Source organism: Streptomyces sp. NPDC046866, from assembly GCF_040704625.1.
In the GTDB taxonomy this organism is placed as follows: Bacteria; Actinomycetota; Actinomycetes; order Streptomycetales; family Streptomycetaceae; genus Streptomyces.
In genome coordinates this window covers 1-57,671 of sequence record NZ_JBEYXN010000023.1, presented here as the reverse complement: position 1 = coordinate 57,671, position 57,671 = coordinate 1, and the positions used below count along the sequence as shown (strand labels likewise).

The window sequence follows — 57,671 nt, the reverse complement described above, 5'->3', positions numbered from 1 at the left end:
AACCGGCTGTCGGCATGTCCCCTTCCTCTGCTCACTGGGGACCTGAGGCCGAGGGGCCTGTTGCTACGTCACCTTCGCCGCCCGCCGCCTCAGGGTCTTGTGCCCGCACCACCGAAAGTGAGCCCCGACGGTGGGTCCGATGGCATGACCAGGGTCAGTGGCCACCTGCACCACCCACTCACACCAGCCACGCTTCCACTCTTCAAAGCGAGTACAACCCGCAGTCGCCAACGGTGCCCTGCCACCCCGGCGGGGCACCGCAAGCCCGCCAGGGCTGAGGAGCTACCGACCCTGCGCGATGGCGCGTTGCTCAAACGGCAAGAACCCCTTGGACCAATGTGCAAACGCGGGGCACGACCCGGCTGTGGAGGAGATTCCGCGTCTTCCCTCTCGACTGCACCTCAGGCCATGCCGGCCAGCAACTGTGTCCGCGGGTTGACGAGGTGACAGACCAAACGCGTAGGCGGAAGAACCGGGCTTATTGCCTAGAGCAGACAAAAACCGGCGCCCGTAATGGCGCCTGGAAGGGCCGATCTCCAGACTCCCGGTGGGATGTGGTCATCTCACACCCGCCAAAGCGCCAGAGAGGCGTACAGGGCTTCGGGATGGGTCTGGCAGGTGTTCAAAGCCGACTGGAGTCACCCGACTGGATCAATGAGACTGAGCGTTTCACTTGGCGAGTGAGCCGTCGACTTGGCGGGGCTGTGCGCTTGAGTTGGCGGGCAAGGTAGCGGGCCGACCTCTCACCTGCGGGGTCGCGGAAACCGGTACGCGAGGCCGGTGCGGCGGGCTGTGCTGGGGGCATGGAGGTATCGGTCCCTGCATCGGAGGCCGGGTCCCGGCCCGTGTGGTCGCACAGCTGCACTCTGGACGATCTCGTCGCGCCCTACAGCATCGCCCCGCGTGCCTTCGGGCGGCTGGACGGCGCAGCAGAAGGCCGAGCGGGCCCGTGAACTGGCACGCCCGGGCTGCCGCAGTCGACCGGCCTCCAGCCCCGCTGACTATGCTTCCCCCACCGGCCCGGCCAGCCGAGCTGGCCGCCACCACCCAGCGCGCCATCACCGACGACCGGCAGCGGCGCCGGAAAGCCGCCGTTACCCAACCGCCGACGCCGCCGCCCCTGCTGGGTGAGGCCCTGCGGGCCCGCAACTTGTTCCTGCTACCGGACGAGGACGACAACCAGTCCGACACCCCGGAGCCCGCATGACCGCCCCGGAGGAAGGCGGATCTGTGCCTTTCCTCCTGCCGGGTTCACCGCCGATGCGGGACACGGTGGCCGGCTGGGATCACTGGCGCGTCACCCGGCACCACTTCGTGCCGGCACCGCGGCTGAGTCTGGCCGAGTGGCGGCGGCTGAGCCCGCGCAAGAGAACGTTGCAGGACCTGCACCGTGCGCGGCCACGCACGCCAACCTTCCCCTGCTGCAGACGCCGACGAGCTCCTCGCCCCCGGCCGGCCTCCCGGGGAAGCCTCCCGGTACTTCACCGATCTCAGGGGGCGTCGGCCCGGCTGAGCTGGAACCAGGTGCAGACGCCCCCTGCCACGCGCTCAGGAGCACCTCTGGGCCCCACCGCAGTCGTCCCCCAACCCGCCGGCCCCAAGGAATCCCCACATCAACGCCACCCGATGGATCCGCTCCTACTACGACGAGCTCGACACCTGGTCCTACTTCGAACTCGACAACGAAAGCTGGGCACTGCGTCACGTCGACCTGCAAGGCCCCACCCTGCAGCCCGTCACCGCAGCCGCCCTGAGCGAGGTCCTGGACATCCGCGACCAGCGTGACCAGACGGCGATGGTCGACTACGAGCGCAAGTACGGCATCCTTGCCGAAGGCAGCCTGGACGGCTGGCAGGACACCCGGTCCGCCACCGAAATCCCAGCGGCCGAGTTCGAACGCATCTGGGCCTCAGCCCGCGAGGCCCTCGCACGTGATGGCGGATAACCCCGCACCCCACGGCCCCATCCAGGACACATCACGCTGAGCGCTTCAGTTGGCACCCGCACACTTGGTGAGCCGGGTCGGAGGAAAAGCAGGTGCCGACTCACGGGTCGGGCGGGCAGCATGCCTGCATGTCTACCGAAGTCAGCGGGATGATCGAGTGTCGGCCAGGTGCCCGCTTCTGGGGCCCCGACGACGAGGACTCCGTGTGGCACGCCGCCATCGACCTCTTTCTACTCAACAACGGCAACGCCTACGACGCCCTCGCCTGCCTCTTCGGTATCCGGAACGACTTCGGATTCCGCCCTCTGGCCGAAAGCCGCGGCTTTCCGAGCGACGCGTCCGGGGGGCTCCAGACCGAGTACGCCGCGTGCGGTGGATCTCCTGACACCCACGGCACGACATGGATCACGTGGGCCGAGCTCGCCTCCACCGACTGGCAGGAAACAGACAGTTCCGGCACGCGAAGCCGAGAATCGGTCGCCGGAGACGGAAGCGACTGGGGGCCGGTCTGGAGCGTGATGCGGACACTCAGCGAAGTCCATGGAGCGGACCATGTGCGACTCGTTGCCTGGTTCCACTGACATCGACGCCACGGCGAAGCACCGCTTTCCGGACGGGAGACAGGCGTGACCAAACGCGACGTCATACTCAACGAACTTGCCCAGGGGCTTCGCCCGATGTCGCAGGGCATCGAATGGTTCGACGCACTCGGCCCAGAGGAGCAGTCCGAGGCCCTGCTGTTTCTGCGCCACCACTGTGTCCAGGCACGCGCCGTCGCCGAGGACGGACCGGAGGGCATCCGCCGTGCCGGCCTGCGCCCGACGCACACGCCAGCGGTGCTGATCACACGTGGTCGGATCAACGATCAACTGGGGAAGATCGCCTCCCTCACTCCCCGCGACGAACGCCGAAAGGCGTTCCGACTGCTGGTCGCGATGCTCGCGATCGCCGACGAACGACGCCGCGAACGCTCCTGCTCGAACGGGTGCGGTCACTGGTGGCACAGGCTGTCCGCCGCTGACTGATCCCTCCGTCGGCATCAGCGTCCGGCCGGGCTCCCGTAACAGGCGCGTGCGTAGCCCGACGGACCGGCAGCAGCATTGAGTCACTACTGCGGCAGCTCGGCCAATTCACGTGAAGGTCACATGCATCCCGCCCTCGGTCAGGACTTCGATCACCAGGGCGACCAGGTCATACTGCTCACCCTCCGGCGCCAGGACGCGGGACAGGTGCTCGCGCGCAGTCGCAGCGTCCCGCCAGACCAAGGTCGCGGGGGCGGTGTAACCGAAGTTGCCGCGCAGACAGTCCACGAAGGCGTCCAAGCAGCCACCGAAGTAGCCGCCCGGCCCGTTGACGGCCTCGCCGAGTGCGAGGTAGAGGCCCGGTTCATCCGTGATGTGCTGGCCGTCCAGCTCGTACGCGTGTCCGGCCTGCCGGTCCTGGTGCTTGAGCCGGCAGCCCCGCTCCCGGACGAGATCGAGCCAGGCCCCACGCTGGCGCGTATCGAGCGCAGCCCAGGCGCCAGGGGCGTCCGGCGGGCCGGCAAGCCAGCGCTCCCAGACGGGCCGGGCATATCCCGGTACGGGTGCGAGGTATCCGTCGAGTTCCAGATCAATCAAGTCCGTCCCGCGGGAGGACGGCTGCCACGTACGGACTTTGGGTCGCAGCAGCCGGTCGGTGAGCGGTTCGCCCCGGTCGTCCCGTATCTCCAGCCAGACCTCCTCCAGGTCCAGCGTGCGCCGGGTGCCCGTAGCCAGTGCCCGCCGTAGCCGATCACTCGGGGCGAGCCCCCGCAGGACGAGCGGAGGTTCTACTTGCTCGTGCGGCAGGACGCGGGCGAATTCCCTACACGAGCCCAGCCACCGGTACCCGTCGTGCAATCGGACAGGAGCCCGGTGTCCCTCGGGCGGGCCCTTGTAGTCGTCCAGACCGGTGAGCACGAGGCCGTCCGTTCCCGGGTACTGTCCGAGGCTCTCCGCGTCCTCCAGCAGCCAGGCATCGAGCGTCCTGTCCTCCGGCACCAGCCACACCCGGCTGCCGACCCAGCCGCGCACCTCGGCTCCATCCGGAACCCAGCCGAACAGTTCGTACGTCCCGCGCAGGGGTTCCCGGAACAACCCCTCCGCCTCGTCGCAGACGCCCCAGACATGGCTGCTTCCTGCGTCCGTCAGCGAGTACCGTCCCTGCCCGCGTTGATACCCGTCTGCATGCACGGTGGGAATCATGCACAGACCAGGTGTCGTGGGTGAAGCTCTTTTCGTGGTCTGTGAGAGCGACTCAAGGTTGAGCGCTCGGTCTGGCGGATGGCGCCAACTGAAACGCTCCTTACCTTGTTGGCGGGTTGATTCCGGTCCTTCGTACGATCGGGAGACCCAGGGGCCTGGGTGTGGCTACGAGCGCTCATGCCGTAGGTGTGGCTTTGACTGATTGGCCGCCCAGTGCCCCGCGACGACACGGCCACTCATTGGGATGAGCGAACAGAGATCGCTTCGTAAGGACACGTCGGCGTGGTCGTCTGCAGGGACCAGTCAACCGATCGACGAGGGAGGCTCGGGTGCCCGAGCTTTGGGCGGGGACGGATGCCGGCAAGGCCGCGCATCACTGCACGGTGATCGACGCGGACGGGACGAAGGTGCTCTCGCGCCGGGTTCCCAACAATGAGGCCGAGCTCCTGGAGCTGATCGGCGATGTGCTGGCACTGGCTGAGGACTGCCCTGTGACCTGGGCCATCGATCTGAACGCTGGCGGGGGTGCTCTGCTGATAGCCCTCCTGACCAGCCATGGTCAGCGGCTGCTCTACATTCCTGGCCGAACCGTCCACCACGCTTCCCGTGGCTACCGCGGGGACGGTAAGATGGACGCGAAGGACGCCTACGTCATTGCCGACCAGGCACGGATGCGCCGGGACCTGCAGCCTCTGCAGGAGTCGGACGAGATCGCGGTGGACCTGAAGATCCTGACCGCCCGCCGCTACGACTTGGCCGCCGACCGCACTCGCGCCATCAACCGGATGCGGGCCCAGCTGCTGGAGTACTTCCCGGCACTGGAGCGAGCCTTCGACTACGCCGCGTCCAAAGCCGCACTGATCCTATTGACCGGCTACCAGACCCCGGCTGGCCTGCGCCGGGTCGGCCCGAGCCGGCTCGCGAGCTGGCTGATGAACCGCAAAGTGCGTGGCGCCCAGGCGGTGGCCGATGCGGCTGTCGCTGCAGCGCAGGCCCAGCACACCGCCGTGGCCGGGGAGAGCACGGCCGCCGCCGTGGTGAACACCCTGGCCCGATCCGTTCTGGCTCTGGACGAAGAGATCACCGCCGTGGATGCAAGGATCGCGGCCCGTTTCCGAGAGCACCGGGATGCCGAGGTGATCCTCAGCATGCCTGGCATGGGCCCGTTGCTGGGGGCGGAGTTCATCGCCTGCACCGGCGGGGACATGGACGCCTTCGGGACCGCGGGCCGACTCGCCGGCGTCGCCGGTCTGGCACCTGTCCCACGGGACTCAGGCGCTCAGGCCGGATCAGCGGCAACATGCGCCGGCCACACCGCTACCACCGCCGGCTCCTGCGCGTCTTCTACCTCTCCGCCCAGATCGCGGCCCGCTTCTGCCCCACCTCGAAGGCCTTCTACGACCGCAAACGGGCCGAGGGCAAGAGCCACAAACAGGCGATCCTCGCCCTCGCCCGCCGCCGCCTCGACGTCCTATGGGCCCTCATACGCGATCAGCGAACGTTCGAGACTCAGCCTCCCCTGCGGGGTCTCACCGCGGCCTGAGCCTCAGACTGTGAAGAGCGGCTCGTAGCGGTGTCCCTCCGGCGTGAAGATCAAAACGAAGTCTTCCCCCAGCCGAATGGCTACCTCCCTCAAACGAGCCAGGACCTCGGCTTGGCCCGGAAGATCGAGGCCAAGGGCTGCGGCAGCACGGTTTCTCCGGGCCACGAGGTCCGGCATGTCCTCCAGATACTCGGCCTCAAGCTCGCGACTCTCCTCGCCTGTGAACGCCTGGCAGTCGCGCCACCACGGGACGACCAGCAGAAGCCGCACCAGCTCGTGCAGGCCGATGGCGATCAGCGCCGCACCTCCTTCGGAGTCGGCGTAGAGGATGGGACGTTCCTCGCCGCCTTCACCGCAGAAGAAGTACGTGCCGCCAGCACCGTCGCCGGCGAACCCCTCAAGCGCGGCGCCCGAGGCGAGGTGCACCTCCTCGACATGATCGCCTCGGTCCAGATCGAAGTCACCGGGCCAAGCGAGAAAACGGGCAGCTTCTTCCTTCTCATGGATGGCAGCGATCAACGATTCCATGGGCCGCAGCCTACGGCTCGCTGCTTGACAACCATCATTGGGAATCAGTCACATCAATGCGACTGCCGGACGGCTTCGGATCGGGACGTTCCCCTGCAGGGACGGGGTCGAGGTCCTCCAGGTACGGACCGGGGGCGAGCGGGCAGCCAAAGAGCTGACCCCGAGCCCCGTAAACGGCACTGCCCGGGCCAGCCGACGTATGTTTGCGGGTGCCGCGAGGTCCCGTCCAAGTGCGCAGGCGGGTCGTGCTGCCCCGTAGGGGCATGTCACGCCGTAGTTGCCTGAGCGAACAGGAGACCTTCGCCGTCGGGTGTGCACGGGACGCGGAACTGCCGTCGGCTGAAACCGAGGAAGGCAAGCCAGACGTCTTCCGTGACCATCTCGGCAAGCGGCCGGGATCGGAGTTCGCCCTCGAGCACTCCCACGGCTTCATCGATCGGCGGTCCCCGCCTCACGCTCCCCTCCTCCCCCCACGCAGCCAGGCATCCCACCGCTTATGCCGGAGTGGACGAGGACCAGGGTGTGCACCCTGGTCAGAGTCCATACGGGTAGAGAGCGATCTTCTCGCGCTCGATGAAGAGCTCGACCCAAGTGCCGGCAACGCCGTCGGGCAACGGTTCAGCAAGGTCAAGCAGGATATGCGCGTCATCGAAGTCCAGCACGGCAGCGCCGTCCGTGGTGAGGTTCAGCCGTCCGCGCAGGAAAACGCAGTGCCCGCCAGGTCGGGCTCCCGGTCCGGAGTCGGCAGCCGAGTTTCGCATTCTGCCCCCAGACGATGTCCTCGTCGACCGTCCATTCGACGTGGTACTGGCCCGGCTCCGCGGCTTGGTCACCACACCAGCGGACCGCAGTCCCTCCAAAAGGGGTCCGGACCCTGGGCCAGCCAGGGACTCCAAGGAAACTTTGCGACCTTCACCAGTTCGATCAGCATCACTCGAGCATGGAGCACCCGAGGTACCAGGACGAGACGCGTGCGGCGGAACCGGTCGTCCCTCGTGCTGGACCCGCCCTCCGGGGTGCGAGCCATCGGGCCAGACCGAGGGCATTCCAGGACAACTAGCCGCATCTGCGGCAACATCCGTCCGGCGTGCCTCTTCGCCTTCCCTCTTGGAGGTTAGTAAGGTACCCACATGACCGCTCCATACGATCCGGAAGTCAGGGAAAAGGTAGTCGCGAAGCTGCCCGCGTCCCTGCGGCAGGAACTCAAGGTCCGCGCAGCCCAGTTGGGCGTGGACATCCAGGACGCCGTCACCGACGGCATCCACGCCTGGCGTGCCGACGCCTCCGGGGCGACCCCCGTGGACACCTCCGGCGCCTCCTCCTTCTCCACCTACCTCCCCACCGGTCTCTACGGGGACTTCAAGGAGGACTGCCGGGTGCGGGAGGTCCCGTACAACCAGGGCGTCGCCCAGTCCATCCGGCTGTGGCTCGACACCCATCCCTCCCCCGCCGGCCGACGCCGCCCGGCCAGCGAGGGCGCCCGCCGGATCGTGGTCTGCAACCAGAAGGGCGGCGTCGGCAAGAGCGCCATCAGCAACGGGCTCTCCCAGGCCCTGGCCGAGACCGGCGCCCGCGTCTGCGTCATCGACTTCGACCCCCAGGGCCACCTGACCCGCCACCTCGGCGCGGAGATGCTGGGCATCAAGGAGCCGAGCCTGGCCAAGCACATGCTCGGCGAGATCGAAGGCCGGGTCCGGGACCTGCTGGTCCCCATCGAGCACGGGGCGTTCGCCGGCAGGCTCTTCCTCCTGCCCTCCTGCAAGGACGCCTTCCTCCTGGACGCCCGGCTGGCCACCACCCGCCACGTCCGCACCAAGGAGACTGCCCTCGAGAAGGCCCTGGAAGAACTGGAGAAGGACTTCGACTACATCGTCGTCGACTGCCCTCCCAGCCTCGGCTACACCATGGACACCGCCCTCTACTACGCGCGCACCCGCGAGGGCGAGGCACCGAAGACCTCCGGCATCCTCGTCCCCGTCCAGGCCGAGGACACCTCCGCCGACGCGTACGACATGCTGAGCGAACAGCTCGAGGACCTGGTCGACGACCTGGACATCGAGATCGCCCAGCTGGGCTTCGTCGTCAACCTCTACGACAGCCGCAAGGGCTTCGTGGTGACCTCCTCCCTCAACAGCTGGAAGGAGTTCGGCGACCCGCCGGTCATCGCCGTCATCTCGGACCTGAAGGAGCAGCGCGAAGCGGTACGCATGAAGCTGCCCCTGCTGCACTACGCCCCCGACTGCGAGCAGTCCGAGGCCATGCGCGACATCGCCCGGAGGATCGCGGCATGAGCAAGAGCGACCTCCTCGGCACCGGGTCCTCCTTCAGCAATGCCCGTCGCACCAGCGGCCGCAGCGAGCGGGGCCGTGCGAAAGCCATCGCCCAGGGCGACCTGCCGACGTACGAACTGATCCGTATCCCCCTGGACCAGGTCTCGCCCACCCCCCTCAACCCGCGCCGCAACTTCGGCACGGACGAGGACATGACCCGCTTCGGCGAGGAACTGCGCCAGGCCCAGCTCTCGGCGTGTGTCACGGTCAGCCGCAGCGCCTACCTCGCACTGTGGCCCGACCACGAGTCCCGGATCGGCTCGGCAGACTACGTCCTCATCAACGGCGAGCGCCGTTTCCGCAGCGCGCTGCACGTCGGGCTGGAGGCGCTGGACTTCGTCGTACGCGACGACCTGGCCGGCTCCCGCACCGACTTCATCGACCACCTCCTCGCCGAGAACCTCGAGCGCGAGGACTTCGACGTGATCGAGCGCGCCCGCGGCGTGCAGCAGCTCGTCGACACCTGCGCGGAACAGGGCCGGGAGCACGGGGCGAAGTCCCGGGCTGCGGAGCGGCTGGGTAAGTCGCCGTCGTGGGTCACCAACCAGCTGGTGCTGCTGGAGCTCCCGGAGGAGATCCAGTCCATGCTCAGCTCGGGAGACCTGCCCGAGCGCGACGGGCGCCTCCTGGCGCGCGCGGCCAAGGACCGGCCGGGCGTCGGCGCCGCGGAGCTGCTGGCCTTCCTCAAGGACAGCAAGGAGCAAGAAGCCCAGCTGAAGGCGGCGCAGCGCGAGATACTGCGCAGCGCGGAGCAGGCCGTGCGGGTGTCGGCACCTGCACCGGCACCGGTGCCAGTGCCAGTGCAGGCCGAGGCGAGCCCGGCAGGGGAAGCGGCAGAGCCTGCGGAACAGGAACCCCAACCGGCCCGATTTTTGTCCGCGGACAAAAGTCGGGAGGCTTCGAGCCCGGTGATGCCCATCGTTGAAGCCCCGAACCCGGTGGCTGAGCCGGAGGCCAGCCCGATCCCCGCTCCTGCGCCGATGGCGCCGACGGTCACCGCTGCGCCGGTCCGCGAAGAGCCCGCTGCGGCGGAGCCCGTGGAGGAGCGCGAGCCCGAAGGGGCCATCCCCCCTCAAGCCAGGGCAACGGACATGGCTTCCGTTCCGTGGCAGGACCCGAAGGCCATGTACACAGCAATCTGGGCGAACATGTCGGCCAAGCACCGGGCCGAGCTGACGATGCTCCTGATCGAGAACAACAACCAGCGGAAGTAGCCGCCGCTGTCCCATCTCGAGGGCCCCACCGCACGCGGTGGGGCCCAGACTTTTGTCCGCGGACAAAAGTCTGGAGCCGGAAGGCCGAGGCGATCCGAGCGAAGTGCTATGCGTACGGACCGCCGCGGAAGTACATGCTGCCGTGGTGGCGCGGGCGGTCGCCGCGTTCGTGGGCTGCGTCGGAACGGTCGGCGGGGGCCGACAGCCCGGCGAGAGTACGGAGGGTCGCGAGGCCGGCCAGCACCTCGTCACGGCGTGACGAGGACTTCATCCAGGCCGGCAGCCGGGCGAACATGGCCATCGTCGGGGAGGCGTGACGCTCGCGCAGCCGAGCACCCACGTAGGCGGCTAGGGCATCGACGTGCTCCTCGTCGTAGGCCCACAGAATCCGCCCGGCACAGCGGGTCTGAAGCCAGAGCGGCCGCCTGAAGAAGGGGTCCTCGGTGCCGCCGGGGACCGCGCCCACCAGACCGGCACCCCGCTGCTCGGCCGTCCAGTCGGCAACTGCACCGCATCCGGCGCAGGTGAGACGGCGTGGCTGGAAGAGCAGCTGGCTGAAGTACTTCGGTGCAGAGAGGCCGGGCCGAGGCACGACGACCGCCCGGCCCCCGCACCGCGGGCAGACCACGAGCACCCGCCCGGTGAACCGGACGAGCCACGTGCCGTGGTCGTGGTGGCGGATCGGTGCGGGGGGCGCGGTCTCGGAGCTCACGACGGACACTCTGCCAGGGCTGCACTGGCACCCGCGACCGGGATTTGACGGCATCAGCGGGACCCGGTTGCCAATGACCGTCGACACGTCCAAACGGGACGGCGACAGCAAGCACCCTCGAGGACCCGCACCTGCCCCGGGCCTGGCCGTCGAGCCAACGCAGTCGACGTGGGCAACCACAGCGAACTCAGCGTCCTTGCCTGCCCCGCCGACCCCGGGCACCCGCACCGCTGGAGCATTCAGCAGGGACCGTGGAAGCCCCCGACTTTTGTCCGCGGACAAAAGTCGGGGGCTTCCACGGCGGAGCGCCTCCTCAACCTCGATCCGCGAGATAGGGGTAAGGGATGCCCCAGAGAGCGTCGTACTTGCCAAGGCCTGCCCGGAGTTCGCGGGCGCTCCGAGGGGTCATGCCAACAGCACGCCGTCGAGGAGAGCGCGCCCTTCCAGGGGGTTTCCACAGCAGTACCAGTGCACGCTGCCCCACTCGCATTCATGCCACTGCCGACGCTCGGGGCTGCGCACGTACTGCTTCCACCGGTCCAGGGCGAGGACGATGTCTCCTGGCTCCAGGTAGTTCCGGGTGCCTTCGAGGCGGGCGATCTCTGCCACTGCGCGCGCGGAGAGAACGTCGATGCCCAGCCTCGCAGCCTCTGTCCGACGCTGCCGGGGTGTCCCCGCCGCCTACGCGGCATGGACCTTTCGGATCGTCGTCATGCAGCCCATGCTGCCACGAGCTTGAACGGCAGGGGCAGACTTTTGTCCGCGGACAAAAGTCGGGAGCCCGCGTCCCCGTCGGCCGGCCTGGTGGAGGCTCCTGCTCCGGCAGCTGAGCTGCAGCTCGTCGGTGCTGAACAGGCCCCGCTGGCCCTCTTCGGTGCCTGGACGGGCGCCCCCGCCGGTGCGGATGAGCGGTCATGCGGAGGCATACGATGAGGAGGCTGACCCCGAGGGTGTCATCCCGACGCAGGGCAACGGAGTGGATCGCTCCCGACTTCCGTCACATGGCAGGACCCGCAGGCCGTGTACGGCGCGGTCCGGCAGCACATGACGGCCAAGGCCGCGTGCAGCTGACAATTCTCCTCATCCAGATCAACGGGCGGAACGACGGCACACACACCCCTGTGCTGACTTCAGGCCGCATCGCCGTTCCATCGGCGATGGAGCCGGACTTTTGTCCGCGGACAAAAGTCCGGCCCCGACACAGCTGTCTTCGACAGGGCCCCCTCATTGCCCGGATGCGGTCTTCGATGCCTCAGCCAGGCGCACGAAAGGGGTTCCAGGTCTGGATCCCGATGGCTCAGCCCCACCAGAACTCCCAGACGGGAGCGTCGATGAGTCGTTGTGCGTACGCGGCCAGCGTGTACGGCCTGCGGCCCTGCCAGATGTTGTCCGGGCAGAAGGCGAAGTGCTCGGCGGCGACCAGGAGAGCGTCGTGCTCGTCTGCCGGGGGCGCGGCGACGCTGAGGTGCAGCGTGGAGAACCCGACCGCGACGACGCGGGCTCCGAACCGGCGTTCCCAGTCACGGACGACCGCGGAAAGTTTCGCGGTGTCGTTCTCGTAGTTGCAGGGTCCGCTCCAACCCGAGACCGCAAGCGCCTCCGCACCGGACGCCGCAGGGAACAGCCCCAGACGTGTCTGCGGGCGGCCGGCGAGGAACGCCTGCGCGAACTCGGCGGCGAGCTGGTCGGGATTCGTTGCGACCTCTCGGCTGGGCGCGAGGCCAGGCCAGGTATGTCCGAAGGGGGCGGTGACGGCGAGGCGGCGGTCGGTGTCGAGCATGTCGTCGTCTTCGTCGACAGCCGTGTAGGTCGCCCACCACTGTGCGAGGAGACCGGAAGGGTCATGGTTTGCCGGGGAGGACATCTGCTCAGGGAAGACTTCTCCGGACCCCCATGGACGGAATTCGGCATCGTTCGGATCCAGCGCGTCGAGCAGCAACGGCCACAGGCCGGAGCGCGTGTGCTCGGCATACATCCGCCACCACAGCTCGGCCGTGGCCGGCCCGTCACTGAGCCACAATGCCTGCACGTCTCCGTCGCCTTCGTCGGACATGACCATCCGACCCGCCGGAAGCAGGCCCTCACTCAAGGTCAACGGGGATGCAGAGAGCATGGTGCGGATGCTGGCGCTACGGCCGCGGTGCCTCACTGGGAGGCCTCGGCCACTCGATCGCGGAACTGCTGGAACGCGTGCCAGCCTGCCGTCTGCCCCGGAGTGATCAGGTCTCCTCCGGCACAGTCGAGCGCTTTGCATTGCAGAGCTTGGGCAAGACGGAGGACAGGCGTCAGCACGTCGTCACCGGAACCCCGAATGTGGAGCATGAGGGAGTCAACCGGGTCTTCCGAGCCGATGTTGAGCTCGATGGACCAAGTGAGGCCATGGAGTTCGCCCCACTCGGAGTCCGACAGATCAACTTCAGGAAGGGCCTGAGGGACAGCCGCGAGTATCTCGTGGCGCCGACCGAGTGGGCCGGGGGTGTAGTCGGCGGGGACCTCCCGCAACGAGGTGACGCCGTCGGGCAGGCGGAGGAGAAGCACGTCCCAGCTCATTCAGGGCCTTCCGGATAAGAGTCGCGTAGTGGTTGCATGGGGCAGAACAGGCTGAGCTGATCTCCGGGCGCCTGCGGCAGGAACACCTTCCGCAGGCGGCGGACGTTCGCACGCCAGGGGGCGCCATCCGCTTCCGCCCAAAGATCCATCAGCTCGGACGGCTCGGTCATGACCCGGTCGAGGGCCTGCAGCGCGAGATCGCGCAAGCCGGTGAGATCGGGAAGAGGCTCTTCCGGCCCATAGACCGGATGGGCAGGCTCACCGCCAGGGGACTGCGCGGCGACAAGGGCAGCCGCAGCCACGGCATGATCAGACTCGGGCGCTTCCAGGTAGCCCGCGGTGCCGATCACACGTAGGAGAGCCCCGCGGACGATGCCCTCCCGTTCATCTGCCGCTGCCTCATCGAGGTCCCCGCTGAAGTCCGCTGCGGTGTCGTTGTCGAAGGGGCCGGTGCCCCACGTGCCCATAGTCTCTCCAGATCGACCTTGGTCTTGACCCGGGCATCCTGGCAGAGACCACTGACAGAAGCTGTCGGGTACAGGACATACCGGCGAGCGCCTCACTGAGGATCGGGTGCATGGCGCACGGTTTCCGGGACGCCCTTCATCTCTCGCCCTGCAGCATCTGTCGCCCAAATGCCGAGAAGGGGGAACCGCTCTACTTGTCCTGGCATCCGTCTCGAAGGGGCGCCTGGCTCCGGCGACACGGTGGACACGGCGGGCCATCAGCAGGGAGCTGCGGCGGCTCCGGTCCCATGGGGAGAGGAGAGCGACACCGTCCGGTTTACTCTCGCCACCCTCGTAGCCGTGTGCGACGGAAAAAACCAGCACCTGTCATCCGGACTGGTCGAGCTAAGCCAGAGGGACCGGCCGTGTCGACACCGTGGCTCTCATGTCGGCTCTGCTCAGTGGAGAGCGAGAGCGTATGAAGGCGGATCCGCACCGACTGGGCGCCTGGCCGCCTCGCATCGCCGTGAAGGCCGCCAACCCATACGTCGAGTCTCAAGTCTTGCGCTGTCCGTCCTCCCCGATCTCGTCATGGAAGACGGCAGGCCGACCAGTCCCCCCTCCCGGTGCTGAACTTTTGTCCGCGGACAAAAGTTCAGCACCATCCGGCGCACGCGGGATCGTGCTCCCAGGTGCCGCACGACGATGCTCCGGAAGGCGCGTTCCGCGTGAACAGCCGCGTAACAACTTCAAAGGCAGCCCGCTCTACCCCGCGCGATGCGAGCAATGTCGCCTACAGCGCCCGCGGACTGCAGACGCCCATCGGCTAGCTGTATTGCCCTGTGAGGTTGGGGACGCGGCTGGCGGGGGTTTGCCTGCGAGCGCGGTGGGTCCGCGGGCGGAGTTGGGGCCGGTCTGGCAGGTCCGCAGAGATGCCGAGCTGCTCGACCGGCCGCGCCAGCGGGCCGTGAGTGCGGGAGCGAAGTACAAGCTGGTCTTCGTCGACCGGCTCCCGGCCATGCTGGTCCACCTCCGCCACGGCGTGACACACGACGTCCTGGCCTGCTGGTTTCAAGTCGACCGCGCCACCATCACCCGGGCAGTCGGCGAGGTCAGGCCCTTGCTCGCCTACCGCGGCTGCCGGATCGAGAACGGCCTCAGGCTCCGAACCCTTGCCGATGTCATCGCCCATCTCGGCGCCACCGGTCGGACCGCACTCATGCGAGGCGGCAGGCCGCATGGCGCCAGTTGTTGGCGCCGAGGGCTCCGGAACGGTCGGCCAGCACGTACAGGTGCCGGTCGAAGTCCCGGCCGAGGCCGATGATGCCGGTCTCGTCGTTCACGGTGGAGTCGCCGCCGGCGGGGTCGGTCGCCGGCTGACGCTCGCCAAGCTCCTCGCGCAGTACTGCTCCCCGCACCCGCGGGGATGATCCCCCGTGGTGGCCGGCCCTGTACGGCATCGCGGCCTGCTTCCCGCACCAGCGGGGAGGCCCCCGGGTACCGCCTGCCATGTTGTGGAAAACAAAGTCGCTCCCTGCACCCGCGGGGATGAGCCTATCGGGCACCTGGTCCGCTGCGAGGCCGGGAACCGCCCCCCGGGGGCCCGTCTTGCGGTCTTTAGCCAACCCGTCATCGATCTGCTCCCCGCACCTTGGGGGGGCGATCCGCACTCGTCTATCCCAGCGCCTATGGTCGAGCTGTGCCAGGTGAGGTGGTGGGGCCGCAGGGCACCTCTAGTGGGGGAGGTGTATCGACGGCCATCGGTGATCTCGATTCGAGGCCATGCTGTGGGCGCTGAGGGCACGGCGCGTTCTTCAGTCTATGACTCGCGTGGGCGGCGGGCGTTGGCAAGCTCCGGGCCTGTGTAGTGCCGGGCTTCGACCCACTCGTCTGACCTCAGCCCTGTGACGGTGGCCTGCGCTATTGCCCTACAGGAGGGAAGGTGCGGGGGTAGTCTGCGTCGTGGCGGACGGTTCGCCGCGCCGCCTCACTGCTGGTCCCCGCCTGGCGGGGATGACCCCTGTGCGTGCTGGCTCTGCCGTCGTTCAGCACCTTGCTCCCCGCACTAGCGGGGATGGTTTCAACCTGCAGTCTGCAGAACCTCCAACTGTGCCTGTTGGCTCTATCGAAATCACCAACAACCCCTTTAAGAGGAAAGGGGGTTGATCATCACTTGTGCGGTACGGTCCTCTGCGACGGCGTCACGCGGTGGCCTCGGGCGTCAGCGGACCTGCACATGTGTGCAGGCCAAGCCCGCCCTTGCCCTGATGAAGCTCCGGGCGGGCTCGACCACGAACCACAGAGGGGATCTGCGGATGTCTCACAGGTTACTTGCACTGAACTCACGTGTTGCCGACGGGCAGCAGCCGTATGGATGGCTGTTGCCCGTTGTTGTTGCAGTTCTGATGGGGGGCGCGGGATCACAGTTGCCGGTTGATGCTTGGATCCGTGTCGCTGCCCTCGTTGTCCTGCTGGTGGTCATCGTGCGCGCGTCACTCACACGGGTGAATCCGGCGTAATGGCGAACAGGGCATCAGTAGCGCCCTGATCATGAACGGGCTCCCCTCCGCCCAGACGGGCGACTGCAGGGGAGTCCGCTTTCCGGCTCCGCGTGTCTGTGGCCGAGGCGGTGGGAACCGCGGTCCTGGGGGGATCGAGATGGAGAAGGACGCAGCCCATTGGGGCGCTGCGCTGACGCGGGCAGCGCGCTCGGTGTGGGCCAAGCACGAAGCGAAGGACATGAAGTGGCTGCCCTTGTGGCGGCACATGGCCGACTCCGCCGCCATGGCGGAGCGGCTGTGGGAGGAGTGGACCCCGCTCAACGTGCGCAGGCTGGTCGCCGAGAGCCTTCCTGGCGGAGATGATGACGCCAAGCGGCTCGTCGTGTGGCTCGCCGCCGTCCATGACGTGGGAAAGGCCACGCCGGCCTTCGCCTGCCAGGTTGACTCCCTGGCGCACAACATGCGGGACGCGGGACTGGACATGCCGACCGCCAAGCAGTTGGGCGACGACCGCAAGCGGGCTCCTCACGGCATGGCAGGGCAGGTCATTCTTGAGGGGTGGCTTGAGCGGCACGGATGGTCTCCCCGGGCATCGATGGCCTTTGCCGTTGCCGTCGGAGGGCACCATGGTCTGCTCCCCGGGCACGAGCACTTCCACGCCCTCCAGCAGCACACCGAGCTCCTGCGGACACCTGGTCCAAGTGAACAGCGCTGGCACGACGTGCAGACGGAGCTCTTAGACGCCTGCGCTGAGGCCTACGGCGTGAGCGAAAGGCTGCCGGCCTGGCAGTCGACCAAGCTTCCCCAACCCGTCCAAGTGGCTGTCTCAGCCTTGGTGATCCTCGCGGACTGGATCGCCAGCAACTCTGATCTCTTCCTCCTTTACCCGGAGGAGCATCCCCGCGACGACGCCGAGCGCATCGAAGCAGCGTGGCGCGGCATTCAGCTTCCGCCTCCGTGGTCCCCGCAGGCCGTCGTCGAAAGCGCGGAAGCCGTCTTCGCCTCGCGGTTCGCGCTGTCCCGGATCCGCCCCCTGCAGGCGGAAGCCGTTCGGCTCGCGCGGGAGATCGAAACACCCGGGCTGTTGATCATTGAAGCACCGATGGGGGAGGGGAAGACCGAGGCTGCGTTCGCCGCGGCAGAGATTCTCGCTTCCCGCACGCGAGCGGGCGGATGCTTCGTCGCACTGCCCACGCGCGCCACTGCCAACGCGATGTACGGCCGGCTGCGCAACTGGCTCTCCAACCTCCCGGGCGACGAAGTACGCACGGTCTCCCTCGCGCATGCCAAGGCCTTCCTCAACGATGACTTCGCCAAGGACCTGCGCGTCGGCTCCCGGCCGATCGCCGCTGTGGACCTCGACGGGGTCACCGACTCCGTGTGGTCCGCCCGCCGTGACCAGTACGCTGCCGCGTCCGAGCTGGTCGCACACCAGTGGCTGCGCGGGAAGAAGAAGGGCATGCTGGCGAATTTCGTCGTCGGCACCATTGACCAGCTGCTCTTTGCAGGGCTCAAGAGCAGACATCTCGCACTGCGACACTTGGCCTTGGCAGGCAAGGTCGTCGTGATCGACGAGGTGCACGCTTACGACGCCTACATGAGCGAGTACCTGGAACGCGTCCTGTCCTGGCTTGGCCAGTACAAGGTGCCGGTGGTGATGCTGTCCGCAACCTTGCCGGCCGCCCGCCGCCAGGCCCTGGCCATGGCCTACTCCAAGACGGCGGACGGGCACGGGGCGCTGGTGTCTGCCACCGCCTATCCGCTGCTCAGCATAGTCTCAGAGGGGCGGCAGGCGGTTATCAGTACGCCGCCTGCCGCTATCGACCGGCACAGCACGATTACCGTGGAGCGGCTGGACGACGGACTGGGAGCCTTGGCGGACCGTCTGGAGAGCGAGCTCGCCGGTGGCGGCTGCGCGCTGGTGATCCGTAACACCGTCGACCGCGTCCTGCAAGCCGCCGAGGTTCTCCGTGAACGCTTCGGGCGGGAGTCGGTGACGGTTGCCCACTCGAGGTTCATCGACCTGGACCGGGCACGCAAGGACGACGAACTCGTTGACACGTTCGGCCCCCATGGAAAGCGGCCGGAGGGCCTCCACATTGTCGTCGCCAGCCAGGTGGCAGAGCAGTCGCTCGACATCGACTTCGATCTCCTGGTGACCGACCTCGCCCCGGTCGACCTGGTTCTGCAGCGCATGGGCCGACTGCACCGGCACCAGCGCGGGGAGGGCCAGTGCGAGCGTCCGAAGCGGCTGCGAGCCCCGAGATGTCTGATCACCGGAGTCGATTGGCAGGCCGAACCGCCCTGTCCTGCAGGCGGGTCGGCTGCCGTCTACGGGAGTCACGCCCTCATGCGCTCCCTCGCAGTCCTGCGGCCGCACCTCAATGGCACCCCCGTGGACCTCCCGGCCCAGATCAGTGCCCTCGTACAGAGTGCCTACGGCGACACCACACCCGCCGTGCCCGAAGCCTGGGCCGAGGTCATGGAAAGTGCCCGAGCTGAACACGACCAGGCCATGGCCAAGCAGCGCAGGCAGGCGCAGACCTTCCTCCTCGACGAGGTGCGCAGGCCAGGGCGGTCGCTGATCGGATGGATCGACGCGGGCGTCGGTGACGCCGACGACACACGGGCAGGCCGGGCGCAGGTCAGGGATGGTGAGGAATCCCTGGAAGTCCTCGTCATCCAGCGCCGCAGCGACGGCACCTACGCAACCCTGCCCTGGCTGGACCGGGGCATGGGTGGGCTCGAGCTTCCCGAAGATGCGGTCCCGACACCCCGGGCCGCCCGTGCCGCCGTGGCCAGCGCACTGCGCCTCCCGTACCACTTCGTCAAACCATGGCTCATCGACCGCGTGATCGACGAGCTGGAGCAGTTCTGCCCCGACGCATGGCAGGCCAAGGAGAGCCACCTGCTGGCCGGGGAACTGTTCCTCGTGCTCGACGAGGATTGTCAGACCCACCTGGCAGGCTTCGACCTTCGGTACAGCGAGTCCGACGGCCTGGAGGTCACCCCGGCCGGCGCCAAGGATGTGAAGTTGGTGAAAAGCGTGCCAGGTTTTGATCTCGTCTCGCGCCCATGGCTGCCCGTCCAGTTATGCGACGGGTCAACGACGGAACTCTCCTTGAAGGAAGTGTTCGCCCGCGCGACAGAGATCCGGCGGCTCGTGGGCGACGTGCCCACCCAGGAATTAGCCTTGATGCGCCTGCTGCTGGCCATCCTTCACGACGCGGTCGACGGCCCCGAGGACATTGACGCCTGGCAGGACCTGAGCGAGAGCCCGCACCCGTTGTCCCAAGTCGGCCCCTACCTCGACCGGCACCGAGAACGCTTCGACCTGCTCCACCCGACCCAGCCCTTCTTCCAAGTGGCGGACTTGCGGACGCAGAAGAACGAGGTCGCATCCCTCAACCGCATAGTTGCCGACGTACCGAACGGCGACCCCTTCTTCACGATGCGCCGGCGAGGCGTCGATCGCCTGTCCTTCGCCGAAGCGGCCCGCTGGCTCGTCCACGCCCAGGCCTTCGACACCTCAGGAATCAAGTCCGGCGCCGTGGGCGACCCCAGGGTCAAGGGCGGCAAGGGATATCCCCAGGGCGTCGCCTGGGCCGGGAACATCGGCGGCGTGTTCGCCGAAGGAGACAACCTTCAGCAGACCCTTCTCCTCAACCTCGTCGCTGCCGATTCGCCCGCCATCACCACGGACAACGACGACCGGCCTGCCTGGCGCCGCGAGCAGTGCGGCCCCGACGTACAGAGCGACCTGCCCCTCAGGCCCACCGGTCCCCGCGACCTGTACACCTGGCAGTCGCGCCGTATCCGCCTCCACCACGACGGCCAGGCCGTGTCCGGAGTCGTCCTCTCCTACGGGGACCCCCTCCCAGCCGCGGACGCCCACCGGCGCGAGCCGATGAGCAGCTGGCGCCGCAGTGCCCCCCAAGAGAAGAAACTCGGCCGCTCGCCGGTCTACATGCCCCGCCAGCACGACCCGGCACGTGCTGCCTGGCGCAACCTCGCTTCCCTGCTCGTATCAGCGGCCGATGGATTGCCGAGCGCAAGCTCCGAAGCCCCCGCCCACCTGCGAGCCGGAGTACTCAAATGGATCTCTGAGCTCACGCGCGAGGGCCTGCTGCCGAAAGACCTTCTCATTCGCCCCCGCCTCATCAGCGCCGTGTACGGCACGCAGCAATCGGTCATCGACGAAGTCGTCGACGACAGCATCGCCATGTCGGTCGTCCTGCTGCACGAGACCGACCAACGCTACGCCCGCGAAGCCATCGCGGCGGTCGAGGACAGCAGCAAGGCCGTCAACGCCCTCGGGGACCTTGCGGCTGATCTGGCCGTAGCCACTCGGCGGCCGCCCGAAGCACCGCGCGATACCGCACGCGACCTGGGATTCGGCCTGCTCGACGGCCCGTACCGCGAGTGGCTGGCCGCACTGGGCAGCGGCGACGACGCGCCCGCCGCCCGCGCAACCTGGCAAGCGAGCACGTACCGCATCATCCGCGACGCGGCAGCAGGACTCCTCTCCGAGGCCAATGACGCCGACTGGTTGGACAACGCCGCCTCCGAGCGCATCTTCCACGCCAGGCTTCACAAGGCGCTTCCCCTGCGACCCACCCCGCACACCGGCCCACCCCCTGCCGGAGACGACCGCAATCAAAGCAAGGAGGCAGCCCGATGACGCAAGCCGCGCCGCAGATCCCGGCGCCCGCCCCGCCCCCCGAAGACAAGACGGGCCAGACGTCCGACACCGGCGTGACGAAGAAACGGGAGGTGCCACCCGTGCGACAGGCGGTCTCCCAACGGATCCGAACCCTGCAGCACGACTACCGCAATGACAGCTCCCAGGCCGTCCAGACCCTGGCGCGCCTCCGCCGGGGCATCGGCCGCCAGGCCACCGAGATGCCGGACCTGTGGGGACTGGTGGGGATGGAACAGTTCTACGCCGCCCAGCCCCCCGGACGCCGCCCGAGCCAAGCCGAGGTACTGCGTGCCGAACGCGCCACGCATGTCGCCGTCACGCTGTGGGCCCTGCACCAGCAGTCCAACCGGACTAAGCGGATGCACGTGGAAGACGGCGCATCCCTGGGCACTGCCGTACGCCGGCTGATGTCGGGCACCGACTCCGACGAGCCGATCCGCAAGCGCCTGTTACGCGCCGGAACGGCGACGACCTTCGACGTGCTCGCGCAGCGGCTCCGCGAACTGGTCGTGCTTCTGCGCACGTCCGAGATCCCCCTCGACTACGGCCTTCTCGCCGAGCACCTGGAGCAGTGGCAACGGCCCGGCGGAGCCCCTCAGGTCCGCCAGGCATGGGGACGCAGCTTCCACGCGTACCGCATTCCGAATGCCGATCCAGAGCAGAGCGCCTCCCAGTCCCCGCCCGACGCCGACGACACCGCGACGCACGAAACGAAGGACCAGACATGAGCCGCCGCACCATCCTCGATGTCCACATCCTGCAGACCGTCCCCCCGAGCAACATCAACCGAGATGACACAGGTGCTCCGAAGAGCGCCGTTTTCGGAGGGGTGCGCCGTTCCAGGGTCTCGAGCCAGGCCTGGAAGAAGGCCACGCGCACAGCCTTTGAGGAACTCCTGGACCCCGCCGAGCTCGGAGTGCGGACCAAGAAGGTCGTCGAAGCCCTCACCGAGAGGATCACCGCGCGTGAGGAGTCGTTGACCACTGGGCAGGTGTGGCCGATGGCGGCCGAGATCGTCCAGGTGGCCACCGGCGCCAAGATCGAGACGCCCACGCGCAAGACCACGTCCAAGGCCGCCAAGGGAGAGGACGCCGAGGAGACCGCCGACCCGCAAGCCCCGCAATCCTCGTACCTGCTCTTCCTCAGCGCCCGGCAGCTCGACGCCCTCGCCGACTTGGCCATCGAAGGCCTCGGCAAGAAGGCAGAGCCGAAGGTGTTCCTGAAGGATGCCCAGGTCAAGGCGCGTGCCAAGAAGGCGGCGGCCAGCCGGCACTCCGTCGACATCGCGCTCTTCGGCAGGATGGTCGCCGACAACACCGATATCAACGTCGAGGCCGCCGCCCAGGTCGCCCATGCCCTGAGCGTGCACGCCGTAGACCTCGAAACGGACTACTTCACCGCCGTCGACGACCAGAACACCAACGCGGAACCGGGCGCCGGAATGATCGGCACTGTCGACTTCAACTCGGCCACCCTTTACCGCTATGCGGCCGTCGACATCAACCGCCTGGCCGACAACCTGGACGCCGGCCTGAACGACGACGGCGATGACCGCAACAAGGAGCCGGTGCGCCGAGCCGTGGAGGCCTTCATCGAGGGCTTCACCCTCTCGATGCCCACCGGAAAGGTGAACACCTTCGGGAACCACACCCTCCCCGACGCCGTGATCGTCAAGCTGCGCTCCGCCCGCCCGGTCAGTTTCGTCGGCGCCTTCGAGACCCCCGTGACCCAGGGCAGCCCCACGGAGACGACCGAGGAACCGCAAGGCCATGTACAGGCGGCGTGCCGCGCCCTGGCCGAGCACATTCCGGCCGTCGAGCAGGCCTTCGGCGCAACCGCCGACCACACCTGGATCGTACGCGTAGGCAAGCAGACCGAGGACCTCGAGAGCCTGGGGGAGCCCGTCACCCTGCGCGAGCTCGTCACCCAGGTCGGCGACGCCGTGGCGGACCGTCTGGGGAAGCGTGGATGAGCGTCCTCGTCCTCCGCTTGGCGGCACCCCTACAGGCATGGGGGTCTTCCGCCCGGTTCGCCCGCCGCACCACTGAGACGGCACCGTCGAAGAGCGGCGTCGTCGGCCTCCTAGCCGGCGCACTCGGCCGACAGCGCGACGCTGACCTCTCCGACCTCGCCGCACTCGCCTTCGCCGTACGGATCGACCAGCCGGGCACCCGCATCCGCGACTTCCAAACCGCCCATCACGCCGACACGGACAAGGCGATGCCCGTCTCCGAACGCTTCTACCTGGCCGATGCGGTCTTCCTCGCGGCCGTCGCGGGCGACGACGACTTGATCCACGCCCTGTACGAGGCCGTGCGCGCCCCCGTCTATCTTCCCTATCTGGGCCGCCGCTCGTGCCCCCCACAGGGACCGGTAGAACTCGGCATCCGCGACGGGAACGACCCGGCTGCCGTCCTGCACGACGAGCCGTGGCAAGCCGCCGCATGGCACCAAAAGAGGCACCGTAAGCAGGCCATGGTTCCCCTGCCCCTCCTCGCCGAGGCCGCCGCAGGAGCCCGGCTCGGCACCACACTCCGGGACCAGCCGCTCAGCTTCGACCCCGCCCATCGCCGCTACGCCCTGCGCACCGTCGTCTCGACCTCCGTCGACGTCTCCAATCCGCACTTCCGTCCCGCCAACGAACCGCGGCACAGCCAGCGACGCCGGCGGTTGCCCGTGCCCAGCCACTCACCGGAAGCCCACCTCACCCAGCTGCCCACGCAGCTCCCGCTGGACGGCCACTGATGCACCTGACCCGATTCCGAATCAACACCGCACGCCAAGGCGCACGCCACCTTCTGGCATCGCCCCAGCGCATGCACGCCGCAGTGATGTCCTCCTTCGCCGGCGCCCTGCCCAGCCAGGGAAGCTCTTCGCGGATACTTTGGCGCCTCGACCACACCTCCCGTGCCGAGGTACTGCTCTTCATCGTCAGCGAGGACCGCCCCGATCTCACCCACCTCGTGGAACAGGCGGGCTGGCCCACCACCGCCACCTGGCAGACGTACGACTACAAGTCCTTCCTCGACGGACTCACCCAAGGCAGCACCTGGGAATTCCGCCTCACGGCCAACCCCGTGCACCACATCCGTCGCACCCCGGATGAGGAACGCAAGCGCACCGCACACCGCACGCCCCGCCACCAAATGGCATGGCTGCTCGCCCGTCAGGAGCAGGCCGGCTTCCGAGTCCTCGAAACGCCCGCGGAACGCCGACGCCTGCCCCAGGGGGACGAACACCAGCTGACTGTCCGGGACGAACGGCGCCACCGCTTCGACAAGACCGAACTCACCACGGGCAAAGCCAACAACGTCCCGCTGGTCACCGTCACCTACGACGGCCGACTGGAAGTCACCGACCCCACCGCCCTACGCCGCACCCTGACCCAGGGACTCGGTAGGGCCAAGGCCTACGGCTGCGGTCTGATGACCCTCGCGCGAGTCGGTGGCCGATGACGACCGTCGCCCAGCGCCGCACCTCCTCACCCCGCGAGCTGACCCGCGTCGCAGAACGGATCTCCTTCGTCTACCTGGAACGGTGCGTCGTCCATCGCGACGAGAACGCCATCACCGCGGAAGACGCCGACGGCACCACCCACATTCCCTCCGCCACCATCGGCGCCCTGCTTCTCGGCCCGGGCACACGCATCACCCACCAGGCCATGAGCGTCCTCGCCGAAAGCGGCGCAGCCGTCGCCTGGGTCGGCGAGCAGGGGGTGCGCTACTACGCGGGCGGACGGGCGCTGAGCCGCTCCTCGGCTCTCCTGGAGGCCCAAGCCACCCGATGGGCCAACCGACGCACCCGCCTCGAGGTCGCCCGCGCCATGTACCGGCTGCGCTTCCCGGACGAGGACCCCGCCGGCCTGTCACGGCTCGAACTCCTCGGCCACGAGGGAAAGCGCGTCAAGGACTGCTACCGACGCCAGGCCGAACGCACCGGCGTCCCTTGGCGCGGACGCCACTACGTCCCCGGCGACTTCACGGCAGGCGACACACCGAACCAAGCCATCACCGCTGCTGGCCAGTGCATGTACGGGGTCGCCCACGCCGTCGTCGCCGCACTCGGCTGCTCCACCGGCCTGGGCTTCGTCCACTCAGGGCACGAACTCTCATTCGTCATGGACATCGCCGACCTGTACAAGACCGACGTCGGCATCCCCATCGCCTTCGCCGTGGCAGCCGAAGGCGACCACGACATAGGCTCCCGCACCCGCCGGGCGCTGCGCGACGCCATCAATCGGACCCGGCTGCTGGACCGCTGCGTGAACGACATCAAACGACTCCTGCTCCCCGACGGTGAGACCACCGACATCGGAAGCGACGACCGGGTCACGCTTCAATCGGACAGAGACAGTGCCGTCCCCGCAGGCCGAAACTACGCGGACGAGATGACCTGGTGACCGTCATCGTCCTCACCCAGTGCCCAGCCGGCCTCCGGGGCTTTCTGACCCGATGGCTCTTGGAAATCTCTCCCGGAGTGTTCATCGGAGGACCGTCCGCCCGTATCAGGGCGGTCTTGTGGGAGGAAGTGAAACAGTACGCCGGCATCGGACGGGCCCTGCTTGCCTACAGCACCAACAACGAGCAGGGATTCGCCTTCGAGACGCATGACCACAAGTGGCAGCCGGTCGACCACGAGGGCATCACCTTGATCCACCGCCCCAACGACGCCCCGCAACGACAGTCCAACCGCCGCGGCTGGAGCACAGCGTCCAAACGACGCCGCTTCGGGACCCGCTAATGCCCGATGCGTTCCCAATGCCCGATCCCTTGAAAGTGTTGAGAAAGGCACATGGCAGCGCATGAAGCTGCAGGCCAGGAAGACTGCTCCCCGCACCCGCGGGGATGACCCCGCGGCGAGACCCCCTGCGACGACTGCCGGGCCCTGCTCCCCGCACCCGCGGGGATGACCCCCAGGGCAATGCCTACGGCCTGGAGTGGGGCACGCTGCTCCCCGCACCCGCGGGGATGACCCCGACCCCGATAGGGTCCGGGAACTACATGGATTCTGCTCCCCGCACCCGCGGGGATGACCCCACCCCCAGCAACGAGCCCGGTGACCCCGAGTACTGCTCCCCGCACCCGCGGGGATGACCCCCGCTGGCAGAGATCGAGGGTGACCTCCGCCCGCTGCTCCCCGCACCCGCGGGGATGACCCCGCCCGGTCCACCGTCCCCGGAACCCAGATTCTCTGCTCCCCGCACCCGCGGGGATGACCCCCGCGCGCCGTGTACCGCAACATGCCCTCCTTCCTGCTCCCCGCACCCGCGGGGATGACCCCCCCACGATCACCAGCAGCAGGCCGACAGCCAGCTGCTCCCCGCACCCGCGGGGATGACCCCTCGAACCGGCCGCGCCGCATGGCGTCCGCATGCTGCTCCCCGCACCCGCGGGGATGACCCCGGGTCGGGTGCGTGGTCGTACAGCGTGACGGACTGCTCCCCGCACCCGCGGGGATGACCCCGAGGAGGACGACATGCCCACCCCCCAGGAGTACTGCTCCCCGCACCCGCGGGGATGACCCCGACCCGCTGCCGCCGAGCTACTGGGACTACGGCTGCTCCCCGCACCCGCGGGGATGACCCCTCGCCCATGCTCTGGCCGCCAGAGGCAAGTGACTGCTCCCCGCACCCGCGGGGATGACCCCACCGAGCCGTGCGCGATGGCGTTCAGGACGATCTGCTCCCCGCACCCGCGGGGATGACCCCGAGGAGATCCGCGCCCTCGTCCTCGCTGGCCGCTGCTCCCCGCACCCGCGGGGATGACCCCTACCTTGCCAGCCTCGACTAGGTGTATTGACCCGCAGGGTTGTTCACGCGGGTGATGGGCGGGTGGCCGCCCAGTGCGGTGTGGCAGCGGTGGTGGTTGTAGGTGTGGAGGAAGTCTGCCAGGGCTGCTGTCCGCTCGTCGTTGGATTTGTAGGGCCGCTGGTAGGCCCATTCGTCAAGGAGCGTGCGGTTGAAGCGTTCGACCTTGCCGTTGGTCTGGGGCCGGTAGGGCCTGATCTTCTTGTGGCTGATGCCGGCCGCGGCCAGGGTCTGGGTGAACAGCTTGGACTTGTGGCAGGCGCCGTTGTCGGTCAGGACCGGCTCGACGGTGATCCCGTGGGCGGTGAAGAACGCATTCGCCCGGGTCCGGAAGGTGATGGCGGTGTGCTGGCGCTCGTCGGTGAGGACTTCCTGTTCACGCTGTGGGCCACGTTCACGCGACGGATCTGGGTCGATCTTGGGTGACTGCGAGTAGGTGACACGGCGAACCGCTGCCTGTACCGCATCCCGCCCACCGAGACGATAGGCCGCCGCCCCACGGCTGCGTGAGCGCGTCGACGCCTGGCCCCGATGAAGGTCGCGTCGGCCTGCCGGTGAGTTTCTGCCTCGGCGAGCTGCCGGGTAGCGGTGCCGCCCGCTCTGCCGGGCACCGAGGCCAGTCCGTCAGGGATGGCTGCGTTTGGGTGGCATCGGCCTCATCGATAGGTTGTCCTGACGTTCGAAGACAAGTAGGGGTGGGGCTGTGAAGGCAAGACGTGCTGTCCGCGGTGTCGTGGCGCTGGCATGCGTGGGGGTAGGCCTGACGGGGTGCTCTGTGGCGCCGAAGGCGGCGGAGACCGCGAAGACGGTCACGAAGGCCGCCGACTCCGTGGAGTCCATGGTGGCGGCGCTCAGCAGTGCGTCGGACTCTGCGACGAAGGCGGGGTCGGCCGAGGTCAGGATGCGGGTGACGTCGCCTGACACGGGCGGCCAGCCGGTGGACATGACCGGTACCTACTCATGGGGCAATGGGTACGCCATGGAAGCCGAGATACCTGCAAAGCAGGTGCAGATGGAGAAGATGGCAGAGGACGGCACCGTCACCATGCGGATGGTGCAGGGCGCGTACTACTACGAGGTCGACCCGATCCCGTCCGGTGAGTTCAAGGGCAAGCGGTGGCTGAAGATCGAAGCCTCGGCACTGATCGGTGAGTCGGGCGCAGCGAAGCTCAGCGGTCCCGCCAACAACCCGACTGCCGGCTTGAAGATGCTCAAGTGGTCCAAGGGTGTCGACAAGGTCGGCTCAGAGGACGTGAACGGCAAGCCGACCGTGCACTACAAGGCGACCGTACCGCTGGACAAGCTGGACAAGGGTGCCGAGGAGACCTGGAAGGCCGTGGGCTCGGCCGGTGCCGGCGTCGTGGTGGTCGACGTATGGGTCGACGACAAGGGCATGCCCGCCCGCCTGGCGCAGAACGCCGGCAGCACCAACATGACGATGGACTTCCTGTCATTCGGCGCCACCAAGGAGGTCTCGGCCCCGCCGGCCGACGAGACCGCGGACGTGACCGAAGCCATCAAGAAGGAGCGGTCAGGCCAAGGATGAAGCCGGCGGGAACTCCCCAGGGGGACCGGGGTGCGGTGCCCGGAGGCCCGCAGTAGCGGCCGGATGGGGTAAAGGTCGTGCACGGTCTGCCTCTCTGTCTGCCCTGAGGACAACGCCGACAGGGGCTTCCTCCCTCACGACTCGGGTGGGGAGTACGTGCGCTCGACGGGGCACGCGGGCTGATCGACGGTCGGCCGCGTCGAGGCGAAGTGGTCGGATGCCTGCATCCGTGTCCGCCCCGCGCGAGCCTGGGTTACTGCTCGGCGTTCACAGCCGTACCGCTGTCCGCCGAGACCGTGCCAGCGGCCCGGCAGGCGCTCCCCTCGGGCCTGTGTCTCGCCGTCGGCGCGGTCGTGCCTCACGGAGAGAAGAAGGTGACGAGGAACTCCACGCGGCGGTTCAGCTTGCGATCGTTCTCGGAGGCAGGGTTGAGCCGTTCCAGCTTCGCCGCGCCGCAGGGCACGGTGAACAGCGAGGTGCGGTGCAGGTCTGCCGGAGTCGCCGGCGGTGTCTGCCCGTCATCGATGAGTAGCTGCCGGATTTCCTGGAACACCCAGTTCTTGGCGCTTTCGGCACGTTTGGCGGAGGCGCTCAATTCGTTGGCACGGCGCTGGTCGGCGGTGAGTCCCGGGGTGTCCTCACGGTCGGAGTGACCGACGACGGTGATCACGCAGTGGATGGTGCTGAACTTCTCGGCTTTGGCTCCACTGAGAGGAACCTTCTCGATCTCGTCCTGCTCACTCTGCGGCTTCGTGGCGAACAGCTCCGCGAAGTCGCTCTTATTGGCCTCGAACCCTCGTACGGCCGTTACCGCATCCGTCTTGGGCATGATGCTGTCCTGTTCAGGTGGGGGGCCTGTCACTTCTACCGAGGGGCGGTCTCCCCGGCCGCTGCCCTGTAGGCGGCGACCGGGGAGGGGGCACCTCCTAGACCGGGCCGAGCCATGTACACGGCTCACCCAGCGGGCAGCTCCAGCCCCAGCCGTCCCGGCTGTCCAGGGCGGACGGGTCCCCCACGGCGGAGCCGAAGGTGGACTTGGGCGGGGGCTCCTCAACCAGGAAGCCCTGCTTGGTCTTGTGGGGATCCTCCTCGTCCGGGTAGAAGTAGACCCGCACCCGCTTCAGAAAAGGCTGGTACGTGTCCCAGCGGCGCTCCACCGTCCCCAGCACGGGGAGGTTGAGCCGGGCGCCTGAGTTCTCGGCGCCCGCTTCGGACCTATCGTTCATGCCTCCCTCCTTTCAGGATCGCGTCGACGGCCGCGAAAGACTGCGCCGCCGACACGCCTTCTCACCGGCGGAGGAGGCCGCCGATCGCGCTCGCGGCCAGAGGCAGCAGCCAGGCGAAGTTCGCCTCCACACCGCCGGCGTTCTCGGTGCCTGCGGCCTTCGGCGCTGCGACCGTGCGGTCGACCGCCGGCGATTGGAATGGCGTCCGCAGAACGGCCGACGGGGCCGCTCGCTGTGAGAACTCCTCGTACATGTCCGTATCCTTTCGTCCAGTGACGAGGCCCTACAGGTCGGTGATGTGGGCCATGCCGCCCTTGGAGTAGGGCCCGATCAGGTGCCAGGGGATTAGATTCGCCTCGGCCCCTGTCGCGTCGCTGTCGGCGCGTGCCGGAGCGGTCGGGCTCCGGTCGACCGCGGGCGCCTGGAGCGGCACCTGCAGGAGGGCCGACGGGCTGGCCCGGGGGGAAGAATCCTTGTTCATGTCCGTGTCCTTTCCTCAGGGAGCCGAGGCACTAGGACCGGCTGGAGAGCCAGGCGTCCAGCATTCCCTTGGCTCCATGGCCGATCAGGGTCCAGGGCACATCCCAGTTGGCCTCGACTCCGGCTGAGCCGGAGTCGGTGGATGCCGGGGTGGCGGAACTCCGGTCGATTGCGGGCGCCTGGAAGGGCGTCCGCAGGGTGACGGACGACGTAGCACTCTGAGGGATTGCGCTGTTCATCCCGGTGTCCTCTCAGGGCCGGGCAGCGGCGGCGGGGACCCAGGCCCCGCCGCCGCTGCTGCGTCGAATGGGGCACGGCGGTCTCTAGAAGAAGACGTCCTTCAGGAGTCCGCCCCAGTTGATGTTGGCCGCGACGCCGTCGGTGCCTTCGCCGGAGTCCTTGGGTCCGACCGGGTCACGATCGACGGCAGGGGTCTGGAACGGCGTCTGGGGAGTGCCGGACGGCGCCGGCTTCTCCTCGCGCCGGGTAAACGGCTCGTTCATCTTTCTCACCTTTCACCTGGTGACTGGCCGGCGAGCGGTTGCCGCCGGTGGCTTGTGCGCTGTTTCCGCGCGGCCTCACAGCTCTTGCGACCGCTGCGCGTAACACATCTGTCGGGCGGGTCCCCAGAGTTCCGCGCAGCCGGAGCGGGCTGCCTGTACACCGTTGCCGTCGCTCCTCTCCGGCGCCTCTTGCCACGGTTCGCGGCAGACTGGCGGCGCCTGGAGGGGGACCGAGCAGGGTACGGGGGTTCTGTTCTTGTCCATGGGGTGCTCCTCTGTGTGGTCCGGCAGTCAGACGCTGCCGATGAATGTGTGGACGGGAGCAAGGCTGACCGGCACTTCTTCGCTCACGTCGAACGTGAACAGGTACGAAACCTCCGCCCGCTGGTCGTTCTCCGGGTCGAAGAAGGTCAGGACGACGTCCATGCAGACCGAGCCAGGGCGGCAGAAGGGGCTCTTGGTGACGCGGACGGTGTTCAGCGAGTAGAAGTTGTGGCTGCCACCGGGGACGTGCTCCGCGGAGAGGATGCCGTTTTGGATCTCCTTCCCGACCAGGAACGCGTTGGTGCCCGCCGCGTTCAGCGCCCGGTCGGCGGCACTCTGGCCGAGGTTGCGGAACTGCCAATAGACCTTGTCGAGAAGGGCGCGCACGGTCGTCTTGAGGAACTCCCCCTTCTTGCCCGCGAACTCGTCACGGACCCTCTTCTCCGCAGCGTCCTGCGCCGCTTGGTTCTCGCCGGCCTCCTTGCGCGCATCCTGGATGGCCTTGACGAGCACTTCCTCGAAGACCGCGTTGACCAGCAGCGTCTCGTTCCATGTGAACAGGGCACTGCTTTTGACCTCGACTACTTGGAGGACCTGGCCCGAGTACAACCGGACCGTGCGGTCGGTGAGGACTCCGGGTACCGAAACCCGGGAGATGTAGTCGATGTCCTTCTTGTCCTTCGCCTGTCCGAGGATGGCGTCCCGGAAAGTCCGGTACACGTAGGAGACCGGCGGGTACGACAGGGTCTCGAGGAGGTTGGTGAGCTTGTCGTGGTCGGTTGCGGCTGTGTCCGCGAGACCGTGCACGACCTCCGGGGACGCCTTGCGGTTGGTGATGATGGGCCGGGTCCAGTCCATGCCCACCGGTGTCTCCGCCTCGAGGGCATAGATCGGGGTTGCGTCCGCGTTGAGCGTCCAGGTGAGCTTGTCGGACTCCCACGGGTTCTTGCTGAGGTACGCGTGCAGCTGTTTGGGGTCGTAGATGTTCGGCTGGACCTCCTGCTCCGGCTGATCGCCCGTGGCCGGTATGACGATGTTCGGCATGAGCTGGCGGAAGCTGTCTCGGCGGGCCTCCGTCTGGTAGTCGAACCCGATGGTGCCGATCGCGTAGATCACCTGCTTGCCGGGGGAGGGCGCCGGGGAGGAGGGGGCAGAGGCGGAGGCGCCGTTCCCACTGGGACGCCCTTCGCCACCTCCGCACGTACCCCCGCATCCGGCGCACGACGGGCCGGCGCCCGTGGGCGCAGTGCAGGTGTCGGGTGTGCCGGAGACAGGTGCGGCGGGGTGGGCGCAGGCGTGCGCACCAGGTTGCACCGCCGCAGGCGCGGGCGGATAAGGCGGCTGCGCGGGCCACGCGGCGGTCGGTGCGGGCGGCTGCTGAGGCGGATCGGGCCACGAGCTCGGGGGCGGGGCCGGGGGCGGGGGAGCGGGAAGCGGCGTCTCACCGGGGAATGCCTGTGCGGGCGAGACCTGTGAGGGCGCGGCCTGCGTGGCCGGTGCCGGGGCTCCGGCGCCGACGGGCTCCTGGGAGGCGGCGGCGGGCACGGCCGCGGGCGGTTCCTCGGCCTGGGCATGTACGGCATTCGGGTCCATGACGATGGTTCTCTCTTTCGGTTCGGCGGGAGGTGTCCCGGGGATGGCCGAGGCCGGGCTCTCTTCCCCGTTGACCAGGGCGAAGGCGCCGGCGGCATTCAGTCGACCCCCGAGCAGCCTGCGGCACTGGGGTGCGTCGTCCGGGGCGCACGGCGGACGGATCGCGGACTCGAGCACGGCACGACCCGCGGCGAGCGGGTCGGCCTTGCGGCCCTTGGCCAACTGCTGTGCCACCAACAGCGCAACGACCCCGGTGACCGCAGGGGTGGCGAAGCTGCTGCCGGTCAGCGAGGCGAATGAGCCGCCGGGCGCGGCGCCCCGGATGTTCTCTCCGGGCGCCAGTACGCCGTTCAGCCGGTGCGCGGCGCCCCAGTTGTTGATGTCCAGCGGAGCTCCGGCGGCGTCGGCCGCTCCCACGGCGAGGACGGACGGCGTCGCGGCGGGGGCTTGCAGGCAGTCGCACCCGTCGTTTCCGACGGCCGCGACCACCAGCACCCCGTTTTTCTCGCACAGCTGGAGCGCACGCGCCAGCATGCTGTCCGGCGCGCCATCTGGGGTGCGTTCGCCGCCACTGATGTTGATGACGTGGGCCCCAGCCTCCACGGCCTGCTCCACGGCCCGCGCCAGGTCTATCTGCGCCACGCGCGTCGTTCGGCCGTCCGGGGAATCCCGGAACACCGGCAGCAGCAGGCCGGTGCAGTGCGGCACGAGACCGGGCGCCGGCGTATCGAGCCCCCCGAAGAGCAGGCTCGTGACATGCGTGCCGTGCAGTGACATCAGGCCCGGACCGGCCGGATCGGACACCAGAGTGGGCAGTCGGGTGAGGGCTGATCCCGCGAAGCAGGGGTGCGCCAAGTCCACCGGACCGTCGAGGACGGCCACGCGCACCTCGGGGGTGCCGATGAGCTCCCGTTCCCCGGCAATCCCCCGCACGACCGACCGGATGTCCATGCGGAACCTCCGTATGGCGACATATCGCGATGCATTTCGATGGGTCGACGCCGTGCGCGACGCGCCCAGAAAGAGTTCTCCCACCGGCACGTTCCGGATTTGTGCGGCGGCGCGGCGCAGCCCGTGCGGCAGTCGTCACGGAGGCGTTTGCAGTTCCGTCGCGACCGCGTTGCAGAAACGTTCCTGCGCTGTGCATTCGGCAGGTGCGTGTGCTCCGGGCCGCCGTCACGGTATCGTGCTGGGCCGTCGCCCCGGTTGCAGGCGCATATGGCGTCGCCGACAGTGAGAGGCGTGTCGCAAGGACCACGTCTCGAAATCCTCGGTCCCTTCCAAGTCACTTGCGGAGGGCGGCGGATCGCCATATCCACCGGGGCTCAGCGACTGCTGGCCTTTCTGGCTCTGCACCGCGAGGGCATGGACCGGCGCTCAGTCGCTGAGCAGTTGTGGCCCGACTGCACCTGCTGCCGGGCGGCCGCCAATCTGCGCTCCGCACTCTGCCGGGCCAGAAAGCTCGGATCGGCTCCCGCCATCGACATCGCCGACCACAGCCTGGCGCTCGCCCCTTCCCTCTCGGTCGACTTCCACGATGCGTGGGACTCGGCCCGCCGTATCGTGGCCGGCGACGCCGCTGCGCGGGACCGGGACCGGCTGGTGGCAGACCTCAGCCAGGCCCTGCTCCCGGGCTGGGACGACGAGTGGCTGCTCCTTGAACGCGAACGCTGGGACCAGCTTCGGCTGTATGCCCTGGAGGCACTGGCTCAGCGCTTCCAGAGCGAGGGCCGCCACCTGTCCGCGCTGCAGACGTCGCTCGCTGCCATCGGGATCGACCCGCTGCGCGAGACGCCGCACCGGATCGCCGTCGAGGTGCACCTGGCGGAGGGCAACGTGGCCAGCGCGGTCAAGCGGTACCAGGAATACCGGCGACTGCTGCAACTGGAGCTGAAGGTCGCTCCCTCGCCCCAGCTGACCCGCCTCGTCTGTGACCTGCCGCGGACATAGGCGGGCGCGTCGTGCCCCTCTTACGCGCATCCCGGTCAGCCCCACCACACACTCGGTTTCGGGGTGCAGAAGCGGTGAGAGGCGCAGGCTCCTGATGATCGACGCCGGGCGGGCGTGCCGTTCGACCGCCGTATGGAGGCGTGGCGGGAGTAGCCGTGGCGTGCTCCGCCTACAGATGCCGCGTCCATAGACCGCAGACACCAGCACGTGGTGGGCGAGGACCGCCCGAAGCCCGCGTTCGAGGGTGCCAGCGGCTGCCGCATCGCCAAGGGCATGTCCTGCAGTCTCAAAGGCACCCAACCACGGGGCAACACCTTCCAGAGCGCTGTCGGGGGCCAGGAGAGGTGAGGGGTCGACGTTCATCAGCGTGCGGAGGCCGTGGCCGAGTTCGGTCAGCTGGGTGGTCGTCACCTCCGCCGGAAGGGGCCGCAGGCGGGAGACCTTGTCCCAGACGTCGCCCTGCTCAAACCATTCCAACCTTGCGGCTCGAAACAGCGCGCAGAGCAAGAGGACGGACAGTTCCCGGCGGCCCATGGGCGGCTCGGCCTTCTGGACGTGATCGAGGATGTGCGCGCTGTCGGAGTGGAACAGGGCGTGGGCGATGTCCATGGCGGCCGACCCTCCGAAGGCGGGAACCTCGGGTTCGTAGACGGTCGGCCACCAGCGGGTGATCGCCTGATGTTCCACGAGGACATCTAGGGTGCCGGCCAGGGCGTGGCGCAGACGGTCAGGTCCGCGGGGTCCGGGCAGGGTGTGTAACCGCCAATGGGGGGCTTTGCGGACGAACCACCAGGCGCCGACGGGTCCAGCTCGTTCGGCGCCGGCGAGTCTTGAGGCGAGGAGGGCGGCCGCGTCCTCGCAGCGGCTCCAGTCGGGGTACTCAATGCGGACTTGGTGCCACTTGGACCGGGCGGCCTGTTCGGTGAGCGCGTCGCGTCCGGCGGCCCGGTAGAGGGCTACAGCGTCGCTCAGTTCCTCAGGGGCAATGCCGGTGTGGGCGGCGATGTACGGTACCGGCTGTCCGGCAAGGACCGCGAGGACCGCGTCCTCCGTCTGCTGGGAGACGTGCGGGTGGTTCATTGGGCTCGGGTCCTCTCCGCCGAAGGTGATGGGAAGCACATGGCCGGTGGTGTGCTCGGGCCCTGTGCTGGCTGGGTGGTCAGTCGATGAGGAGACAGGCGTCCCAGCGGGAGGGTCTTGTGCGCCGAGGTCTGCTCGGCCGCGTACGTCTTCGACTGGACCATGCGCACCGCGGTGGTCAACTCCCTCTTCGGTACCGCCGCCGCAGCAGCGTCCGCCCCGTGCGGTCATAAGAGCAAGCGGCTCAATCCGTTCCCGTGTTTCCCCCGCGCCCCGGAAGGCCCAGGGCCGGGGCCCGGAGGTGCGCGTTGTCCGGTTCGGAACTGGGCGTTGCGAACCGGTTCGACACGAGCCGACACGATAGGCAGGCTGTGACGGGGAGGGTTGGATGCCACGCGCTACTTGCTCTTATTCTTTCAGGGAGCGGTACCAGACAAGGAGGATCCCGATGCCCCAGCACGCGAGCCGGCCCAGCCGCGGCCCCTCCGCCCGCGCAGCCATCGACGCCTTCCTCACCGCCATCCCAGGTACCGCCACCCGCAGCCTGCGGCGCACCTACCTCCACGAGTACGCAGCCCACCTCGCCACCCTCAAGGACTGCCCCGAAGCCGCCCTCACCCGCGCCGACCTCCTCGACCCCGCCCACGCCATCAACTGGCTCGAGGCCGCCGCCCGCGGCGACACCCGCCGGCGCACCGGCCGACGCGGACCCCGCACCCCCGCCTCCGTCAACTCCATGGCCGCCCGCACCACCACCCTCAACACCTTCTCCGCCCACCACCGCCACCCCCTGGCCCTCACCGTCCCCAAACCAGAATTCGCCCCCCGCCTCACCCCCACCGAAGCCCACCGCACCCTGCGCCTACTCACCGCCCACCCACCCGAGGGCATCCTCACCGCCACCTGGGAACGCACCGTCGCCCTCATCGCCCTCGCCATCACCACCGGCCACGGCCTCGCCCACCTCCAACCCATGACCCTCGACGACCTCCAACTCGACCGCCCCCTCCCCCGCGCCCGCACCAACCGCACCTGGTACCCCCTCGACACCACCACCCAACGCGCCCTCACCCGCTGGACCGCCACCCACCACGCCCTCACCGCCGGCCACCTCAAAACCCTCCACGGCGGCAACGTCCACCAACTCTGGGTCACCACCGCCCCCGGCCGCCCCCGCCACGGCCACGACGCACCCCCCGCCGGCCTCCCCGCCGCCCGCCGCACCCTCGAAGCAGCCCACCGCCGCCTCACCACCCTCGCCCTCGGCACCCCCCTCCTCCTCGAACAGTTCTGCCCCGCCGACCCCGACGACGCCTCAACCGACCCGGCCTAGCAAAGCGTCACGGCTCTCGACGTTGTAAAGAACGCCCTGACAAGGTGATCAGCAACCACTGAGGTCACTGCCCGGGCCCCGGATTCAGACCTTCGCAGCCGCCGGGGTCATCCGATCCCGCACCAGCAGGCCGCGTACGCCGCCTGCACCTCGCCTATACGGTCCCTAGACCCACGTGCCGTCCTGCTCCGCCCGGCGTCCACCCGCGGGGCACGAACAGGTGCCGGTGCACAGTAGCCAGGGGCCGACGCCAGCGGGACTCCGGCCGTACGGTCGATCGGCCATCGGGGCAGCATGGGCGTCTCAGCCCGCCAGCGGCCCTGGTTCCAGATGACGGCTTCGCCCTCCAGGACGGTGCCGGGCCGCAGCTGCATGCCGGCCAGGGCAAGGTCCCTCCACGACGTGGTGACCGCCCCCGCCGGGGTCCGGCCAGGTGCCCGCAGAACTCACATTGAGATGATCTTGTAGGTCAATCCGGTCGTCCGTTGGTCTGGAGGGCGGCGCCGCGACGGCTGACGCTGCTGGCCACGCTGTGCCACGTGCGGCAGACGGAGATCACCGACTCCGCGTGTGAGTAGTTCCCGTACAGGATGTAGCGCTGAGAATGATCACGGTCGTTACCACAAGGAATGACCCTGGCGGGGGCCTTTCGGGGAAAGATCGTCGAGCTGGCGCGGCAGCTGGCTACGGTCCGGCTGTGCCGGTGGAATTCCTGGCTGACGAGCAGGCCGCTGCCTACGGGGCCTTCGGCGAGGTGCCCACGCGCCCTGAGCTGGAGCGGTTCTTCTTCCTGGACGACGACGACCGGGATCTGATCGCGCTGCGGCGTTCGGATGGGCACCGGCTGGGGATGGCCTTGCAGATCGGCACCGTCCGTTACATCGGCACGTTCCTCGGGGACGATCCGCTGGCGGTGCCGTGGGAGGTCGTGGACTACCTGGCCGGACAGCTCGGCATCGAGGACGCGTCCTGCGTGAAGTCCTATGCGGAGCGGCGGATGACGCCGTACAACCACGCGCAGGAGATCCGGGAGCGGTTCGGGTATCGGGAGTACGGCGACCGGAGGTGGTCGCGGGAGTTCCGGACGTTCCTGTACGGGCGGGCGTGGACGCACGCCGAGGGGCCGGTGGCGTTGTTCAACCACGCGGTGACGTGGCTGCGCCGGCACCGGGTGCTGCTGCCGGGTGTCTCGGTGCTGGCCCGGCAGGTGTCGGAGGCGCGTACGGTGGCAGAGCGGCGGCTGTACGAGTCGGTGGCCAGGGCCGCGGACAAGGCGGACCGGACGCTGGCGCCGACGCTGGCGGGTCTGCTTCAGGTGCCGGAAGGCAGGCGGGTTTCGGAGCTGGAGCGGCTGCGGACGCCGCCGACGAAGTCGACGGGCACGGCGATGGTCCGCGCGATGGAGCGGGTCGAGGAGATCTCCGCGTTCCGCCTGGGCCGGGTGAACCTGTCCAGGGTGCCGGTGAACCGGCTGAACGCGCTGGCCCGGTACGGGCAGCTGAGCAAGGCGCAGACCATCGAGCGGGCGCCGGAGCCGCGCAGGACGGCGCTTCTGACGGCGGTGGTGCGCAATCTGGAGGCCCAGGCGGTCGATGACGCGCTGGATCGGTTCGCGCTGCTGATGGCTACGCGGCTGATCAGCCCGGCGCGGCGGGCGTCGGACAAGGAGCGCCTGGCGGTGCTGCCGCAGTTGGAGAAGGCGGCCCGCGTTCTGGCGAAGGCGTCGAAGATCCTCACCGAGGAGCTGGACCTGGTCGCGGCGGCCGGGACGGACCTGGACATGGCCGCCTTGTGGGCGGCGGTGGAGGAGGCCGTGCCGCGCGAGGCGGTGTCGGGGGCGGTGGCGATGGTCGAGGCGCTGGTGCCGGAGGACGACGGGTCGGCCGAGGCGGCGATGCGGGAGAAGCTCGCCCTACGCTACAACACCGTCCGCCCCTTCCTGTCGCTGCTGGGTGAGTCGAACGCGTTGGGTGCGGCCCAAGGCGGCAAGCGCATCCTGAAGGCGGTCCGCCGCCTCCCGGCGCTCTCCCGTCGGCGGGTCAAGGAGCGTCCGCTACTGCCGCGCGAGGTCGACGAGGGGCTGGTGCCGGCGATGTGGCGGCGGGCGGTGTTCTCCAACACCAAGCTGCCGCAGGGGGCCGTGGACCGCGACGCGTACGCGGTGTGCGTGCTGGAGCAGCTGCACCGCGCGCTGAACCGGCGGGACGTCTTCGCCACCCCGTCGAACCGCTGGGCCGACCCGCGCGCCCGTCTGCTGGACGGGCCCAGGTGGGAGGCGATACGCGGCGATGTGCTGGCGGGCCTGTCGCTGAGCGAGGACGTCGGCGAACACCTGGCCGCGCTGACACGGGGTCTGGACGCGGCCTGGCGGCAGATGGCCGACCGGCTGACCGAGGCGGGGGACGAGGCAAAGGTCGAGATCGTCGTCCCGGAGGGCGGGGGACGGGCCCGGCTGTCGGTGGACAAGCTCGGCGTGCTCGGCGAGCCGGAGTCGCTGACCTGGCTGAAGAGCACCACGGAGGCAATGCTCCCGCGGATCGACCTGCCGGACCTTCTGTTTGAGGTGCACTCCTGGACCGGGTTCCTGGACGCGTTTCGGCACGTGTCCGCGCGGCCCACCCGGATGGAGGGGCTGTTGGTCTCCCTGCTGGCGCTGCTGGTGTCCGAGGCGTGCAACATCGGGCTCACGCCGGTGTGCGACCCGAACGAGCGGGCGCTGACCCGGTCGCGGCTGTCCCACGTGGACCAGAACTACCTGCGAGCCGACACGATCGCCGCGGCGAACGCGGCGCTCGTCACCGCCCAGGGGCGCGTCGAGCTGGCGCAGATGTGGGGCGGCGGGATGCTCGCCTCGGTCGACGGGCTGCGGTTCGTGGTCCCGGTCAAGAGCATCAACACCGGGCCCTCACCCAAGTACTACGGGTACAAGAGGGGCCTGACCTGGTTGAACGCCGTCAATGACCAGGTCGCGGGGATCGGCGCGATGGTCGTGCGCGGCACGCCGCGCGACAGCCTGTTCGCCCTGGACACGCTGCTGAACCTCGACGGCGGCGTGCGCCCGGAGATGATCGCCACCGACAATGCCTCGTACTCGGACATGGCGTTCGGCCTCTACAAGATGCTTGGCTTCCGCTTCGCCCCGCGCTTCAGGGATCTGGCAGACCAGCGGTTCTGGCGCGCGGATGTGCCCGTGGCCGACGGCGAGGAGCCTGCCGGCGGCTACGGGCCGCTGGAGGCCATCGCCCGCAACAAGGTCAACTTGGGCCGGATCGAGATGCACTGGCCGGACATGCTGCGGGTGGCCGGGTCGCTGATCACCAACCAGGTGCGCGCCTACGACCTGCTGCGGATGTTCGGCAGCGAGGGCCACGCGACCCCGCTGGGGGCGGCGTTCGCCGAGTACGGGCGGATCGACAAGACCATGCATCTGCTCGCCTTGGTCGACCCGATGGACGACACCTACCGGCGCCTGATGAACCGGCAGCTCACCGTCCAGGAGTCCCGCCACCGCCTGGCCCGCGCGATCTGCCACGGCGGCCGCGGACAGATCCGCAGGCCTACCGTGAGGGGCAGGAGGACCAGCTCGCCGCTCTCGGCCTGGTCCTCAACGCCGTGGTGCTGTGGAACACCCGCTACCTTGATGCCGCCGTCGCCCAGCTCCGTGCAGAGGGCCACGACATCCGGGACGAGGATGTCGCCCGTCTCTCCCCTCTCAAGGACCGCCACTTCCTGGGCCGCTACCTGTTCCACATCGCCGCGAGCGGCCCCACGCAGGGCCTGCGGCCCCTGCGCGACCCGGACGCCGTCGACGACGAGGACACCGAAGACTGACCGGGTCAGATCCGAATGCGGCGCCACGGCTTGTCGTATGTGCCGCCGCAGGTTCCGCACGAGGCCGTGTAGATGGCGGCGGCCGGAGTTATGTGCTCGCAGGGTTCCGCCAAATACGTATGGCCGGAGATCACCGCCGTGAGATGCGGTTGAGGGCACGCGCAGAGGCCGGCCGTGCCGACAGCGCGGCTCGGCGGCCTGGGCTTCGTGGCGGGCCGCCTGGCCGGGGCCGCTTCGGTGTGCTGCGTCTTCCAGCCGTCGACGGGAACCCGGCGGCGGGCGCGGTTGCGGGTGTTGCGGTCGAACCGCTTCATCTCCTTGACGGTCGTGAACCGGCCTTGGGGAACATCGGTCGACGCCGATGTGCTTGCCCGCATCTCGCCGGCCCGCAGCTCTGCGGTGAACTACCACGGCTCGATCACCGTCGACTATGAGCGACGAGCTCGCCCAGCTCGACGAGAAGGGCCACCGCCCGCTGCGCAGGGTGTCCAGGACGGTCCGGTGGCTGGTCTGTGACCGTGACCAGTCCCAGCGGCGGGTGCAGTTCAGGCTGTCCCGACATGGGGCGGCCTGGCAGCGGTGGGCGGGCCAGTGGGTGGGGATGACGTCCCCTTTGGGGCTCACCTCGTCTTCTACCCTCTTCAACGTCTACACCCTGCGTCGCGGGTACGCCGTTTCCGCGCGCGGGGCCGAACGCGCCGCCCTTGGGTCGACCCATGCGGCTGCTGAGCCGACGGCAGCCTTCAGTAGCTTCGCTAACTGCACCTGAAACACCCGCAACAGGCGCAACTCGACCATCTGGGTCGGTGAGGCGACGCGTGAAGGGTGGATCACTCCTGGCCAATGTCGAGAAGCGACTGAGGACCCTCGCACCTCACCCGGCCTTTGCCCTTTGCACGTTTGCAGGTGGCTGCCCGGTTGGGCGTTTCCGGCCATCTGTCGTCCGTGCACGGTGGAACGAGATCTTCCGGCACTACGTTCGATTTCGTGCATGATCTCGGGGGACAGGCGCGTTGCTGGCCCCTGCCCCGGGGCATGTGACACGGGGAGGAGATCAGTGAAGATCCATCTTCAACGCGCTGCCAGCATCATGGCCGGCGTGACGCTGCTGTGCACTGCCGCCGTGACCCCGGCCTACGCCGAGGGATCCTTCGACACCTTCATCTCCAACTGGTACGTGAGCAACGAGTCGCGTCACTGGACGGACAGGAACTCCGACGGTGCCTGGACCGGTGTCTATTTCGAGGGCTGCTCGACCAATGGCGCCTTCAATCAGGCAGGTCTCATGCTGCGCAAGGCCGTGGACTGGCAGCCGGACCCGAGCAAGGGCTCGCGCACCAATTACTGCGGCTGGGTCGACTGGAACGACCCCGATGACGCCGGCGAGTACTACTTCGTGCTGGAGAGCCTCAGCAGCGGAAGCCGCCTGTGGGTCAACAAGGTGACGGTCGGCTTTTAGCCTGGAAACGAACTTTCGCAGCTGTACGACCCACCACTGGGCCCTGACGCGGCCTCTGGCAGTCCTGGGCGCAGGCTCTTTCGTCATGGAAGGAGAACGACGCAGTGTTACGCCATCGATTAGCCGGCTTGCTGGCCGGCGCGCTCCTGATCAGTGTTGCGGGCGCCCTGCCGGCGCACGCCGAATCGGAGCGCACCTCCTACATCAACGGCTGGATCCTGCACAAGGAGTCGAACCGTTGGTACGACAGCAACTCGGACAGCGCCTGGACGGGTGTCTACTTCGAGGGCTGCTCCACGGACGCCGACTTCTCGTACGCGGGTTTGCATCTCTACAAGGACGTCTCCTGGAACCCTGACGTCTTCAAGGGTTCGCGTACCAACTACTGCGGCTGGGTCGACTGGAACGACCCCGACGACGCTGGGCAGTATTACTTCGCACTCAAGAGCCTCGCCAACGGGGAGGCGCTGTGGGTGAACCAGGTCAGGATCGGCTGGTAGCGCCGTCCGCCAGGAGGCTCACGGCTTCCACTTCCATCTTCGACGGGTTCGGCACATCAATCTTGCTCCTGCCCATGCAGCGCTATCAGCGAGGGCAGGCCGCCGTATGCCCGATTCACCTCCGCACTCTGATCGATCCGAGGGTGCTCGATTCGAAGGGACAAGCATGGACATCAATCGTCAGAAGCTTGCTGGCCTGATGGCCGGTGTCGCTCTGGTGGGCCTGGTCGGTGCCAGCCCCGCGCAGGCCGAGGGCTCGCGCGAGACGTACATCACCCAGTGGGCTCCGGGCAAGGAGTCCAGCCGCTGGACGGACAACAACCACGACGGTGCCTGGACGGGCGTGTACTTCCAGGGCTGCAGCACTGATTCGAGCATGGGCTTCAACAGAGCGGGCCTCCAGCTCTGGAAGCACCAGGACTTCCGTCCCGACATCAACAAGGGCTACCGGGTCAACTACTGCGGGTGGGTCGACTGGAACGACCCCGACGATGCGGGCGTCTATTACTTCCGGCTGGACAGCCTCCTCAACGGGGGCTACCTGTGGGTCGACTACGTGAAGATCGGCTGGTAGCAGCAGGCTCCTGGCAAGAGGGTGTCCCGGCGGTCTCAGCGTCGGGACACCCCCGCTGACCATAGTCCCACTACCTTGCCGCCCCTGGGGGCGGCGGATTGCGCGCTGTGAACATGGCTTTGGTATTCGATGACATCGCTTTCCGGTACGGGAGGCAGGCGCCGGTGTTCACCGGGTTAACCCTGACGGTCGACGCCCCCGCGACGGTGCTCCTGGGCCCGAACGGTGCGGGCAAGTCGACCCTGATGGCCATGGCGGCATCCCAACTGAAACCAGTCGCCGGGACCGTGAGCTTCAACAGGGTGCGCCCCGATCGCCGCACACAGGCCGCCTACCGCAAGCGCGTCGCGTGGATACCCCAGCACATCACGCCCGTTCCCGGTCTCACCGTGCGCGAGCAGGTCGCCTACGCGGCGTGGCTCAAGGGTATGGGCCGCGGTGCGTCCTGGGAGGCATCGGCGAGGGCGATCGAGCAGGTCGGGTTGGGCAAGCTGGCAGACCGCAAGAGCCATCAGGTCAGTGGTGGCCAGCTACGACGCATCGGCATTGCCGGCGCCCTGACCCATCGCAGTGAGCTGATCCTCATGGACGAGCCGACCGCGGGACTCGACCCGCAGCAGCGCCAGATGTTCCGCCAGCTGGTGGCAGATCTCTGCCAGAAGGTGCAGGTCCTGGTCTCCACCCACCAGACCGAGGACCTCGCCGACCTCTATCACCAGGTCATCGTGCTGGACCAGGGCGACGTCCGCTTCCAGGCGAGCCCGGCAGACTTCCACGCCCTCGCCCCGGCTGCCGGGGGGAGCCGGGAACGGGCGGAAGCCGCCTACGCGCTGCTGGTCGGGCAGGAGATCTGACGATGCTGACCCGCACCCTCGTACGCTCGTCCTCCGCGACGGTCATGTTCTTCCTGCTTGCCGCGTTTGTGGCCTTCCTGCTCAACGACACGCTGACCAGCTTCGTGACCCACGGCTACGGCCCCTCAGCCCTCGGCAAGGCGTCCATGGCGCTGCCGTTCGCGGCCGCCGCGTGCGCGGGGAGTGCCGCGTGGGAAGCCGCCCGCCTCAAGCGCGGCCGGATCTTCGACCAGGCCCCTGTACGCAGCCGACTGGGCATCGCACTGCCCTTCCTCGTGCCGGTCTGGCTCATGGGCGTCGGCGGCATGGCAGTGGCGCTGGCCATCTCCTCCACCGCCGTCGGCGCGGCCCCGTCCCTTTCGCATTTGGGCATGCTCCTTGCGCAGGGGCTGCTGCTGGCGGCAAACACCCTCGCCGGGTACCTTCTCGGCTCCTTCCTGCCAGGCCTGGCCGCTGCGCCGCTCGGCCTCATCACCGGCTTCTTCCTTATGGCCTTCCCTGCCTCCTGGGAAAGCTCATGGCCTCGCCAGCTCGTCGCCGGCGGCTTCGGAAGCTGCTGCTCCGTCGGGACCGTCATCAGCCAGCGGGCCGTGTGGGTGGCAGTGCTCTTCGCGGCGGTCGTGTGTGCCGCGGCCCTGGCCGTCATCCATCGTGCAACGCGGGTTACGGCTGCGCTCGCGCTGGTCTTGGTTGCCGGCGCCGTCGCCGTCGCCATACCCGTGGCCAGGCCTCTCGGCTACGACCCGGTCATCGTCCGCGATGCCTCCGAGCTGGTCTGCGACACACGGCAACGACCGCAGATCTGCCTCTGGCCCGAGACCGCCGATCACAACAAGGTCGTACAGCAGACGCGTACCTACGCAGCCCGCATGACCGAGGCCGGACTGCCCGTCCCTGCGACTCTGACACAGAACCGCAGGCCCAAGCCCGGGGAGACCACCCTCGGCATCAACGAGGTTCCACGCCTTGAAGACCTCGCGGCCAACATGGCGAACGCCGTGCTGCCCCCGCTTCCGGAGTGTGCCCGCACCACGGGTAAGTTCGCCGCCTACCCCGCTCGTGGACCCCTGGTGGCCTGGATCACGGGTGTCGCGACCCAGTCCCCGCCCCAGCCGGGCCGGTTCAGGCCCGATGAGGCTGCCCTCGCTCAGAAGGTGCTGCAACAGCCCCGCGAGGCGCAGCTGGCCTGGTACGAAGCCAACCGCCAGGCTCTGACCACCTGCGACCAGCCGCCGCGCCTCGACCCGACTGGGGCAGCCCGGTGATCTGGTGGCTCCGCTCGCGCGCCGTGGCGGTACTGGTCGTCTGCACTCTGCTGACCGCCCTTGCCAGCCTCGTCATCGGCAACGTCGAGATTCCCATACCCGTCCTGGCCGGCCAGGCAGGGAAGTTTCTCCTGGCAGACCTGATCACGGTCCTCCCCGCAGTGCTGTGGATCAACGGAACCGGCCGCGCCACCACGCCGACCGAGATCACCGCCGTGCGCCCCATACACCGCTGGGACACCGCCCTCGCCATCGGACTCGCCACAGCCGCCCTCACCATCACCAGCCTCGCGCACGTCCTGGGCTTCACCGGCATCGCGGTTGCGGTCGGCCGCAACACTGCCGTCTATCTGGGCATTGCTCTGCTGCTCAACCCGATCGTCGGCCACCGAGTGGCAGCACCCCTCACCGCGGTCTTCCCGCTCGTCTGCGCCGCCGCTGGATGGCGCGCCGGCGGCGGCGCAGAACCATGGGCCCTCATCCTGCACCGCCCCAACTCAGGCCCGGCGCTCGCCGCCGGCGTCGCCCTCCTGGCCGCAGGGTGTGCCCTCAGTTTCGCGAAACCACCCACGACTGGCCCTGTTCGACTTCGACGAGGCTGACCGCTCTATACCGATGCCCCCGTCCGGTCGAATGCCGTGTGGGGGCGGAATCGGTCGATTACGCCCCCGGTCGCCGATCCATTGACGAAAGACGGCTATACCAGGGCATTTCGGGGTTTCGATCCAATCCGGTTCGCTCCGTAATTGCGCCTCCCCTATTCCGCCCCCTTAAAGTCGCGTTCCGGCGCCCACCGACTTGGAGGGGGACGGTACATGACAGACCGTCTGTATCTGCGGCATTCCACCGACAAGCAGACCAATGCTCGCCAACTCCATGCTCTGGACAGTCTGCTCAAGTCCGGCGCCCCGAAGTACGAGGACCCGGCCACCTCCTCCAGGGTCTACGCGATCAATCGGACGGGGTTCCGCCGGTTGCTCGATGACGCGGCGGTCGGCGACACCATCCGCATCGCCGACGCCGCCCGGCTGTTCCGCTCAACCAAGGACGTCATCCAGATCCGGGAAGTCCTCCAGCGGCGCGGCCTGCACCCAGCTCAGGACCGTGATCAATCTCAGCGCTACATCCTGTACCGCAACTACTCACACCCGGACTCGCTGGTGGACCTGTTCATCCGGCTCGTAGTGAAGATCAACACGCGGGCGGAGCGGAAGGTCAACAAGGAGCTGGGGGCGGAGCTGAAGAAGGTCCGCGGTAAGGAGGCGATGCTCCTGCGGGTCGCGGAGGCGGCGTTGTCGGAGCCGTCGGGCATCGTGCGGCGGGTGATTTTCCCGGTGGTCGGCGGGGAGAAGACCCTCAAGGCGCTGGCGGCGGAGGCCGCGGCGAACGAGGCCCGCTACAAGGCCCGGGTGCGGACGGTGCTGCGGTCGTCCTCGGCGCACTGGCGGCGGATGCTCGCGCCGCTGCTCGGGGCGGTGGAGTCGTTTGCCGACAGGCGGCCGACGCGTCCAATGAACCCGTGGAATCCGGGGGTTCGCGGCGGCGGGAATCCAATCAGTTCCGATGGCGATTGCTGACAGGGTTTGACGACAGATAGGGTCCGATCCTCCGTACGGAAGGGGCCCCTCGGTGGCGAACCTGGTTTACAAACGGGTCTCGACGGATCAGCAGTCCACCGCCCGGCAGGACCTCGTCCTTCACGAGGCCGGGATCGAGGACCCGGTCGTCTTCGAGGAGGAGCCGGGCACCTCCAGCCGCCTCCACCCGCTCCAGCGGCCGAAGTTCGGCGAGCTGCTGACGTACGCGCGCCCGGGCGACACCGTGCACATGTCCGAGATGTTCCGCCTCGTGCGCGGCAACCAGCACATCCTCGACGTACTCGACGTCCTGCACCGCGACCGCCTCGCCCTGCGCATCCACGACGGCGCGTTCTCCGCCATGGACCTCACCGCCCGCCACCCGCGCACCGCGAGCTGCTGTCCACCGTGAAGTTCATGGTGCAGACCCTCGCCGCCGCCGGCGAACTCCAGCGCGACCTCCAGCGCGAGCTGACCTACGACGGCCTGCGCGCCGCCGAGGCCAAGGGCAGCAAGGGCGGGCGCCGCCCCGCCGTCGCGGCCGCGCAGACCGGCGACGTATGCACCGCGTACCTGGAAGGGCGGTCCATCGCCGCCCTCGCCCGCGACCACGGCGTCAGCCGCGGCGCCATCCGTACGGCCGTCGCCGACCTCATGCCCGACCGCACCGCCCTTGAGGAGGACGCGCCCGCCCCGGAGCTGCCGGTCACCATCGACATGCCCGGCAAGGTCGCCGACTACCTCCGCACCACCGAGCTGGAGCCCGCCGAGCGAGCCGCGCTCGACCAGGGGGCGACCGTACGGCGTTGCCAGGGCTACACCCTGCGTGTCAGTGCTGTCCCCGCCGTACACCGCCAGCTCCTCGCCCGCTGCCAGCCGCTCGATGGCGGCCAGGGCCTCCCCGCAGTCCCGGCCCAGCGCAAGGCTCGACGCGAGTACGAGAAGCGCGTCAGTGACCTGGAGGCCGAGCCCCAACGCTGAAGGCCCGTCAATGCCACACCCCCCTGGTCGTTACGCAGGGCTACACGCCACCTGGCCTAGCTATACGAGAACAGGGCCTTGTCAGCCCGTGGGCACCGTCCGCGCGATGCCGCGCCCAGCCCACGCCGGGGCGGCCGGCGCCTCGACCGCGAGGGCGCTCCTCGGGACCGCGCCACAAGGAGGGGAACGAGGGCGGTTGCGTTCCGGCGGGACAGCTCCCGGCGTGCGGGGTGAACGGTCTGAACGGTCCGCCGGGCCAAGCACAGCTCACCGGCCGGGACGTGGCACGTGGGGCAGGCTTCCGCGAAGGCGCCGTGCCGGAAGCGGCGGTGCGTCTCGTACGCCGCGTCCAGCGCCGCCTCGACGGCAGGGGACGGCGGAGGGGATATCCAGGTGGCCCGCGCCAACGGGCCGTGACGGTGCTCATGGAGGGGCGTCTCCTTGTGCGGGACGACGAGGGGGCGTTGAGCCTCACCTCATATACGTCCGCCCCACGGTTCCCGTTACGGTTCCGTCGTTTTCGCAGGTCAGCGCATGGGCGCCGTCGCGGCTGGCGCCAACCGTATTGCTCCGACCCGCCGCAGGCGTCGGCCTCCGGGGAAGAAACCCCAGGCGGCGGTCTCCCGGTTCCGCTGTCGGGCGGCCGGTCTGCGGAGCCTATGACTTCGAAAGCTTGAGAACCGGACCGCTTGTCGTGGATGCTCTCCAGTAGCGCCGACACAGGACTGAACTATTCCTGCTTTCGAGGGCGTCGACTACCTTGCTGCAGTGCGAGACGAGGGCATTTGTGAATGCATTTTTCACGATGATTGGGGGGACGAAGCGGCCGCCCATTTCCCTGCAAACCGTGGTGCCTCCCACTCGAAAATTTTCCTCGGCTTTCCGATAGCCATCGGCCCATCTATTGTAGACGCTGTCGACGGATACGGTGCGGCTTGTCTCCATGTCGAAGATGAAGACCTTATAGGAGCGTTCAATCAAAAGGGCAACAAGGTCCGCGGCGTTTTGGTAGGTTTTGAGCGTGCGGTCGAGCAAAAGATTCTCGCCTGTCACTATGGATACGCTGAGTATCCGCTGTGCGAGGTCGGTTGATTCTTTGTGAACGAGCGCCGCAAGCTCTCTCGGATAGGCCCTGTCTGGTTCACTGTCTCGCAGTCGTGGCGGGACTATGTCTTCGAACGTGTGGTCACTGCAGCTTTCTTCCAGTATTAGGTCCTTCAGGTAGTCGGGGTCGATTTTTCGCCACCTGGCACCGGGGTCGATCTCTTGCATTACTTTGCTGGCCTGATGGGACTTTCCGGCGCCGGGCGGGCCAGCCATGATTATCGCAATTTTGTGCTCAGAGGCTGAGCCCTGCTCTTTGCGGAGCCGCTTCTTCACGCGCTTGTGAAGGTCTCGACGGGCCTTGAGGCAGGCGTACTCGCCGCTCTCCTCTTTGAACCAGTGCGGCTGGAGTACGGTTGCATATTTGGAGAACTCAGCCAGATCGCCCCTCAGCGTTTCTCTTTCAAGCGCCACGTGGTGTCTTTTGATTTCACTCGGGCTCGGGGTCGGCAGTGATATTGAGGTCACCTTGCCCACTCCCATCCTGATCGGGCTCGACGCTCATGAGTTCGAGGATTTCGTCGTACATTCGTTCATCGATCCAGCCGAGATCGAGTGCCGTTTCTACGTCGTGAATTGTTCCAGCTGGCCAGACCGGTGGATCGTCCAGCAAGTCAGGGGCCGGTTCATCCGATTTTCTTCCCGGGATATATGCCCAATCGGCCAGCATCTTCACGGTTGCATCCCGGTCGAGCTTCTCGCGTTTGTACGCGTAAGCGATATCCAAAGGCTTCTTGTATTCCCCTCTTACCAGGTTGTAATATTCGTCCAGGTGTTCCGTCTCCTCGTCCGTGAGGCTGCGCGACTCGTGAACCGTGGGGGCGAAGAATACGCGCCGCTCGTCGTACGCGACCTTGAGGTGGTTCCTCTCGCGTGTAACACGCTCCAGGGGGATCGGTGCGCGGTGCCCATAGGGCAGCTTTAGCACGGCATAGCGGTGCCCGTCTTTATCTTCGCGAACCGACTCGACCCGACCGAGGGCGTGATCGTTTTCATCGAACATCATTTCGCCGACGCACGCGTCATCGTTGGTGGTGTCGTCACCCATCAGTAGACCCTTCTTAAGATACCCACCACGTCTCGGGAACTGAGCCCGAGAGGGTCGTCGAGGCGCCTACATTCAGGGTCCCACCGCCGACTACGCGATGCGAGTCCCTCGGTGCGGAAAAGGGACCCGCACGCCTATGTGGCCGTGCGGGCTAGGAGCCTCACGGAAGGCGGGCACCAGGCCGAGTCAAGAGGGTCGCCGGTCTTGGACCAGCCCGTGGGACCGGGGGGCGTGAGGCGCAGTGGCGGGTGATATCGGTGGGCCCGCACTCCTTTTCCGCCCTGCGTTTGATGGCCTTGGTGAGGGTCTCGGAGGGGCCGTGGAAGGCGTGGCCGACCCGTCGAGCCAGCCGTCGCCGACCAGCCGCCTCCAGGAATTGCCTGCTGCGGGCGTTGACCTCCCGGATCAGGAGGAGGGACCGGTCCACGGTCCAGCTGGGCGCCCCGCCGCGTCGGCCTCGGTACGAGCCCGCTTCCGAATCGGCCTTGGGGACCAACGGAACAGCCATTAACCCTAAGCACTTGATCTTGGTCGCCTAGCACAGATGATCAGTCCGGTGCGGGGGTTCGGAGGAAGATCCTCGATCACGGTCGGGGCGTGGTTACCGTCCGCCGCATGCCGGTGGAATTTCTGACTGATGAGCAGGCTGAGGCGTACGGGAAGTTCGCCGAGGAGCCGACGAGGCCCGAGTTGGAGCGGTTCTTCTTCCTGGATGACGAGGACCGGAAGCTGATCGGGAAGCGGCGCGGGGACTACAACCGGCTCGGCTTCGCGCTCCAGATCTGCACGGTGCGGTACATCGGGTTGTTCCTGGAGGACCCCCTGGATGTGCCGTGGCCGGTGGTGGATCATCTGGCCGAGCAGCTGGAGATCGAGGACGTCTCGCAGGTCAAGCGGTATACCGAGCGCAAGCCGACGGCGTACGAGCACGCGTGGGAGATCCGCGACGCGTACGGCTACCACCAGTTCGAGGATCACGGGTGGGGCCGGAAGTTCCGGGCGTTCCTGCACGGGCGGGCGTGGACGACGCACGCGGAGGGGCCGAAGGCTCTGTTCGATCACGCGGTGGGCTGGCTGCGCAGGAACCGGGTGCTGCTGCCGGGCGTGTCGGTGCTGGCGCGGCAGGTGGCGGAGGTCCGTGCGATCGCGGAGAAGCGGCTGCATGCCAGGGTTGCCAAGGCCGCTTGGCGGGCGGACCCGGCGCTGCCTGGGGACCTGGTGGCGTTGCTGAAGACGCCGGAGGGCAAGCGGTACTCGTACCTGGAGCAGCTGCGCCGGCCGCCGACGCGGACCACGGGCACCGCGATGAAGAACGCGCTCCAGCGGGTGGATGAGATCGCCGCGTTCCAGCTGGGGCGGGTGAAGCTGAACAAGATCCCGCCGAACCGGCTGGCGGCTCTGGCCCGGTACGGGCTGGGCACAAAGGCGCCGAAGCTGGAGCGGGCCTCGGAGCCGAAGCGCACGGCGATGCTCACCGCGGTAATGCGGCACCTGGAGGCCAAGGCGATCGACGACGCGCTGGACCTGTTCGAGATCCTCATGGCCACTCGGTTGATCAGCACCACGAAGCGGGCCACGGACAAGGAACGCCTGTCCACCCTGCCGCAGCTGGAGAAGGCATCCAGGATCGTGGCCAGGGCGTCGAAAATGTTCATCGAGGAGCTGGAGCTCCTAGAGGAGACCGGCTGCGACGTGGATGTGGCTGCGCTGTGGCGGGCGCTGGAGGAGATCGCGCCCCGGACTGAGCTGTCCAGCGCGGCCGCCACGGTAGTGAGCTGGTCCCGGAGGATGACGACTCGGCGGAGATCGCCATGCGCAGTGCGCTGGCGCTGCGCTACAACACGGTCAAGCCGTTCCTGGCGCTACTGGGAGAGTCGAAGGCGCTGGACGCGGCGACCGGCGGCAAGCGGGTGCTGACCGGTGTGCGGCGGCTGCCGGCCCTCGCGAGGCGGCGAGTGACGGAGAAGCTGCTGCTGCCGAGGGAGATCGACGACAAGCTGGTGCCGCCGGTGTGGCGCAAGGCGGTGTACGCGAACGCGGAACTGCCGGAGGGGGCGGTGGACCGTGACGCGTACGTGGTGTGCGTGCTGGAGCAGTTCTTCCGTGCGCTGAAGCGCCGGGACGTCTTCGCCTCTCCTTCGCACCGCTGGTCGGACCCGCGCGCCCGTCTGCTGGACGGCAAGGAGTGGGAGGCGGTGCGTGAGGACGTGCTGGCGGGGTTGAGCCTGGACGAGGACGCCGAGCAGCACCTTCGGGACTTGGTCGCCGTGCTGGACGCGGCGTGGAAGCAGATGGCCGAGCGGCTGGAGGAGGCCGGCGCCGACGCGAAGATCAGCATCGAGGTGCAGCCGAACGGGCGGGCGAAGCTGAACGTAGAGAAGCTCCACGCGCTGGGCGAGCCGAAGTCGCTTGCCTGGCTGCGCAAGCGGGTCGAAAAGATGCTCCCGAAGATCGACCTGCCGGACCTGCTGTTCGAGGTGCACGCCTGGACCGGGTTCCTGGACGCCTTCGTGCACCTGGGCGACGGGAAGACCCGTATGAAGGACCTCACCACCTCCGTGGTGGCGCTGCTGGTCTCGGAGGCGTGCAACATCGGGATGACTCCGGTCACCAACCCGAACATCGAGGCCCTGACCCGCTCCCGCCTGGTCCACGTCGACCAGTACTACCTGCGCGCCGACACCATCGCCGCGGCCAACGCCGCCCTGATCGAGGCCCAGGCGAAGCTGCCCGTCGTGCAGTTCTGGGGCAAGGGACTGCTCGCCTCCGTCGACGGCCTGCGCTTCGTCGTGCCCGTCCGCACGATCAATGCCGCCCCGAGCCCCAAGTACTTCGCGAAGAAGAAGGGCATCACCTGGCTCAACGCGATCAACGACCAGGTGATCGGGATCGGGCAGATGGTGGTGCCCGGCACCCCGCGCGACTCGCTATTCATCCTGGATGCGCTGCTGAACCTGGACGGCGGGGTGAAGCCGGAGATGGTCGCCACCGACAACGCCTCCTACTCCGACATGGTCTTCGGCATCTTCAAGATGCTCGGCTACCGCTTCTCCCCGCGCTTCAAGGACCTCGAAGACCAGCGGTTCTGGAAGGCCCAGATGGCCGGCAGCGAGGCCCTGGGCAGCTATGGGCCGCTGGAGGCCATTGCCCGCAACAAGGTGAGTGTGAAGAAGGTGATCACCGCCTGGCCGGACATGCTGCGGGTGGCCGGCTCCCTGGTCACCAACCAGGTCCGCGCCTACGAGCTGCTGCGAATGTTCGGCCGCGAAGGGCACCCCACGCCGCTGGGGCAGGCGTTCGCCGAGTACAGGCGCATCGCCAAGACCCTGCACCTGCTCGCCGTCGTCGACCCGGTCGACGACACCTACCGGCGGCAGATGCACAAGCAGCTCACCGTCCAGGAGTCCCGCCACAAGCTCGCCCGGGACATCTGCCACGGCAAGAAGGGCACCATCCACCAGGCGTACCGGGACGGGATGGAGGACCAGCTCGGCGTGCTCGGCCTGGTCCTGAACGCGGTGGTGCTCTGGACGACCCGGTACATCGACGCCGCCGTTGCCCAGCTGCGCGCCGAGGGCCACGAGATCCGCGACGAGGACATCGCACGGCTGTCCCCGCTGAAGCACCGCAATCTCAACGTGCTGGGCCGCTACAGCTTCGCCGCCAGCGTCCCGGCCGCCGGGGCTCTGCGACCGTTACGTGACCCAGACGCGGCCGGTCTCGATGATGACGAGGACGGCGCGGAGGACTGAATATGCCTGAGAGCCACCGCCGTTGAATGTCATGGACGGCTCAGGCGCGGTACTCAGGCCAGCTCACAGCGGTCAGTCCAAGGTGGGCCTCGCCCTTCCGGGTGATGTCAGGGCCTTCAATCGGGGCAGGCACAGCCTTCGGCGTAGGCATCGCTCTAGCGTGCGGCTATGCAGAGCGCGCTGGCCAAGATCCCAGGTGCGGGGCCACGATCGACGACGGAGGCGTGTTGGCAGCTCTGACCCGGATTCCGCTGGAGGGCGGAGGCTGCATTCTGGTCGAGCAGCAGGCCGAGTGGGACGGGCCGGTGAAGGCTGGCCGTATCGGTGACGTCGTACGCGAGTTGCCGGTGACTCTGGAAGGGGCCTTGGAGCCGGTCACGGAGGCTGTCCGAGCCACCCTTGGCCAGCTGCGCAGGGCCCGCCCCGACCAGATCACTGTCGAGTTCGGCGTCGACTTGGCTGTCGAGGCCGGAGCCGTGATCACCAAGAGCCAGGCCGGCTGTCACCTGAAGGTGACCGTTTCCTGGCAGGGTGACGGCTCCGGTCATCCTCACGCAGGTACGGGTACGGACTGATCCCGGTGACTGGCACGGAGAAGGGACCGGCTGACGGCACTGCATCAGACCTGCTCACCGCCATGGTCCAGGTGCTCCGGCCCGGTGGAGCGGTGGCCGGGGCTGGGTTCCTGGTGTCCGACAGGGTCGTGGTTACCTGCGCGCACGTCGTCGAAGCGGCCGGAGGCCGGCCGGGGGCTGCGGTGCAGGTGGCCTTCCCTCATGTGAGGGGTGTGGGTCAGGTGGAGGGCCATGTTCTGGGCGAGCTGTGGCGCGCGACGCAGGACGAGGACGTGGCCTTCATCCGGCTGAGTAGCATGCCGGCTGGGGCGCGGGCGCTGCCGTTGGGCTCCGCGGAGGGGTGCCGGGGTCACCAGGTGCGCTCTTTCGGATTCCCCGCACAGGCCCCGCCGGAAGGACACTTTGGCTTCGGCGTGGCCGGCGATCTGCTGCCGGGCTCGGGCAGCCGGAGTGCGCACCTGCAGCTCACCGCGGCCAACGATCTCACCACCGGGTTCAGCGGCGGGCCCGTGCTCGACGAGGTGACCGGCCTGGTCATCGGCATGCTCACGGAGATCGCCGCGCCCGACGAGTTCGAACGGGGACAGGGCGTCGCGTATGTCACTCCGACGCAGGTACTGCGGGGAATCCTGCCCGAGCTGGTGGAGCGGGAGGTATGCCCGTATCGGGGGCTGGAGCCGTTCACCGCGGAGCACGCACGGTGGTTCCAGGGCCGGCAGGAGGCGGTACAGCAGGTCGTGACGAATCTGGCACAGCAGCGGCGGCTGACGCTGTTGCTGGGGCCGTCGGGGTCGGGCAAGTCGTCGCTGATCCAAGCGGGGGTTCTGCGGGAGCTGTCGGAGGGGGAACTGCCGGGGAGTGATCGGTGGCTAGCGCTGATCGCACGGCCGAGGCAGGACTTGGCGGCAGAGATCGAACGTGCAGGGCTGCCGGGAGCCCGCACCGAGGGCATTGCTGGGGCGGTCACTCGTCGGCTGGCAGCCGAGCCCAACCATCAGCGCATCCTGCTGATCATCGACCAGTTCGAAGAGCTCTTCGTCCAGACGGCCGACGGCCATCGGCGGAGCCAGCAGGCCGTCGCGGACCAGATCGCCGCAGCGGTCGACTCACATGCCGCACTCAGCGTGATCCTGGTCATGCGGGACGACTTTTATCCCCAGCTGGCAGCCTTGGCACCAGGGCTGCTGAAAGCAGCGACCTCGGGGCTCCTCAATGTTCCGGGCACCTTGAACCAGCGAGACCTGAACGACATCATCACCCTCCCGGCCCGGGACGTGGGTCTCCATTTCGAGCCAGGACTGCCTGAGCGGATCGTCTCCGACGTCCTGGCCGCCAATCCCGAGGAGGCGCCCACCCAACAGGCACCCGCGACCGTTCTACCCCTGCTGGAGCTGACACTCAGCCAGCTGTGGGTCCGGCGCCAGAACGGCCACCTCACCCATGAATCCTACCGTCGCATCGGAGCCGTCAGCGGGAGCCTGACCACCTGGTGCGACAGCGCCCTCAACGAACTCCCGCCCGATCAGCAGCTCACCGCACGACGCATCCTTACCTCACTGGTGAAACCCGCCGACCGCAGACGCCGTGTCCCGGCCGTCCGCGCACAAGTCCCCCTCGACGAACTGCGCGACCTGGCGGCGGGCCCCGACGGTGCACCCGACAGCGACGTCGACACCGTCCTGGCCGCCCTCGCGCGTCATCGCATCATCACTACCCAGACGCTGCGCGACCCCCAACACCCCGATGCGACTCCCGGGGAGCCGGTAGCCGAACTGATCCATGATGCGCTCATCCGGGACTGGGGAACACTGAGCGAGTGGGTCAGGCAGGATCACCGCTTCCACGACTGGCTCGACCGGACCCGTGAACGGCATGCCAGCTACGCCGAGAAGGGAGATCCAGGGGACCTGCTCGGGGGAACAGCGCTCGCGGAAGGGCTGGAATGGGCGCGGCAACGCCGGCTGCCGGGCGAAATCTCGGCGTTCATCATGGCCAGCAAGCAGCGACAAGAGGCGGCTATCCGACGAACCAGGCGCCTCAACACAGCTCTTGCGACGCTGGCGGTCGTCATGCTCCTGGCACTCCTCGCCGGGGGAGGCGCCGTGTGGCAGTGGCGGACGGCGACCGCCCAGCGCCAAGCAGCACAGTCCCGGCAGTTCGCCGTCCAGTCTGACACGCTCATTGGCGCCAACCCTGAACTCGCCTCGCTGCTGGCCGTCGAGGCATATCGGACCAGCAGCACTGCAGAGTCCATCGCAAGCCTGCAATCCGCTGCAGGTAGTCCCTCACGGCGCCGTTTGACCGGGCACTCCGGCGCAGTGAATTCGGTGATGTTCAGCCCCGATGGACGGACCTTAGCCACCGCCAGCAGCGACCGCACCGTACGACTGTGGGACGCCGTCACAGGCAAGCCCCGCGTTCTGCCCAAACACGCAGGCGCTGTGCTGTCAGTGGCCTTTAGTCCCGACGGGCGCATCCTCGCCATCGCCAGCGAGAACGGCACCGTACAACTGTGGGACGTGGACCCAGTCAAGTCCCGTTCTGTCCTGCCCAAACAAGCAGGTGCCGTGCAGTCCGTGGCGTTCAGCCCCGACGGACGCACCCTCGCCACCGGAAGCGTTGACCACACGGTACGACTGTGGGACCTTGCCACAAGCACGACCCGCACGCTCCGCGGGCATACGGGCGCAGTGCAGTCCGTGGCGTTCAGCGCCGACGGACGCACCCTCGCCACCGGAAGCGCCGACACCACCGTGCGTCTGTGGGACAGTGGAACGGCCAAAATCCTCGCCACCCTAACCGGGCATACGGGCGCAGTGCAGTCCGTGGCGTTCAGCCCCGACGGACGCACCCTCGCCACCGGAAGCGTTGACCGCACGGTACGACTGTGGGAGGTCGTCACAGGCAGGTCCCGGACCCGCTTCGCCCTGACCGGGCACACGGACGCAGTCCAGTCCGTGGCGTTCAACCGCGATGGAAAATCCCTCGCCACCGCCAGCACCGACAAGACTACCCGGCTATGGGATGTGGCCACCGGCACGTTCCGCGCAACCCTCGTTGGGCACACGGCCGCAGTCTGGTCGGTGGCGTTCAGCCCCGACGGGCGCACCCTTGCCACCGGAAGCGTTGATCGCACCGTACAACTGCAGAGCGTAGTCATTCTCTCCCCCGCCGGGGCAATTCAAGAAATCTGTCGCACCGTCAAACGCGACTTCACCCCAGAGGAACGAGAGGCATACCATCCAAGCCGAGGGCCCGTATGCCCAACCTCTGGTAGCGGCTGAGACGATCCGGACCGAGCAGTGGGCGGTCGCGCCCCTGCTGCAGTCCCTGCCCATACGAGACCACCTCGGTGAAAGACGTACAGAGCAGGAGCGCGCGAGCTCGCCGCTTCGCGCCCGACGAGGGTGACCGCCTGGACGCCGATGCCCCCGTCGCCGCGTACACCAAACGCTGCCGCCCGCCGATGGACATCCATGGCGCTGTTTGTCGGAGTCCCTAGAGCGGCGGGCGTGCGCCAGCAGTCGGGCGCGCAGTAGCTCGGGCAGGCTGGCGACGTCCCGCTTCTGGCGTTGGCGCGTCTTCCAGCCCATCAGATGCCGCACGGCCCCGGCGTCGTGCCGCTCCTCGGCCCGTGGGCCGGCCAGGGCGGCGAGCAGGTCGTCGATCGGCAC

46 protein-coding genes, 7 pseudogenes and 1 CRISPR repeat array are annotated in these 57,671 nt (G+C 68.2%); of the genes and pseudogenes, 32 read left to right on the top strand and 21 right to left on the bottom strand.

The genetic code is table 11. The annotated features are described in order from the left end of the window. Positions 1–1,003 precede the first annotated feature (1,003 nt). The 4 genes from AB0953_RS27770 (at position 1,004) to AB0953_RS27755 (ending at position 2,970) form a co-directional block, all read left to right on the top strand. On the top strand, positions 1,004–1,207 hold the full coding sequence (locus tag AB0953_RS27770) for a hypothetical protein (RefSeq protein WP_366862302.1): 204 nt from the start codon (positions 1,004–1,006) through the stop codon (positions 1,205–1,207). Positions 1,208–1,795: 588 nt separating this feature from the next. After that, entirely contained in the window at positions 1,796–1,945 is a 150-nt protein-coding gene (locus AB0953_RS27765; protein WP_366862301.1) for a hypothetical protein, read from the top strand. A gap of 128 nt (positions 1,946–2,073) precedes the next feature. After that, positions 2,074–2,526 (top strand): hypothetical protein, encoded by a 453-nt coding sequence (locus tag AB0953_RS27760; protein WP_366862300.1) that lies wholly within the window; start codon positions 2,074–2,076, stop codon positions 2,524–2,526. A 45-nt stretch (positions 2,527–2,571) separates the two neighbouring features. Then, on the top strand, positions 2,572–2,970 hold the full coding sequence (locus AB0953_RS27755) for a DUF5958 family protein (protein WP_366862299.1): 399 nt from the start codon (positions 2,572–2,574) through the stop codon (positions 2,968–2,970). A gap of 105 nt (positions 2,971–3,075) precedes the next feature. On the opposite strand, the gene AB0953_RS27750 is transcribed toward AB0953_RS27755, so the two are convergent. Then, entirely contained in the window at positions 3,076–4,170 is a 1,095-nt protein-coding gene (locus AB0953_RS27750) for a barstar family protein (protein ID WP_366862298.1), read from the bottom strand. Between the two features lie 329 nt (positions 4,171–4,499). Here AB0953_RS27750 and AB0953_RS27745 point away from each other — a divergent pair. Then, positions 4,500–5,713 (top strand): annotated as a pseudogene (locus tag AB0953_RS27745) (IS110 family transposase). Positions 5,714–5,716: 3 nt separating this feature from the next. Here the strand turns inward: AB0953_RS27745 and AB0953_RS27740 are convergent. Next, entirely contained in the window at positions 5,717–6,241 is a 525-nt protein-coding gene (locus AB0953_RS27740) for a hypothetical protein (protein ID WP_366862297.1), read from the bottom strand. Between the two features lie 533 nt (positions 6,242–6,774). After that, a complete protein-coding gene (locus tag AB0953_RS27735; RefSeq protein WP_366862296.1) occupies positions 6,775–6,903 on the bottom strand; it encodes a hypothetical protein in 129 nt (42 codons plus the stop codon). A gap of 468 nt (positions 6,904–7,371) precedes the next feature. Here AB0953_RS27735 and AB0953_RS27730 point away from each other — a divergent pair, with 468 nt between their 5' ends. Together AB0953_RS27730 and AB0953_RS27725 are read left to right on the top strand one after the other, a co-directional pair. Next, entirely contained in the window at positions 7,372–8,532 is a 1,161-nt protein-coding gene (locus AB0953_RS27730; RefSeq protein WP_366862295.1) for a ParA family protein, read from the top strand. Next, positions 8,529–9,785 carry a ParB/RepB/Spo0J family partition protein gene (locus AB0953_RS27725; RefSeq protein WP_366862294.1) on the top strand — a complete coding sequence of 419 codons (1,257 nt, stop codon included), beginning with the start codon at positions 8,529–8,531 and terminating at the stop codon, positions 9,783–9,785. The genes AB0953_RS27730 and AB0953_RS27725 overlap by 4 nt, the downstream gene beginning before the upstream one ends. Positions 9,786–9,891: 106 nt before the next feature. Here AB0953_RS27725 and AB0953_RS27720 read toward each other — a convergent pair whose 3' ends face one another. The 5 genes from AB0953_RS27720 to AB0953_RS27700 all read right to left on the bottom strand — a co-directional run bounded on the left by AB0953_RS27720 (position 9,892) and on the right by AB0953_RS27700 (position 13,514). After that, positions 9,892–10,497 carry a hypothetical protein gene (locus AB0953_RS27720; RefSeq protein ID WP_366862293.1) on the bottom strand — a complete coding sequence of 202 codons (606 nt, stop codon included), beginning with the start codon at positions 10,495–10,497 and terminating at the stop codon, positions 9,892–9,894. 405 nt (positions 10,498–10,902) lie between these two features. Beyond that, complete coding sequence (locus AB0953_RS27715; RefSeq protein WP_366862292.1) at positions 10,903–11,106, bottom strand: hypothetical protein; 204 nt, start codon at positions 11,104–11,106, stop codon at positions 10,903–10,905. A gap of 688 nt (positions 11,107–11,794) precedes the next feature. Beyond that, positions 11,795–12,610 (bottom strand): DUF4253 domain-containing protein, encoded by an 816-nt coding sequence (locus tag AB0953_RS27710; RefSeq protein ID WP_366862291.1) that lies wholly within the window; start codon positions 12,608–12,610, stop codon positions 11,795–11,797. Between the two features lie 32 nt (positions 12,611–12,642). Next, complete coding sequence (locus tag AB0953_RS27705) at positions 12,643–13,047, bottom strand: hypothetical protein (protein WP_366862290.1); 405 nt, start codon at positions 13,045–13,047, stop codon at positions 12,643–12,645. Then, a complete protein-coding gene (locus tag AB0953_RS27700) occupies positions 13,044–13,514 on the bottom strand; it encodes a DUF4259 domain-containing protein (RefSeq protein WP_366862289.1) in 471 nt (156 codons plus the stop codon). The genes AB0953_RS27705 and AB0953_RS27700 overlap by 4 nt, the downstream gene beginning before the upstream one ends. Before the next feature lie 850 nt (positions 13,515–14,364). On the opposite strand from AB0953_RS27700, the pseudogene AB0953_RS27695 reads away from it, so the two are divergent. Continuing rightward, positions 14,365–14,685, top strand: a pseudogene (locus AB0953_RS27695) (transposase family protein); the annotation flags it as partial. A gap of 25 nt (positions 14,686–14,710) precedes the next feature. Here AB0953_RS27695 and AB0953_RS27690 read toward each other — a convergent pair. Next, positions 14,711–14,911, bottom strand: a complete 201-nt coding sequence (locus AB0953_RS27690; protein ID WP_366862365.1) for a hypothetical protein — start codon at positions 14,909–14,911, stop codon at positions 14,711–14,713. A 1,240-nt stretch (positions 14,912–16,151) separates the two neighbouring features. Between AB0953_RS27690 and casA the strand changes: the two genes are divergently transcribed. Genes casA through cas2e form a run of 7 tightly spaced genes read left to right on the top strand, consistent with a single transcriptional unit; the run spans position 16,152 to position 25,436 of the window. Then, positions 16,152–20,675: a type I-E CRISPR-associated protein Cse1/CasA gene (gene casA, locus AB0953_RS27685; protein WP_366862288.1), complete on the top strand. Its 4,524-nt coding sequence runs from the start codon at positions 16,152–16,154 to the stop codon at positions 20,673–20,675. Next, entirely contained in the window at positions 20,672–21,424 is a 753-nt protein-coding gene (casB, locus tag AB0953_RS27680; protein WP_366862287.1) for a type I-E CRISPR-associated protein Cse2/CasB, read from the top strand. The genes casA and casB overlap by 4 nt, the downstream gene beginning before the upstream one ends. Then, entirely contained in the window at positions 21,421–22,668 is a 1,248-nt protein-coding gene (gene cas7e / locus AB0953_RS27675; RefSeq protein WP_366862286.1) for a type I-E CRISPR-associated protein Cas7/Cse4/CasC, read from the top strand. The genes casB and cas7e overlap by 4 nt, the downstream gene beginning before the upstream one ends. Next, on the top strand, positions 22,665–23,441 hold the full coding sequence (gene cas5e / locus AB0953_RS27670) for a type I-E CRISPR-associated protein Cas5/CasD (protein WP_366862285.1): 777 nt from the start codon (positions 22,665–22,667) through the stop codon (positions 23,439–23,441). Before cas7e ends, cas5e begins: the two co-directional genes overlap by 4 nt. Further along, positions 23,441–24,151: a type I-E CRISPR-associated protein Cas6/Cse3/CasE gene (gene cas6e / locus AB0953_RS27665; protein WP_366862284.1), complete on the top strand. Its 711-nt coding sequence runs from the start codon at positions 23,441–23,443 to the stop codon at positions 24,149–24,151. Before cas5e ends, cas6e begins: the two co-directional genes overlap by 1 nt. After that, a complete protein-coding gene (cas1e, locus tag AB0953_RS27660; protein WP_366862283.1) occupies positions 24,148–25,095 on the top strand; it encodes a type I-E CRISPR-associated endonuclease Cas1e in 948 nt (315 codons plus the stop codon). Before cas6e ends, cas1e begins: the two co-directional genes overlap by 4 nt. Then, positions 25,092–25,436, top strand: coding sequence for a type I-E CRISPR-associated endoribonuclease Cas2e (gene cas2e / locus AB0953_RS27655; RefSeq protein WP_366862282.1), 345 nt, complete (start codon positions 25,092–25,094; stop codon positions 25,434–25,436). The genes cas1e and cas2e overlap by 4 nt, the downstream gene beginning before the upstream one ends. An 83-nt stretch (positions 25,437–25,519) precedes the next feature. After that, positions 25,520–26,464: a CRISPR direct-repeat array (repeat unit 29 nt; unit sequence CTGCTCCCCGCACCCGCGGGGATGACCCC). A gap of 17 nt (positions 26,465–26,481) precedes the next feature. Here cas2e and AB0953_RS27650 read toward each other — a convergent pair. Further along, positions 26,482–26,874: pseudogene (locus AB0953_RS27650) on the bottom strand (integrase core domain-containing protein); the annotation flags it as partial. Positions 26,875–27,277: 403 nt separating this feature from the next. Here AB0953_RS27650 and AB0953_RS27645 point away from each other — a divergent pair. Beyond that, positions 27,278–28,048 (top strand): hypothetical protein, encoded by a 771-nt coding sequence (locus tag AB0953_RS27645; RefSeq protein ID WP_366862281.1) that lies wholly within the window; start codon positions 27,278–27,280, stop codon positions 28,046–28,048. A 358-nt stretch (positions 28,049–28,406) separates the two neighbouring features. On the opposite strand, the gene AB0953_RS27640 is transcribed toward AB0953_RS27645, so the two are convergent. From AB0953_RS27640 to AB0953_RS27615, 6 genes are all read right to left on the bottom strand, one after another. After that, positions 28,407–28,877 carry a hypothetical protein gene (locus AB0953_RS27640; RefSeq protein ID WP_366862280.1) on the bottom strand — a complete coding sequence of 157 codons (471 nt, stop codon included), beginning with the start codon at positions 28,875–28,877 and terminating at the stop codon, positions 28,407–28,409. A 97-nt stretch (positions 28,878–28,974) separates the two neighbouring features. Continuing rightward, positions 28,975–29,274, bottom strand: a complete 300-nt coding sequence (locus AB0953_RS27635; protein ID WP_366862279.1) for a hypothetical protein — start codon at positions 29,272–29,274, stop codon at positions 28,975–28,977. A 61-nt stretch (positions 29,275–29,335) separates the two neighbouring features. Then, positions 29,336–29,527, bottom strand: coding sequence for a hypothetical protein (locus tag AB0953_RS27630; protein WP_366862278.1), 192 nt, complete (start codon positions 29,525–29,527; stop codon positions 29,336–29,338). Between the two features lie 30 nt (positions 29,528–29,557). Next, positions 29,558–29,755, bottom strand: coding sequence for a hypothetical protein (locus tag AB0953_RS27625; protein WP_366862277.1), 198 nt, complete (start codon positions 29,753–29,755; stop codon positions 29,558–29,560). A 322-nt stretch (positions 29,756–30,077) separates the two neighbouring features. Further along, positions 30,078–30,257 carry a hypothetical protein gene (locus AB0953_RS27620; protein ID WP_366862276.1) on the bottom strand — a complete coding sequence of 60 codons (180 nt, stop codon included), beginning with the start codon at positions 30,255–30,257 and terminating at the stop codon, positions 30,078–30,080. 291 nt (positions 30,258–30,548) lie between these two features. Beyond that, the gene (locus AB0953_RS27615) at positions 30,549–33,065 is read right to left on the bottom strand and encodes a S8 family serine peptidase (RefSeq protein ID WP_366862275.1); all 2,517 of its coding nucleotides are present in this window, start codon (positions 33,063–33,065) and stop codon (positions 30,549–30,551) included. A gap of 414 nt (positions 33,066–33,479) precedes the next feature. Between AB0953_RS27615 and AB0953_RS27610 the strand changes: the two genes are divergently transcribed. Beyond that, the gene (locus AB0953_RS27610) at positions 33,480–34,064 is read left to right on the top strand and encodes a bacterial transcriptional activator domain-containing protein (RefSeq protein ID WP_366862274.1); all 585 of its coding nucleotides are present in this window, start codon (positions 33,480–33,482) and stop codon (positions 34,062–34,064) included. Between the two features lie 213 nt (positions 34,065–34,277). Here the strand turns inward: AB0953_RS27610 and AB0953_RS27605 are convergent. After that, positions 34,278–35,144, bottom strand: a pseudogene (locus AB0953_RS27605) (thiopeptide-type bacteriocin biosynthesis protein); the annotation flags it as partial. 114 nt (positions 35,145–35,258) lie between these two features. Between AB0953_RS27605 and AB0953_RS27600 the strand changes: the two are divergent. From AB0953_RS27600 to AB0953_RS27590, 3 genes and pseudogenes are all read left to right on the top strand, one after another. Next, positions 35,259–35,360: pseudogene (locus AB0953_RS27600) on the top strand (type III polyketide synthase); the annotation flags it as partial. A gap of 232 nt (positions 35,361–35,592) precedes the next feature. Next, on the top strand, positions 35,593–36,477 hold the full coding sequence (locus tag AB0953_RS27595; RefSeq protein ID WP_366862273.1) for a hypothetical protein: 885 nt from the start codon (positions 35,593–35,595) through the stop codon (positions 36,475–36,477). Between the two features lie 697 nt (positions 36,478–37,174). Beyond that, positions 37,175–40,308, top strand: a pseudogene (locus AB0953_RS27590) (Tn3 family transposase). 5 nt (positions 40,309–40,313) lie between these two features. On the opposite strand, the gene AB0953_RS27585 reads toward AB0953_RS27590, so the two are convergent. Continuing rightward, a complete protein-coding gene (locus AB0953_RS27585; protein WP_366862272.1) occupies positions 40,314–40,622 on the bottom strand; it encodes a hypothetical protein in 309 nt (102 codons plus the stop codon). A 743-nt stretch (positions 40,623–41,365) separates the two neighbouring features. Between AB0953_RS27585 and AB0953_RS27580 the strand changes: the two genes are divergently transcribed. The 9 genes from AB0953_RS27580 (at position 41,366) to AB0953_RS27540 (ending at position 47,518) form a co-directional block, all read left to right on the top strand. Next, positions 41,366–41,767: a hypothetical protein gene (locus tag AB0953_RS27580; protein WP_366862271.1), complete on the top strand. Its 402-nt coding sequence runs from the start codon at positions 41,366–41,368 to the stop codon at positions 41,765–41,767. A gap of 104 nt (positions 41,768–41,871) precedes the next feature. Next, complete coding sequence (locus AB0953_RS27575) at positions 41,872–42,267, top strand: hypothetical protein (RefSeq protein ID WP_366862270.1); 396 nt, start codon at positions 41,872–41,874, stop codon at positions 42,265–42,267. Between the two features lie 166 nt (positions 42,268–42,433). Next, positions 42,434–42,841 (top strand): hypothetical protein, encoded by a 408-nt coding sequence (locus AB0953_RS27570; protein WP_366862269.1) that lies wholly within the window; start codon positions 42,434–42,436, stop codon positions 42,839–42,841. A gap of 113 nt (positions 42,842–42,954) precedes the next feature. Beyond that, on the top strand, positions 42,955–43,695 hold the full coding sequence (locus AB0953_RS27565) for an ATP-binding cassette domain-containing protein (RefSeq protein ID WP_366862268.1): 741 nt from the start codon (positions 42,955–42,957) through the stop codon (positions 43,693–43,695). Positions 43,696–43,697: 2 nt separating this feature from the next. Continuing rightward, positions 43,698–44,960 (top strand): hypothetical protein, encoded by a 1,263-nt coding sequence (locus tag AB0953_RS27560; protein ID WP_366862267.1) that lies wholly within the window; start codon positions 43,698–43,700, stop codon positions 44,958–44,960. 23 nt (positions 44,961–44,983) lie between these two features. Beyond that, entirely contained in the window at positions 44,984–45,562 is a 579-nt protein-coding gene (locus AB0953_RS27555) for a hypothetical protein (protein ID WP_366862266.1), read from the top strand. A 213-nt stretch (positions 45,563–45,775) separates the two neighbouring features. Beyond that, the gene (locus tag AB0953_RS27550) at positions 45,776–46,537 is read left to right on the top strand and encodes a recombinase family protein (protein ID WP_366862265.1); all 762 of its coding nucleotides are present in this window, start codon (positions 45,776–45,778) and stop codon (positions 46,535–46,537) included. A 52-nt stretch (positions 46,538–46,589) separates the two neighbouring features. After that, entirely contained in the window at positions 46,590–46,949 is a 360-nt protein-coding gene (locus AB0953_RS27545) for a recombinase family protein (protein ID WP_366862264.1), read from the top strand. A gap of 5 nt (positions 46,950–46,954) precedes the next feature. Continuing rightward, the gene (locus tag AB0953_RS27540) at positions 46,955–47,518 is read left to right on the top strand and encodes a hypothetical protein (RefSeq protein ID WP_366862263.1); all 564 of its coding nucleotides are present in this window, start codon (positions 46,955–46,957) and stop codon (positions 47,516–47,518) included. 657 nt (positions 47,519–48,175) lie between these two features. Here the strand turns inward: AB0953_RS27540 and AB0953_RS27535 are convergent. Both AB0953_RS27535 and AB0953_RS27530 read right to left on the bottom strand, forming a co-directional pair. Continuing rightward, positions 48,176–49,099: a zeta toxin family protein gene (locus AB0953_RS27535; protein WP_366862262.1), complete on the bottom strand. Its 924-nt coding sequence runs from the start codon at positions 49,097–49,099 to the stop codon at positions 48,176–48,178. Beyond that, a complete protein-coding gene (locus tag AB0953_RS27530; RefSeq protein WP_366862261.1) occupies positions 49,053–49,670 on the bottom strand; it encodes a hypothetical protein in 618 nt (205 codons plus the stop codon). The genes AB0953_RS27535 and AB0953_RS27530 overlap by 47 nt, the downstream gene beginning before the upstream one ends. Before the next feature lie 615 nt (positions 49,671–50,285). On the opposite strand from AB0953_RS27530, the pseudogene AB0953_RS27525 reads away from it, so the two are divergent. Together AB0953_RS27525 and AB0953_RS27520 are read left to right on the top strand one after the other, a co-directional pair. Further along, positions 50,286–53,422, top strand: a pseudogene (locus tag AB0953_RS27525) (Tn3 family transposase). Between the two features lie 224 nt (positions 53,423–53,646). Beyond that, positions 53,647–53,997: a CU044_2847 family protein gene (locus AB0953_RS27520; protein WP_366862260.1), complete on the top strand. Its 351-nt coding sequence runs from the start codon at positions 53,647–53,649 to the stop codon at positions 53,995–53,997. A 44-nt stretch (positions 53,998–54,041) separates the two neighbouring features. Here the strand turns inward: AB0953_RS27520 and AB0953_RS27515 are convergent, their stop codons facing one another. After that, a complete protein-coding gene (locus AB0953_RS27515; protein ID WP_366862364.1) occupies positions 54,042–54,200 on the bottom strand; it encodes a hypothetical protein in 159 nt (52 codons plus the stop codon). On the opposite strand from AB0953_RS27515, the gene AB0953_RS27510 reads away from it, so the two are divergent. Further along, entirely contained in the window at positions 54,126–57,281 is a 3,156-nt protein-coding gene (locus AB0953_RS27510) for a trypsin-like peptidase domain-containing protein (protein ID WP_366862362.1), read from the top strand. The two genes, AB0953_RS27515 and AB0953_RS27510, sit on opposite strands and share 75 nt — an antisense overlap. The last annotated feature ends 390 nt before the right edge of the window (positions 57,282–57,671 follow it).

What these genes read in the sequence shown, in the direction of transcription:
- AB0953_RS27760 (WP_366862300.1), top strand. Translation starts at nt 2,074, where the DNA reads ATGTCTACCGAAGTCAGCGGGATGATCGAGTGTCGGCCAGGTGCCCGC.
- cas1e (WP_366862283.1), top strand. Translation starts at nt 24,148, where the DNA reads ATGACGACCGTCGCCCAGCGCCGCACCTCCTCACCCCGCGAGCTGACC.
- AB0953_RS27640 (WP_366862280.1), bottom strand. Translation starts at nt 28,877, where the DNA reads ATGCCCAAGACGGATGCGGTAACGGCCGTACGAGGGTTCGAGGCCAAT.
- AB0953_RS27560 (WP_366862267.1), top strand. Translation starts at nt 43,698, where the DNA reads ATGCTGACCCGCACCCTCGTACGCTCGTCCTCCGCGACGGTCATGTTC.
- AB0953_RS27725 (WP_366862294.1), top strand. Translation starts at nt 8,529, where the DNA reads ATGAGCAAGAGCGACCTCCTCGGCACCGGGTCCTCCTTCAGCAATGCC.
- AB0953_RS27765 (WP_366862301.1), top strand. Translation starts at nt 1,796, where the DNA reads ATGGTCGACTACGAGCGCAAGTACGGCATCCTTGCCGAAGGCAGCCTG.
- AB0953_RS27770 (WP_366862302.1), top strand. Translation starts at nt 1,004, where the DNA reads ATGCTTCCCCCACCGGCCCGGCCAGCCGAGCTGGCCGCCACCACCCAG.
- AB0953_RS27570 (WP_366862269.1), top strand. Translation starts at nt 42,434, where the DNA reads ATGGACATCAATCGTCAGAAGCTTGCTGGCCTGATGGCCGGTGTCGCT.
- AB0953_RS27750 (WP_366862298.1), bottom strand. Translation starts at nt 4,170, where the DNA reads ATGATTCCCACCGTGCATGCAGACGGGTATCAACGCGGGCAGGGACGG.
- cas6e (WP_366862284.1), top strand. Translation starts at nt 23,441, where the DNA reads ATGCACCTGACCCGATTCCGAATCAACACCGCACGCCAAGGCGCACGC.
- AB0953_RS27610 (WP_366862274.1), top strand. Translation starts at nt 33,480, where the DNA reads ATGGACCGGCGCTCAGTCGCTGAGCAGTTGTGGCCCGACTGCACCTGC.
- casB (WP_366862287.1), top strand. Translation starts at nt 20,672, where the DNA reads ATGACGCAAGCCGCGCCGCAGATCCCGGCGCCCGCCCCGCCCCCCGAA.
- AB0953_RS27530 (WP_366862261.1), bottom strand. Translation starts at nt 49,670, where the DNA reads ATGGGTGACGACACCACCAACGATGACGCGTGCGTCGGCGAAATGATG.
- AB0953_RS27625 (WP_366862277.1), bottom strand. Translation starts at nt 29,755, where the DNA reads ATGAACAAGGATTCTTCCCCCCGGGCCAGCCCGTCGGCCCTCCTGCAG.
- AB0953_RS27565 (WP_366862268.1), top strand. Translation starts at nt 42,955, where the DNA reads ATGGCTTTGGTATTCGATGACATCGCTTTCCGGTACGGGAGGCAGGCG.
- AB0953_RS27615 (WP_366862275.1), bottom strand. Translation starts at nt 33,065, where the DNA reads ATGGACATCCGGTCGGTCGTGCGGGGGATTGCCGGGGAACGGGAGCTC.
- AB0953_RS27705 (WP_366862290.1), bottom strand. Translation starts at nt 13,047, where the DNA reads ATGAGCTGGGACGTGCTTCTCCTCCGCCTGCCCGACGGCGTCACCTCG.
- AB0953_RS27630 (WP_366862278.1), bottom strand. Translation starts at nt 29,527, where the DNA reads ATGTACGAGGAGTTCTCACAGCGAGCGGCCCCGTCGGCCGTTCTGCGG.
- AB0953_RS27595 (WP_366862273.1), top strand. Translation starts at nt 35,593, where the DNA reads ATGCCCCAGCACGCGAGCCGGCCCAGCCGCGGCCCCTCCGCCCGCGCA.
- AB0953_RS27710 (WP_366862291.1), bottom strand. Translation starts at nt 12,610, where the DNA reads ATGCTCTCTGCATCCCCGTTGACCTTGAGTGAGGGCCTGCTTCCGGCG.
- AB0953_RS27540 (WP_366862263.1), top strand. Translation starts at nt 46,955, where the DNA reads ATGGTGCAGACCCTCGCCGCCGCCGGCGAACTCCAGCGCGACCTCCAG.
- AB0953_RS27550 (WP_366862265.1), top strand. Translation starts at nt 45,776, where the DNA reads ATGACAGACCGTCTGTATCTGCGGCATTCCACCGACAAGCAGACCAAT.
- AB0953_RS27740 (WP_366862297.1), bottom strand. Translation starts at nt 6,241, where the DNA reads ATGGAATCGTTGATCGCTGCCATCCATGAGAAGGAAGAAGCTGCCCGT.
- cas7e (WP_366862286.1), top strand. Translation starts at nt 21,421, where the DNA reads ATGAGCCGCCGCACCATCCTCGATGTCCACATCCTGCAGACCGTCCCC.
- AB0953_RS27635 (WP_366862279.1), bottom strand. Translation starts at nt 29,274, where the DNA reads ATGAACGATAGGTCCGAAGCGGGCGCCGAGAACTCAGGCGCCCGGCTC.
- AB0953_RS27585 (WP_366862272.1), bottom strand. Translation starts at nt 40,622, where the DNA reads ATGAAGCGGTTCGACCGCAACACCCGCAACCGCGCCCGCCGCCGGGTT.
- casA (WP_366862288.1), top strand. Translation starts at nt 16,152, where the DNA reads ATGGAGAAGGACGCAGCCCATTGGGGCGCTGCGCTGACGCGGGCAGCG.
- AB0953_RS27730 (WP_366862295.1), top strand. Translation starts at nt 7,372, where the DNA reads ATGACCGCTCCATACGATCCGGAAGTCAGGGAAAAGGTAGTCGCGAAG.
- AB0953_RS27620 (WP_366862276.1), bottom strand. Translation starts at nt 30,257, where the DNA reads ATGAACGAGCCGTTTACCCGGCGCGAGGAGAAGCCGGCGCCGTCCGGC.
- AB0953_RS27700 (WP_366862289.1), bottom strand. Translation starts at nt 13,514, where the DNA reads ATGGGCACGTGGGGCACCGGCCCCTTCGACAACGACACCGCAGCGGAC.
- cas5e (WP_366862285.1), top strand. Translation starts at nt 22,665, where the DNA reads ATGAGCGTCCTCGTCCTCCGCTTGGCGGCACCCCTACAGGCATGGGGG.
- AB0953_RS27515 (WP_366862364.1), bottom strand. Translation starts at nt 54,200, where the DNA reads ATGAGGGAAGGCCACCTGCACCGCAGCCCCCGGCCGGCCTCCGGCCGC.